Annotated in this window: 39 protein-coding genes; 17 read left to right on the forward strand and 22 right to left on the reverse strand. The window is 32.4% G+C overall.

The genetic code is table 11. The features are described from left to right. The coding region (locus B3C18_RS00815) for a sulfatase-like hydrolase/transferase (RefSeq protein ID WP_291140885.1) at nt 1-632 on the reverse strand (632 nt) is incomplete at its 3' end. 410 nt (nt 633-1,042) lie between these two features. Between B3C18_RS00815 and B3C18_RS00820 the strand changes: the two genes are divergently transcribed. Then, nucleotides 1,043-2,074, forward strand: coding sequence for a quinone-dependent dihydroorotate dehydrogenase (locus B3C18_RS00820; protein WP_291140887.1), 1,032 nt, complete (start codon nt 1,043-1,045; stop codon nt 2,072-2,074). Here B3C18_RS00820 and B3C18_RS00825 read toward each other — a convergent pair. Further along, on the reverse strand, nt 2,063-2,776 hold the full coding sequence (locus B3C18_RS00825) for a DUF3307 domain-containing protein (protein WP_291140889.1): 714 nt from the start codon (nt 2,774-2,776) through the stop codon (nt 2,063-2,065). The genes B3C18_RS00820 and B3C18_RS00825 overlap by 12 nt on opposite strands. Then, nucleotides 2,773-3,387: a SatD family protein gene (locus B3C18_RS00830; protein WP_291140891.1), complete on the reverse strand. Its 615-nt coding sequence runs from the start codon at nt 3,385-3,387 to the stop codon at nt 2,773-2,775. Before B3C18_RS00830 ends, B3C18_RS00825 begins: the two co-directional genes overlap by 4 nt. Before the next feature lie 404 nt (nt 3,388-3,791). On the opposite strand from B3C18_RS00830, the gene B3C18_RS00835 reads away from it, so the two are divergent. The 4 genes from B3C18_RS00835 (at nt 3,792) to guaB (ending at nt 8,347) form a co-directional block, all read left to right on the forward strand. Continuing rightward, complete coding sequence (locus B3C18_RS00835) at nt 3,792-4,658, forward strand: hydroxymethylglutaryl-CoA lyase (RefSeq protein WP_053471029.1); 867 nt, start codon at nt 3,792-3,794, stop codon at nt 4,656-4,658. Nucleotides 4,659-4,728: 70 nt separating this feature from the next. Next, a complete protein-coding gene (locus tag B3C18_RS00840) occupies nt 4,729-5,280 on the forward strand; it encodes a hypothetical protein (RefSeq protein ID WP_291140894.1) in 552 nt (183 codons plus the stop codon). Continuing rightward, nucleotides 5,277-6,671: a DUF5723 family protein gene (locus tag B3C18_RS00845; RefSeq protein WP_291140897.1), complete on the forward strand. Its 1,395-nt coding sequence runs from the start codon at nt 5,277-5,279 to the stop codon at nt 6,669-6,671. Before B3C18_RS00840 ends, B3C18_RS00845 begins: the two co-directional genes overlap by 4 nt. 203 nt (nt 6,672-6,874) lie before the next feature. Then, nucleotides 6,875-8,347, forward strand: a complete 1,473-nt coding sequence (gene guaB / locus B3C18_RS00850; RefSeq protein ID WP_291140900.1) for an IMP dehydrogenase — start codon at nt 6,875-6,877, stop codon at nt 8,345-8,347. Nucleotides 8,348-8,407: 60 nt separating this feature from the next. On the opposite strand, the gene B3C18_RS00855 is transcribed toward guaB, so the two are convergent. From B3C18_RS00855 to B3C18_RS00930, 16 genes are all read right to left on the reverse strand, one after another. Then, a complete protein-coding gene (locus B3C18_RS00855) occupies nt 8,408-9,238 on the reverse strand; it encodes a hypothetical protein (protein WP_291140903.1) in 831 nt (276 codons plus the stop codon). Between the two features lie 151 nt (nt 9,239-9,389). Then, on the reverse strand, nt 9,390-10,283 hold the full coding sequence (locus B3C18_RS00860; protein WP_291140906.1) for a L,D-transpeptidase: 894 nt from the start codon (nt 10,281-10,283) through the stop codon (nt 9,390-9,392). Between the two features lie 99 nt (nt 10,284-10,382). After that, nucleotides 10,383-11,078: a S1 family peptidase gene (locus B3C18_RS00865; protein WP_291140909.1), complete on the reverse strand. Its 696-nt coding sequence runs from the start codon at nt 11,076-11,078 to the stop codon at nt 10,383-10,385. Nucleotides 11,079-11,107: 29 nt separating this feature from the next. Then, nucleotides 11,108-11,692, reverse strand: coding sequence for an NUDIX domain-containing protein (locus B3C18_RS00870; RefSeq protein ID WP_291140912.1), 585 nt, complete (start codon nt 11,690-11,692; stop codon nt 11,108-11,110). A gap of 55 nt (nt 11,693-11,747) precedes the next feature. After that, on the reverse strand, nt 11,748-13,019 hold the full coding sequence (locus B3C18_RS00875) for an adenylosuccinate synthase (protein WP_053471019.1): 1,272 nt from the start codon (nt 13,017-13,019) through the stop codon (nt 11,748-11,750). 93 nt (nt 13,020-13,112) lie between these two features. Next, on the reverse strand, nt 13,113-13,577 hold the full coding sequence (locus tag B3C18_RS00880) for a Fur family transcriptional regulator (RefSeq protein WP_053471018.1): 465 nt from the start codon (nt 13,575-13,577) through the stop codon (nt 13,113-13,115). A gap of 184 nt (nt 13,578-13,761) precedes the next feature. Then, entirely contained in the window at nt 13,762-14,304 is a 543-nt protein-coding gene (locus tag B3C18_RS00885) for a hypothetical protein (RefSeq protein ID WP_291140918.1), read from the reverse strand. A gap of 27 nt (nt 14,305-14,331) precedes the next feature. Then, nucleotides 14,332-16,554: a RelA/SpoT family protein gene (locus tag B3C18_RS00890; protein WP_056204002.1), complete on the reverse strand. Its 2,223-nt coding sequence runs from the start codon at nt 16,552-16,554 to the stop codon at nt 14,332-14,334. Between the two features lie 245 nt (nt 16,555-16,799). Beyond that, entirely contained in the window at nt 16,800-17,588 is a 789-nt protein-coding gene (locus tag B3C18_RS00895) for a TrmH family RNA methyltransferase (RefSeq protein WP_291140923.1), read from the reverse strand. 175 nt (nt 17,589-17,763) lie between these two features. Next, nucleotides 17,764-18,849, reverse strand: coding sequence for a phosphoglyceromutase (locus B3C18_RS00900; protein WP_291140927.1), 1,086 nt, complete (start codon nt 18,847-18,849; stop codon nt 17,764-17,766). Between the two features lie 125 nt (nt 18,850-18,974). After that, nucleotides 18,975-20,342 (reverse strand): S41 family peptidase, encoded by a 1,368-nt coding sequence (locus B3C18_RS00905; protein WP_291140929.1) that lies wholly within the window; start codon nt 20,340-20,342, stop codon nt 18,975-18,977. A 60-nt stretch (nt 20,343-20,402) separates the two neighbouring features. Beyond that, nucleotides 20,403-21,734, reverse strand: a complete 1,332-nt coding sequence (locus B3C18_RS00910; protein WP_291140932.1) for a DUF58 domain-containing protein — start codon at nt 21,732-21,734, stop codon at nt 20,403-20,405. 134 nt (nt 21,735-21,868) lie between these two features. Continuing rightward, nucleotides 21,869-22,882: an AAA family ATPase gene (locus B3C18_RS00915; RefSeq protein WP_291140935.1), complete on the reverse strand. Its 1,014-nt coding sequence runs from the start codon at nt 22,880-22,882 to the stop codon at nt 21,869-21,871. 112 nt (nt 22,883-22,994) lie between these two features. Further along, nucleotides 22,995-24,200, reverse strand: a complete 1,206-nt coding sequence (locus B3C18_RS00920; protein WP_291140938.1) for a DUF4350 domain-containing protein — start codon at nt 24,198-24,200, stop codon at nt 22,995-22,997. Next, nucleotides 24,200-24,967: a DUF4129 domain-containing protein gene (locus B3C18_RS00925; protein WP_291140941.1), complete on the reverse strand. Its 768-nt coding sequence runs from the start codon at nt 24,965-24,967 to the stop codon at nt 24,200-24,202. The genes B3C18_RS00920 and B3C18_RS00925 overlap by 1 nt, the downstream gene beginning before the upstream one ends. Nucleotides 24,968-24,978: 11 nt before the next feature. Then, the gene (locus B3C18_RS00930) at nt 24,979-25,959 is read right to left on the reverse strand and encodes a stage II sporulation protein M (RefSeq protein WP_291140944.1); all 981 of its coding nucleotides are present in this window, start codon (nt 25,957-25,959) and stop codon (nt 24,979-24,981) included. A gap of 20 nt (nt 25,960-25,979) precedes the next feature. Between B3C18_RS00930 and B3C18_RS00935 the strand changes: the two genes are divergently transcribed. The 7 genes from B3C18_RS00935 (at nt 25,980) to B3C18_RS00965 (ending at nt 32,746) form a co-directional block, all read left to right on the forward strand. Next, entirely contained in the window at nt 25,980-26,723 is a 744-nt protein-coding gene (locus B3C18_RS00935) for an RDD family protein (protein ID WP_291140947.1), read from the forward strand. Between the two features lie 110 nt (nt 26,724-26,833). Beyond that, a complete protein-coding gene (locus tag B3C18_RS00940) occupies nt 26,834-27,679 on the forward strand; it encodes a hypothetical protein (protein ID WP_291140949.1) in 846 nt (281 codons plus the stop codon). Nucleotides 27,680-27,747: 68 nt separating this feature from the next. Beyond that, complete coding sequence (locus B3C18_RS00945) at nt 27,748-28,350, forward strand: trimeric intracellular cation channel family protein (protein ID WP_291140952.1); 603 nt, start codon at nt 27,748-27,750, stop codon at nt 28,348-28,350. 106 nt (nt 28,351-28,456) lie between these two features. Further along, nucleotides 28,457-29,404: a FemAB family protein gene (locus B3C18_RS00950; RefSeq protein WP_291140955.1), complete on the forward strand. Its 948-nt coding sequence runs from the start codon at nt 28,457-28,459 to the stop codon at nt 29,402-29,404. Further along, nucleotides 29,401-30,501 carry a DegT/DnrJ/EryC1/StrS family aminotransferase gene (locus tag B3C18_RS00955; RefSeq protein ID WP_291140957.1) on the forward strand — a complete coding sequence of 367 codons (1,101 nt, stop codon included), beginning with the start codon at nt 29,401-29,403 and terminating at the stop codon, nt 30,499-30,501. Before B3C18_RS00950 ends, B3C18_RS00955 begins: the two co-directional genes overlap by 4 nt. A 3-nt stretch (nt 30,502-30,504) precedes the next feature. Then, complete coding sequence (locus B3C18_RS00960) at nt 30,505-32,013, forward strand: oligosaccharide flippase family protein (protein ID WP_291140960.1); 1,509 nt, start codon at nt 30,505-30,507, stop codon at nt 32,011-32,013. Then, complete coding sequence (locus tag B3C18_RS00965; protein WP_291140962.1) at nt 32,000-32,746, forward strand: acyltransferase; 747 nt, start codon at nt 32,000-32,002, stop codon at nt 32,744-32,746. The genes B3C18_RS00960 and B3C18_RS00965 overlap by 14 nt, the downstream gene beginning before the upstream one ends. 160 nt (nt 32,747-32,906) lie before the next feature. Here B3C18_RS00965 and B3C18_RS00970 read toward each other — a convergent pair whose 3' ends face one another. Beyond that, nucleotides 32,907-33,806, reverse strand: a complete 900-nt coding sequence (locus B3C18_RS00970; RefSeq protein WP_291140965.1) for a glycosyltransferase family 2 protein — start codon at nt 33,804-33,806, stop codon at nt 32,907-32,909. A 46-nt stretch (nt 33,807-33,852) separates the two neighbouring features. On the opposite strand from B3C18_RS00970, the gene B3C18_RS00975 reads away from it, so the two are divergent. The 3 genes from B3C18_RS00975 to B3C18_RS00985 are packed head-to-tail and all read left to right on the forward strand — an operon-like array spanning nt 33,853 to nt 36,429. Continuing rightward, nucleotides 33,853-34,950, forward strand: coding sequence for a glycosyltransferase (locus B3C18_RS00975; protein ID WP_291140968.1), 1,098 nt, complete (start codon nt 33,853-33,855; stop codon nt 34,948-34,950). Nucleotides 34,951-34,954: 4 nt separating this feature from the next. Further along, nucleotides 34,955-35,359: a sugar 3,4-ketoisomerase gene (locus B3C18_RS00980; protein WP_291140970.1), complete on the forward strand. Its 405-nt coding sequence runs from the start codon at nt 34,955-34,957 to the stop codon at nt 35,357-35,359. Beyond that, entirely contained in the window at nt 35,356-36,429 is a 1,074-nt protein-coding gene (locus tag B3C18_RS00985; protein ID WP_291140973.1) for a glycosyltransferase family 4 protein, read from the forward strand. The genes B3C18_RS00980 and B3C18_RS00985 overlap by 4 nt, the downstream gene beginning before the upstream one ends. On the opposite strand, the gene B3C18_RS00990 is transcribed toward B3C18_RS00985, so the two are convergent. After that, on the reverse strand, nt 36,426-37,313 hold the full coding sequence (locus tag B3C18_RS00990; protein WP_291140976.1) for a glycosyltransferase family 2 protein: 888 nt from the start codon (nt 37,311-37,313) through the stop codon (nt 36,426-36,428). The two genes, B3C18_RS00985 and B3C18_RS00990, sit on opposite strands and share 4 nt — an antisense overlap. A gap of 63 nt (nt 37,314-37,376) precedes the next feature. Here B3C18_RS00990 and B3C18_RS00995 point away from each other — a divergent pair, with 63 nt between their 5' ends. Beyond that, nucleotides 37,377-38,213: a class I SAM-dependent methyltransferase gene (locus B3C18_RS00995; protein ID WP_291140979.1), complete on the forward strand. Its 837-nt coding sequence runs from the start codon at nt 37,377-37,379 to the stop codon at nt 38,211-38,213. A gap of 3 nt (nt 38,214-38,216) precedes the next feature. Here the strand turns inward: B3C18_RS00995 and B3C18_RS01000 are convergent, their stop codons facing one another. Next, nucleotides 38,217-38,900 (reverse strand): cell division ATP-binding protein FtsE, encoded by a 684-nt coding sequence (locus B3C18_RS01000; RefSeq protein WP_056204398.1) that lies wholly within the window; start codon nt 38,898-38,900, stop codon nt 38,217-38,219. Between the two features lie 309 nt (nt 38,901-39,209). Between B3C18_RS01000 and B3C18_RS01005 the strand changes: the two genes are divergently transcribed. Continuing rightward, on the forward strand, nt 39,210-41,205 hold a 1,996-nt coding region (locus tag B3C18_RS01005; RefSeq protein ID WP_414655334.1), incomplete at its 3' end, for a tetratricopeptide repeat protein.

A 41,205-nucleotide genomic window follows, 5' to 3' on the forward strand; every position in this document is an offset into this window, starting at 1 on the left:
TGATTGGTTTCTCCTCCAAGAAAACCATAATAGCGGTCAAATCCCATTTGCATTGGCCACGTACTGCGATCTCCTCCAGAGGCTACATCTTGTTCAGGAACATTATGGTCTTTTCCAATCCAAAAAGTGCTCCATCCGTTATCTTGTAATACTTGTCCAATTGTAGCAACTTGTTTTGGCAGTCTTCCACTTGCTCCAGGGTATCCCGCTGCAGCTTCGGTAATTGCCGCCATTCCATTTAAATGGTGATTACGTCCGGTTAATAAAGTAGAACGAGTTGGAGAACATAAAGCCGTAGTGTGCCATTGCGTGTAAATCAATCCATTGTCGGCTAATTTTTGTAAGGTTGGCATATTAATAGATCCCCCAAATGGAGACCAGGCCGCAAGACCAGTGTCATCATATAATACAAATAATATGTTTGGGGCTCCTTTTGGAGCTGTTTTAGGAGTATAAGAACTCCAGTCTTCTTTAGAATCCCGAATATCCAGACTAATTTTACCTTTAAAAGTTTCTTTGGTAATTTGCTGGGGATCAACCTGTGCTGATACTTTTAAAGCTACACCGGGCACAAGGCATAGTAGCAATAAAATGATACTTATTTTAAATATCTTAATAGTATTGGTTTTCATAATTTGATTATTTATGGTGTTAACTCTTTTTTTAATTTTAAGGAAATCGTCTAATTTCCTATAAAATTTAATCTCTAAAAAAATGTAACCGCTATTGTGCTTATATAAAATGATTTTGGGAGGTATCAAAAAAGCTAAATTCTGTTATTCTTAAAAATGAAGAATTTTGCAGTAAATATTATGTTAAGTATTTCAAAATTAGGGTATAGATGTTTGATTTTAGTCTGTTAAAGATTTAAAGTTGTTTCATATTATAACTTGCAACCTAAAATTTTAGCTTTTTGACTTCATATCTTTTAGATAAGTTTTGAAGAATGGAATAAAATAGAAATTATTTGTTTTTGTAAAACAGCACCTTTTTAAACTATAATATTTAAATTTGCAGCCAAAATAACAACAACACAACTCTTATGTATAAATTGATAATTCGCCCAATACTTTTTTGGTTTGATCCGGAAGAAGTGCACTACTTTACTTTTTCATTTGTAAAATTCATTTCAAAAATCCCTGGAGTTTCGGCAATTATAAGATCAATTTATGAAGTAAAAGACGCTCGTTTAGAAAGAGAAGTTTTCGGAATTAAATTCAAAAATCCGGTTGGACTTGCGGCAGGATTTGATAAAGATGCGAAGTTGTACAAAGAACTTTCTGATTTTGGTTTTGGTTTTATCGAAATTGGAACTGTAACTCCGGTTGGTCAGGAAGGAAACCCTAAAAAACGTTTGTTCCGTTTAAAAGAAGATCAGGCAATTATTAACCGAATGGGTTTTAATAACGGCGGAGTTTTGGAAGCGGTAGAACGTTTGAAAAAGAATTCGGGCGTTTTAATTGGTGGAAACATCGGAAAAAATAAAGTGACACCAAACGAAAATGCGGTTGACGATTATATCATTTGTTTTGATGCACTTTTTGATCACGTAGATTATTTTGTAGTAAACGTAAGTTCTCCAAATACGCCAAATTTAAGAGCACTGCAGGATAAAGAACCTTTAACTGCTTTGTTACAAACGCTGCAAAACAGAAATGTCGAAAAGCAAAAAACAAGTACTCAAAAAGTAAAACCAATTTTATTGAAAATTGCTCCAGATCTTACAGATGAGCAGTTATTAGATATTATTGATATTGTAAAAACTACACAGATTGCGGGTGTAATTGCAACAAATACTACTATTTCAAGAGACGGACTTCAGTCTCAAAACCAATCTGAAATGGGAGGTTTATCTGGAAAACCATTAACAAAACGTTCTACAGAAGTAATTCGTTTTCTTTCGGAAAAAAGCAATAAAGCATTCCCAATTATTGGAGTAGGAGGAATTCACTCTGCCGATGATGCCATCGAAAAATTAAATGCAGGAGCAAGTTTAGTGCAATTGTACACTGGTTTTATTTATGAAGGACCAGCGTTAATAAAAGCAATCAACAAAAAAGTTTTAGGGTTGTAAAAGAAGTGCCTGAACAAGTATTCCGGCAAGAATCGCAATTCCGAAACTGATTAATGTTCCAATTAAAACATATTCCGTTAGTTTTCGGTCTTTGGCTTCTTTTAAATCTCCAAATCTAAAAATAGATTTTGCAGCCAATAAAAATCCAATCGCTTCAAAATGTCCGGTTAAGATAAATCCGAATACAAACAAGCGTTCTAAAATACCAATATAATTTCCGGCAGCTATCAGTGAGTTATCCTGATGGCTGTTTTCGTTTTCGGGCGCCCAGATTGAAATAATGGTTTTGATGAAAATAGAAGTCGGTTTAGTCAGCAGTAAAAATCCGGTAATCAAAAACCAGAATGCGTTATCCTGCCAAAAATAAATAATGCCTTTGTTTTGGTATAAAAGAACCACGCCTATTAAAACCAAAATATGTGCAATTTGATCCACTACAAACCAAGTGCGTTTTGTTTTCTCTTTTTGGAAATTCAGTTTAATTAAATCGATGATGCCGTGTACAACAGCAATTAAAACGGCATACGGAATAAAACTAATTTCTCCGGCCAAAATCGCGGCTAAAACTCCGTGTAATAAAACATGAATATATAAGTAAATACTTTTGTGTTTTTTACTCTCTTTATCGATAACCCATGAATTGGGCTGCCAGATAAAATCGCCTAATAAATGGGCTAAAAACAGTTTTATAAATAAAATCATGGGGCTGTAAGTTGTTTTATTTGTGTTCTAAAATAACGATCTAAATTCATAACCAAATCAAACTGAGCGCGCTTTTGTCTTCGGCTTACGGCAGCTTGATTAATACCTAATTTTTGTCCCAATTCTTCCTGTGAAAGACTTGGGTTTTCTATAGCTTTTGCAACAAATTCTGCCGACTGCACGAGCCAGTTATCCATAAAAGTCAAAGCCAGCTGAATCATTAAATTCAGTTTTTCATCAAAATCATTATCGCCAGTTCGCAATGCTAAAGTCACTTTTTGCTTTTTTAAAGTCTCAAAAAGTTCTCCTGAATTGATGAAAGCCGTTCCGTTACTTTCAGAAATTTTCTCGGCATTATGTGTTTTATCTCCAAAACCAATGCTCATTCGTGCATCAGATTTTATGGTTCGCAAATGCGCTTTTATTAAAATGGCTGTCAATAAAGCATCTTCCGGATTTTTAACTTCAATTTGAAATTCGTCACCACGATATACTTCCCATTCATCTGGCGTTTGACCAAGCGGAGCCAGGATTTTTTTTAAATCTTCGACCCAATGCTGAGATTCCTGTTGTCTTGAACCAATTATGTCACCTGTAATTACACTAGTCATAATCAAATATAATTAAAAAATAATAAAAATTCTATTACAAATATAAGTAATAAATTTAATTATTACACTTTTTGGTAATATTTTAAAATATTACGTTTTTGTGTAATAAATGCATCTATTACGATATAACGTAATAAAGACAGATACACTTATATTTAACTTACAAGAAACTATCCAGCATTAAAATTTAAATGACCTTAAATAACTTATATGGTTAAAAAAAATAACTCAGAAAACTTATATTGCTCTAACAAAAATTATTCAAGAACTAAATTTAAATGACCTTATATTAACTTATATGGTAAAAAAAACAGCCTGATAAGGTTAAAATAAATAATTCGCAAAGAGTTAATTTTTATTTCTTTAAAAAAGAAGCTAACTTAGCTTTTACAAAAGAATAAGCTTTGAATAAAGAGATCAAGATTATCGAATGTCCACGAGACGCCATGCAGGGTATCAAAACCTTTATTCCAACAAAAAATAAAGTAACTTATATACAAGCTTTGCTTCGTGTAGGGTTTGATACAATCGATTTTGGAAGTTTTGTTTCTCCAAAAGCAATTCCGCAAATGCAGGATACTGCCGAGGTTTTGGCACAATTAGATTTATCGCAGACAACCAGTAAATTACTTTCGATAATTGCCAATACACAAGGCGCAGCTCAGGCTGCAGAACATGAAGCCATTCAATATTTAGGGTTTCCTTTCTCGATATCTGAAAATTTTCAGATGCGTAATACACATAAAACAATCGCCGAGTCTTTAATTACTTTAGAAGAAATTCTGGAAATCGCCGATAAAAAAAATAAAGAAGTTGTAACCTATCTTTCCATGGGATTTGGAAATCCGTATGGAGATCCGTGGAATGTAGAAATTGTGGCAGAATGGACCGAAAAACTGGCCGGAATGGGCGTTAAAATTTTATCGCTTTCTGATACCGTAGGAAGTTCTACGCCAGATGTTATTACGTATTTGTTTTCGAATTTAATTCCGAAATATCCTGAAATCGAGTTTGGAGCACATCTGCATACTACGCCAGACAGCTGGTTTGAAAAAATCGATGCGGCATCAAAAGCCGGATGTATTCGTTTTGACGGCGCGATTCAGGGATTTGGAGGATGCCCAATGGCGACCGATAAATTAACCGGAAACATGCCGACAGAAAAATTGATTTCGTATTTTACTGCCAATAAAAAAATAACAGGACTTAATTCTTTAAGTTTTGAAAGTGCTTATAATGAAGCATCTAAATTATTTGGAAAATTTCATTAAAAAAACAATGTAAAATAAGTAATATCTGACAAGAAAAGGCGTTTTTATTTATCTTTAATTAAATTAAAAAATGAAACGAAATCTTTTATATAGAATCTCTATAACACTCTTTTCTGCAGTTTTATTGCTCTCTTGTTCAAGTGATTTAGACTTTGACCAAATCGATGATTTTGTGCTTGAACCTGTTTTTGTGGCAAATCTAGCCTACTTTACTGTTACTGCTGATGAAATCAATGATAATGGGCCAGGACAGCAAATACCGCCTGATGTTGAAGATTTTGATGTTTTTAAAAAGAAATTTTTCACAGATAATCTGGCAAAAGCCGAACTTAATTTCGAAATCGAAAATACGGTAAACAGAGCTTTTGAAATTGAACTGCAGTTTATAGATGAGAATAATCAGGTATTAGAAACCATTGATTTAGCTGTTCCAACTTATACCGGAGGATCAAATATCATAAAATATCCAACAGAAGTTTTTGAAGGAGAAAGATTAAATTTATTAAAACAGGCTACAAAAATTGGTTTTATAGTAACAACCGTAACAGGATCTGGATCGGGTGATATTACAGGTAATTTAAAATTCAAATCAGGTGCAACCGTTTATATGAAGATAAAATGAGAAAAGGACTTTTAATTTTGATGCCTCTGCTGCAGCTTTTTTGTTATTCTCAAAATAAACAAGTGTTGTACAATTTTACTTCGATTCCGCAGTCATTGCTTGTAAATCCGGGTGCCGATGTTTCCTATAAATATTATTTTGGAGTTCCGCTTCTTTCGGGAGTTTCTGCCAATATTGGTTCGAGCAGCTTTTCTGCCTATGATTTATTTGCAGATAATGGAGTAGATTTTAATGATAAAGTCCGAAATATTATCAATAAATCATCTCCAAATGATAAAACACAGGTAAACCAGCAGCTTGAAATATTTTCCGGTGGATTTAGAGTAGGAGGCGAAGACAGCCAATCGTATGTTTCGTTTGGTGCTTATCAGGAATTTGATTTTTTAATGTATTTCCCAAAAGATCTTGCCATTTTAGGCGTAGACGGAAATCAGAATTATATCGGAAAATCATTCAATTTAGCCGATTTAAATTTACGTGCCGAAGTGCTTTCTGTTTTTCATGTTGGATTTCATAAAAGGCTAAATAAAAAACTGGTTTTAGGCGGAAGAGCTAAAATTTATTCCAGCGGTGCCAATGCAACTTCAACTAAAAACTCGGGATATATTTATACCGGACAAGGAACGGGAACAAATTTATATACCCAAATAATCGAATCAAATTTAGAGCTTAAAACTTCGGGCATCGGAAAATTTACAAAAGATGAATATGAAGGAAGTATTCCGGGTGATATTGCACATAATACTTTTTTAAACGGAAGTTTAGGTTTGGGATTTGATGCCGGTATTACGTATAATATTAAAGAAAATCTACAGTTTACTGCCAGCATTCTTGATGTTGGTTTTATAAAACATACTAAAGATATTGAGACGTTAAGGTATAAAGGAGCCTATAGATACGACGGAGTAAATCCAAATTTTGATGCTGTAAATGAACCGGAAAATATTTTTGATGAATTTGATGCCGCCATTCCGCGCGATACGTCTTATGCTAAATATACAACCTGGCGTCCGGTAAAATTTAATTCTTCCATTCAATATTCATTTGGTGAATCTAGATATGACGGAGAGTGTAATTGTAAAGGTTCAAATGAAACAAGATATTTAAATGGCGTTGGCGCGCAATTGTTTTTAATGACAATGCCCGAAACACCTTACGCTGCTTTGACGGCTTTTTATCAACGTAGTATTTTTGAAAAACTAGATGCTAAAGTAACTTATACATTCGATCCGTATTCGAATAAAAATATTGGTTTGGGGCTTTCCGGAACTCTCGGAAAATTTAATATTTATGCTTTATTCGATAATGTTTTAGAATATAAAGATGTAACGAAGGCTCATAGTCTTGCGTTTCAATTCGGTTTCAACTTCATTTTTCAAGATAAAAAATAAAATTCCAATTATTTAAATTCCAAATTCCAATTTCTGAGAATGTGAAACCTTTATTTCGCTGTTTTTAATTGGAATTTGGAATTTAAAAATTTGGAATTTAAATCGTAAGATGTTTCCTGTAAATATAAATTTATGAATAAGTTAGTATTTAAGTTAGCAATTTATTCACTATATTTGCACGCAATTCAACTAGAAATTGCACCATGATAGCACACAACTCCAAGATTATCGGCGAAGGTTTAACTTACGACGATGTATTATTAGTACCTAACTACTCGAATGTGCTTCCCCGCGAAGTGAGTATCAAATCAAAATTTTCAAGAAACATAACATTAAACGTTCCAATCGTATCTGCTGCTATGGATACAGTGACCGAAAGTGCAATGGCAATCGCTATGGCACAAGAAGGCGGAATTGGAGTTTTACATAAAAACATGACAATCGAGCAGCAAGCTGCGAAGGTTAGAAAAGTAAAGCGTGCTGAAGCAGGAATGATTATCGATCCGGTAACATTACCAATGAATTCAACTATTGCAGACGCTAAAAACGCCATGAGAGAATTCGGAATTGGCGGTATTCCAATTGTTGACGAAAACAGAATCCTTAAAGGAATTGTTACCAATCGTGATTTACGTTTCGAAAAAAACGGAGCAAGACCAATCGTTGAGGTAATGACAAGTACAAACTTAGTTACGGTTGCCGAAGGAACTTCACTAGAACAAGCCGAAGTAGTTTTACAAGGCCATAAAATCGAAAAATTACCAGTTGTAAACGCTAAAAACGAATTAGTTGGTTTAATTACGTTTAGAGATATTACAAAACTGACTCAAAAGCCAATCGCTAACAAAGATACTTTTGGTCGTTTGAGAGTTGCAGCTGCAATTGGCGTTACAGGAGATGCAGTTCAAAGAGCTGAAGCTTTAGTGGCTGCCGGAGTAGATGCTATTATTATTGATACAGCACACGGACATACTGAAGGTGTGGTAAATGTATTGAAAGAAGTAAAATCAAAATTCCCTCAAATAGATGTAGTAGTTGGAAACATTGCAACGCCGGAAGCTGCTAAATATTTAGTAGAAAATGGTGCTGATGGTGTAAAAGTAGGAATCGGTCCTGGTTCTATCTGTACTACACGTATCGTTGCAGGTGTTGGTTTCCCTCAGTTTTCAGCAGTTTTAGAAGTTGCTGCTGCTATTAAAGGAACTGGAGTTCCTGTAATTGCCGATGGTGGAATTCGTTATACAGGAGATATTCCTAAAGCAATTGCTGCAGGTGCTGACTGTGTAATGTTAGGTTCATTATTAGCAGGAACAAAAGAATCTCCGGGAGAAACTATTATCTTCGAAGGAAGAAAATTCAAATCATACCGTGGAATGGGTTCTGTTGAAGCAATGCAAACAGGTTCAAAAGATCGTTATTTCCAGGATGTTGAAGACGACGTTAAAAAATTAGTTCCGGAAGGAATTGTTGGTCGTGTTCCTTACAAAGGTGAATTAAACGAAAGTATGCTTCAATTTATTGGAGGTCTTCGTGCCGGAATGGGATATTGTGGTTCAAAAGATATTCCAACTTTACAAGAATCTGGACGTTTTGTTAGAATCACGTCAAGCGGAATCACTGAAAGTCACCCACATAACGTAACGATTACAAAAGAAGCTCCAAATTATTCTAGATAATTTTTAGTTTTTCAAATATAAAAAAGGCATAAGAGTTTGGTTCTTATGCCTTTTTTTGATTTATTTTTTGGAGATTTTAGCAAGTTGACTATAATCGCTTTTTGATTTTAAATCGATATTAAAGTCGGTATGCTTTAAGTTAAGATTTAATTCCATGTTTAAAGTATTTTCACTTACAAAATGATTGGGGATATCATAGACTAATTTTCCTGTTCCATTTCCTGAACCACTCGACTCAAAGCGAGTATCAGCAAGTTTCATTGTATATGACTGAACAATATCAAAAAAGGCAGATTTTGTAGTAAAACTTTTTAGATTATAGGTTGTTTTGATGACCATTTCAAAATTAATACCGGCAATAGGAAGTGTAAGCGGGCTTTCCTGTGAAAAAGATTCACCTGCTTTTAATTTTTTCTCCGGCAGAGCTAGTTGATTAAAAGTACTTTGAACCATTTGGAAAATACTATTTTTAAAGTTTTCTTCCATTCCTTTACCCACGATCGAATCCAATTTTGGCATGCTTGAAAGCGTGGCATTACCATACAAAAGAGTTCCGCTTGGAATTACACTTTTTCCATCTTTATCAAAAGCTTTTAGGTATTCTATAGTAATAGGGAAATTTCCATCTTTATCAATTTTACCAGTTTTAGAAACAGTTTCTACATTAAATGAACTCTTAATTTTGACTGGATTTTCTGTTCCATTTTTCTTTAATACTTCCAGTAATTTTTCTGACCCTGAATATGTCATTTCATAATCTGAAGAATTTGTTACTGTTTGATTGTAGATAGTTTCAGGCGAGTAACCCGGTTTGAAGTCTAAAATTTGATTTGACTGGCAGTAATTTTGAAAAGTTGTAAAAATAAAAAGTAGTAAAAAAGTTTTTTTCATGTGTGAAAGTTAGGGAGATAAATATTTGACGCTTTATGAAACGAAAATAGACAAATTATCATCAATGGGGATTTTATTTCACCTAAATTTTTAAAACAAAAAAGCAGCTTATAGATAAATTATAAGCTGCTTTTCATGAAAAAATATTTTATTAAAGAGCAGTAGTTTGTTGTTCTGCTTCCCTTAATTTTTGATTGTCTAAAATCTTCTGAATAAAAGGTTTTACCTCTTTCTCAATATCAGATTCAGATATATTTAAAACTTTTGGATCAGAAGCCAATTGCAGCCACGGTTTTGGACCGTCAAAATTATAACTTCCAAAAACTACAACGGGAGTTCCTTTTACTTTTACATTTTCTTTGTCTTTCAAAATCCATTCATCGGCAAATTTGTAAAGATATTTGGCATCTTTTTCCAGTAATCTCAAACAAGAATGTGATGCCGGATAACCCGGTAATTCATATTCGTGAAAACCAACTCCGAGTTTGTTCTCGATATTGAAATTCCATTTTAAATCCCATTCGTCATTAAAAGTACTTGTTGTTTTTTCTGCTTTCCAATTGGTGAAAAATAACCCGGTTGGTGTTGGATCTTTTTTTCTTCCCATATTTGTTGGGCCTGTATAAACTAGCTCGCCGTTTTCGTAAGCAGCAAAAGTCTGGGTAGGATAGGAGAAAATAATGATTTTAGAGACTTCTTCTAAAGCAACAACATGCAGTGGAAATGGTAAATAATAAACTAAATCTCCGCTAAAATCTGCCGGAATAACTACGGAATCTAACTTCTTAAAATTTGCTTTATCAGTTCTGTTGACTGCATACACAATATCCAGTTTACTGCTGTCGGCTTCATTAGTTTTAAGCCAGTCTTTTGTTTTAGCTATTTGATAAGAAATAGTAGATTCTGGTTTCTTGTATTCTATTTTCTTTTTAGGTTTAGTGTTTTTATTTTCAGTAAGATTTGCTGTGTCGCTCTTTTTGCAAGAAACTAACAGTCCTAAAATCAATATAAGGAATACGTTTGCTGTATAATATAACTTTTTCATAGGTCGTAATTTTATAGAAATAAAATTATACATATGATAGTTAAAAAGGGTTACATAATTCTTTGAATAGTTTGCTTGATTTTCATTTGCAACTTTTTGTTATAACTTATTTTGCTCTAATATTTCAAAGACATGATTAATTCCTTGTGCTTCCATAATTCCTGAGTTTTCGAAATAATCTACTTGTTTTTCAAATAATTCGCCATCTTCGTCTGATTCTTCAATATTTAAATATTTTTCGTGTTTAATGTACGAAACATTTACGCCTACAATGCTTACTTCTTTTTTTTGATTTAGTGTAATAACAGGACCACCAGAAAAACCATTATTATTATGAGCGTCAAGATATAAAGTTGTAATACTGAATTCTCTCTGCATTGCTGATAATATACCTTTCTTTACAAAAGGAAGAGGGAATTTATTGTTAATTTTGCTATCATCTTTTGTGAACATTCCGTAAGGGAATCCTAAAAAAAATACATCTCCTCCGTAATACAAATTTTCCATAACAAAACTAATAGGATATTGTGGGAAAGTTGGCTTCTCAAGCTTTAAAACTACGATGTCTATACCTGGATCATGATGTTGATAAGCTACACATTTTAGTTTATGCCACTTTTCATCATAAGAAATGTTTATTTCAATATTGTCACCATTTTTAAAATTTAGTGAATCAATAACGTGTTTAGCGGTAATGAGATATTGTATGTCATTATGCTCTAAAGTAAAAGAACTTCCTTCATCATCATTTATTGAAATGAAATACGTCCGCCCAATAATGTTATTAGTTATCATTTAGTTAAGATAATTGTTAAAAACTATAATTATATCAAACCTTTAATTTTTGCATGCTGTAATAACAGAATAGTTTTAGCATCTGTAATCTCTCCAGATTCAATCATAGCATAAGCTTCATCAAAAGTATATTCCAAAACTTCAATGTTTTCCTGTTCAGCATCAAGTCCGCCGCCTTCACTTACTTTCATGCTTTCATCGTATTCTCCAACAAAAAGATACAAAATTTCTGTTACAGCGCCCGGAGACATATAACTTTCAAAAACTTTTTGGACTTTGGAAATACGATAACCTGTTTCTTCTTCTGTTTCGCGAATAATAGCACTTTCAGGATTGTCCTGATCTAAAAGTCCTGCGCAGACTTCAATCATCATTCCTGTTTTATTTCCGTTAAGGAAAGTAGGCAAACGAAACTGACGCGTTAAAATAACCGTTTTTTTAGTTGAATTATAAAGTAAGATTCCGGCGCCATTTCCTCGATCATATACCTCACGCGTATGTATTTCAGACTCTTCGTTTTCTTTTTTATAACTGAAAGAAACATGATTTAAAATATACCAATTGTCTGATAATAACTTTGTTTCTTTAATTTCAATTTCTGGATTTTTTCTCATTTCGAAAATAGTTTCATAAAAAAAAACGCCCTGATTATCAGAGCGTTTAAATGTATTATTTTGTTATTGTTTGCTTTCTGTCTGGTCCAACCGATACAATTTTGATTGGCACTTCGATTTCTTTTTCAATAAACTCAATATATTCTTTTAGCTCGATTGGCAATGCATCATAAGTTGTCAATCCTGTTAAATCTGCTTTCCATCCTTTAAACTCTTTGTAAACCGGAGTAACATTTTCTGGTTCAATGTTATAAGGGAAGTGAGCAATGTTTTGACCTTTATAGTTGTATTCTGTACAAACTTTTAAAGTTTCAAAACCAGAAAGAACATCACCTTTCATCATCATCAATTGCGTAACTCCATTTACCTGAACAGCATATTTTAAAGCTACAAGGTCTAACCATCCGCAACGTCTTTGTCTTCCTGTAACAGATCCAAATTCGTTACCAACTCTTGCCATTGTCGCACCAACTTCGTCAAAAAGTTCAGTTGGGAAAGGTCCGCTACCAACACGTGTAACATAAGCTTTAAAAATTCCGTACACTTCTTTGATTTTGTTAGGAGCAATTCCTAAACCAGTACAAGCTCCGGCAGCAGTAGTATTTGATGAAGTTACAAAAGGATAAGTTCCAAAATCAACATCTAATAAAGAACCCTGAGCTCCTTCGCATAGAATAGATTTACCTGCTTTTTGAGCTTGGTGAATATATTCTTCACTGTCAATAAAATCTAATTTTTTTAATTCTTCGATAGCTTCAAAAAACTCTTTTTCAAGTTCTGCTAAATTGTATTGAATTGCAACATCATAGAAAGCAATCATAGCTTCGTGCTTGTCAGCCAATGCTCTGTAACGCTCGTTAAAATCTTCTAATTCGATATCACCTACACGTAAACCGTTTCTACCTGTTTTGTCCATGTAAGTTGGGCCAATTCCTTTAAGCGTAGAACCAATTTTTGCTTTTCCTTTTGAAGCTTCAGAAGCCGCGTCAAGCAAACGGTGCGTTGGTAAAATTAAATGCGCTTTTCTTGAAATGATTAATTTCTTTTTGATGTCAAGGTTGAATTTCTCTAAACCTTCAATTTCTTTTTGAAAAACTACAGGATCAATTACAACACCATTTCCGATAATATTTATTGAATCTTTATGGAAAATTCCAGAAGGAATAGTTCTAAGTACGTGCTTAATTCCATCAAATTCTAATGTATGTCCTGCATTTGGTCCTCCTTGAAAACGTGCAATAATATCATAATTTGAGGTAAGAACGTCAACAATCTTTCCTTTACCTTCATCTCCCCATTGTAATCCTAGTAATAAATCTACCGTCATTCTGTTTTTAATTTGCGTTAGGACAATTAAAAGCTGTCCTACTGATTATGTAGTTAATTTTCTTTTTTTTAATTTTTTGAAAAAGTCTTTCTTTTAAGACTGTGAACTCTGTTTTTTGTTTCCGTAGAAATAAAGCGAGTGATTTGTGATTTCAATATCAAATATCTCTTCGATAGTTTTTTTGATGGTTTGAATTCTTGGATCGCAAAATTCGATTACCTCACCAGAATCTGTCATAATGATATGATCATGCTGTTTATCAAAATATGATTTTTCGTAGTAAGCCTGATTTTGTCCAAATTGATGTTTTCTAACCAAAGCGCAGTCTAACAATAACTCGATCGTGTTGTAAAGCGTAGCCCTGCTCACACGGTAGTTTTTGTTTTTCATTTTGATGTATAGGTTTTCTATGTCAAAATGCTCCTCGCTATCGTAAATTTCCTGAAGTATAGCATAACGCTCAGGAGTTTTGCGATGCCCTTTTTGTTCAAGATACATTGTAAAAACATTTTTTACAATTTCTTGATTCTTAGTGTTGTCAGTTGAAATAAGTGTCATATCCTGCAAAGATAATTTTTTATTTTTAATGAATAAAAGTTTCGGGTTTAAAGTTTAACGTTTAAACTGGAATTTGATAACAGATAATGTACCAAATTCAGGCTTTTGCGCTATTATATTTTACAAAGTTCAACAGAACTTAATTAACATAATTATTTTAATTTAGGAGAAAAATAACAGATTTTCAGCTCGTTTTTGACATATACATGTACCAGTTCCATTCCCATGTTTTTCCCTGATCGTCAGACATGGCCTGACTCCACACCGGATTGTTTTCGTCACGGGCATCCCATCTAAATACCTGAATTACATTTTTGCCTTCATAAATATCTTTAGAGAAAAAATGTCCAATTTTATCTTCAAATGAGCCTACAACAGGTTTGTCTAATGTTCCTGAATTGGAATCGGCCCAGTAAATGCTCCACAATTTTGTCTTCGGATTAAATAATCTAACGGTCATTCCTTCAAAAGGTTCACCGTCAAAAATGGCAAGAAAATTATCAATATTCCCAATTCCGTTTAAAATTTTATACATTTCCTGAGTTGAAGGAAATTCGATCCACTCCGTGCAATTGGCAAATCTTGTTTTTAATTTTTTGTTACGAATAACCGATTTTCCCTGAAAAAAATCGAAATCATCTTTTGAAGAAGATTTAGAAGCGACAATTAAAAGTTCTCCATTTTCATCAAAAATAACTTCGGGAATTTCTAGGTTTTCATTACTCATAACTCAATTTGTAAAATATTTTTAAGACTAGGTTCTATATTCTCGGGTAACTTTATCAACACCGTCAATTTTCTTAATAGCATTGATCATTTTCTTCAAAATGGTATTGTTTTGAACAATTACAGCAATTTGTCCGTGAAAAATTCCGGCATCGGTACTCAAAGAAATACTTTGAATATTCACGCTCATATTGTTTGAAATCACTCGCGTTAATTGATTTGTAAGTCCTAAAACGTCCATTCCGGTAATATTTATAATGGCTTTAAATTCTTCTTGAGAAGAATCTATCCATTTGGCACTCATGATTCTGTATGCGTAATTAGACTGCATTCCAATAGCGTTTGGACAATCTTTTTTATGCACTTTAATTCCTTCGTTTATCGTTACAAAACCAAAAACATCATCACCCGGAATTGGGTTACAGCATTGCGAAAGTTTATAATCGAGCTTATCATGTTCTGTTCCAAAAACCAACATGTCATAATTACTGCTAATGACTGGTTTGTGAATATCTTCGGCAGCGGTGTTGTCTTTATTTCTTTTAATTTTATTTTTAAAGAAATTGATAAACGTATTTCCTTTTTGTGCGGCGTAATCTTTTAACTGCTGATTTTCGATAGCGCCAATTCCAACGCGATAAAATAAATCTAAACTGGTTTTTAATTTAAAAAAGTTAACTAACTCGTTTGTAACTTGTTCGTTAAGTGTGATTTTTAAATGTTTAAGTTTTCGGGTAAGTAATTCTTTTCCTTCCTCGCCAATTTTTTTCGTGTTCTCGTTAAGAACATTTTTGATTTTATTTTTTGCTCTTGAAGTTGTTACATATTCCAGCCAGTTTACCGTAGGTTTTTGGTTTGCCGATGTAATAACTTCAACCTGATCACCGCTTTTTAATTCATGGTTTAAAGGCACAAGACGTCCGTTTACGCGGGTTCCTCTTGTTTTAATTCCAATTTCAGAGTGAATACTAAAAGCAAAATCCAGCGAAGTTGCACCTTTTGGTAATGATTTTATTTCTCCTTTTGGGGTAAATATGAAAATTTCTTTTGAATATAAATTCATTTTGAAATCTTCTACAAAATCTACCGCATTTGTCTCCGGATTTTCTAAAGCTTCACGAAGTAAATTTAGCCAGACATCTAAGCCGCTTTCTTCGCTTGCGCCATTTTTATATTTATAATGTGCTGCATAACCTTTTTCGGCAATTTCATCCATACGTTCGCTTCGAACCTGAACTTCAACCCAGCGTCCTTTTGGTCCCATAACAGTAATGTGAAGTGCTTCATAGCCGGTTGATTTTGGAGATGAAATCCAGTCACGTAATCGGCTTGGGCTTGGTCTGTAATGATCGGTTACGATGGAATATATTTTCCAGGCGATGAATTTTTCATCATGCGGATCTGATTTATAAACAATCCTAAGCGCAAATTTGTCGTACACTTCATCAAAACTTACGTTTTGCGCACGCATTTTACGGCGAATAGAATAAATAGATTTTGGACGGCCTTTTATAATATAATCTATATTTTCAACATCAAGAGATTTTTTCAAAACATCAGAGATATCTTTAATGTAAGCATCCTGTTCTTCTTTCGTTTCTCGAATTTTGCTTACAATATCTTCGTATACAGCAGGTTCTGTGTATTTTAATCCCAAATCTTCTAATTTGGTTTTGATATTGTAAAGTCCCAAACGATGGGCGAGAGGAGCGTAGATATAAAGCGTTTCAGACGCAATTTTTGTCTGTTTATATTCTGCCATCGAATCCATGGTCTGCATATTATGAAGACGATCGGCTAATTTTATCAAAATTACACGCACGTCATCGTTCAAAGTCAGAATCATTTTGCGGAAATTCTCCGCCTGCATGGATGCATTTAAGTCTTTTTGAACTAATGAAATCTTAGTTAAACCTTCAACAAGCTGCGCTACTTTTGGGTTAAATAAACGCTCAATATCTTCAACAGTTATAGGAGTATCTTCGACAACATCGTGTAGTAAAGCCGCGGCAATAGAGGTCGCTCCCAGACCAATTTCTGAGGCAACAATTTTCGCAACTGCAATAGGATGAAAGATATACGCTTCACCAGATTTGCGTCTTTGTTCTTTATGAGCATCAACAGCAACATCAAAAGCTTTCCGAATTAATTTTTTGTCGGCAGGTGTTAAAGTCTGGTAACTAATTCGCAGTAATTCCTTGTATTCGTGCGTAATTGCTTTGTTTTCTTTTTCAATATCTATTTCTATCATAACGGCATAGTTCAAGTACTAAAAATAAGAATAACTTAGAACATACGCAAGGGAATGGATTGTTGATTTTAGAGTTAAGATTTTAGATTTTTGAGGGTTTGATTTTGAATTTTTCGTCGTTGAAAATGGCTTCGACTTTGCTCAGCCTGACAGAAAATAAATTCCAATTTTTTAAACTCCAAATTCCAATAAAAAAGAGCGAGCGATTTTTTATAAATCTAAAATCTAAAATCTAAAATCTAAAATCAGAACCCTCTTTGTCTTTTCGCTTCAAAAATTAAAATAGCAGCAGCGACAGAAACATTCATGCTGTCGATTTCGCCCTGCATTGGGATAATAATGTTTTGTGTTGCTTCGTCACGCCATTTTTGCGTTAAGCCTGTCGCTTCTGTACCAACAACCAAAGCGGTTGGAGTGGTGAAGTTTTGGGTATGATAGGAAGTTGAATTTTGTAAAGTTGCCGAATAAAAATTGATCTTTTTTTCTTTTAAAAAAGCAATAATTTCTTCGGTTGTTCCGGTTGCGATTTGGTTGGTAAACAAACAGCCAACGCTGGAACGCACAATATTTGGATTGTATAAATCGCTTTTGGGGTCTGCAATTAAAACGGCATCAAGATTTGCGGCATCTGCGGTACGTAAAACTGCACCAACATTTCCCGGTTTTTCCAGAGATTCTGCCACTAAAATTAATGGATTATCAGATAATTTTAAATCAGATAATTTTAAAGATTTGGTTTTGGCTACAGCCAAAATACCTTCGGTTGTATCGCGATAAGCCAGTTTTTGATAAACTTCTTTGTTAATTTCGATTAACTGAACCGATTGAGCAACCAGTTTATTGATTTGATTTTCGGTAACTAAATCGGGTAAAAATAAAACGGTTTCAATTTCGTAACCGCCTTTTATGGCTAATGAAATTTCGCGTTGTCCTTCAATTAAAAAAGTTCCGGTTTGTTTTCTGGCTTTTGCTTTTTCCTGTAATAAAGCAAGCGATTTTATAAACGGATTTTGAACTGAAGTTATTTGTTTCATTTTTTTGAGTCTCAAAGTTGCAAAGGCTCAAAGGTACAGAGTTTTTTTCTTCCTGCAAGGTTTTGAATATTTATAGTTTTCGCCACGAATTACACGAATTTTCACGAATTATAATTGAGTTCAATCAAAATAAATTCGTGAAAATTCGTGTAATTTGTGGCAAACAACAACTCAGTTATTTCTCAAAAATTTCTTTAATCTCGCTTTCAACAGGATGGTCTGTGGTGAAATTGTATCCCATGATTTTGGCAAAAGTCTGAGCGAATTGTTTTTGGTAGAATTGAGAATCTGTTTTTATTTCGCCTTTTGGGGCAATTTCCGGTCCCATTGCGGCGAACCAAATTTGCGATGCGCCTGCAACATCAGCTCCGTGATCTGTCCATTGTGATTTTACTTTGTCGCCGCGGCCGTGATCTACGGTAATAAATATAGTCGTTTTGTTTTTGTACTGAGGATCATTTTGTACAAAATCCCAGATTTCCTTAATCCATTTATCTACCTGATTTACGGCATCTAAATATGATCTGTAATGACCATGATGCGCCCACTCGTCGGTTTCGCCGTAAGAGATATACAGCACTTTTGGTTTCTTGGTTTTAAGTTCGTCCATTACCTCATAATGCGTAAAAACATCAAGACATTCATCTTCGTGAAAAGGTTTAAACGAATTATTTCGCATTTCGTTTAATAGTTTTTGAGAGGCTGTAGGTTTGTTTCCGCCTACATTATCAAAAGCCGAAATTACCGGAAAACCACTTCTTTCTTCATTTAAAATTCGGTCAAAAGCATCCCATGCACCAAAAGCAGCAACTTTCCCTTTTAGTTTAGATTGTTTATTCAGGAATTCCAGAACATTTACGTTTGGATTAGGTTTGTAGCCGTTAGAATTTATCTGAACGTCAACATTTCCGGTCATGATTTCGCTATATCCAGGATAACTAAACCAATACGGATTTGAAACATCTACTTTACTTCCAAGATCTCGATTTCCATAAATTTGCCCTTTCGAAGCAATTTCTGTCCAGAAAAAAGGCATGATTTTTTGGCGTGATGCTGCAAAATCTGAAGCGGAGTATTTTTTATAAATATAAGTACTGTCGCCCTGATTGAATTTTTTATCATTGGCAATCGCCGGATCTAATCCTTTAAAAACTTCCTGCCATCTAAAACCGTCAGTAGTAATGATGATGATGTTTTCTGTTTTTTGTGCAGAAGATAAAAAGCTTGTTAAAATGAATAGAATTAAAATTGACTTTTTCATTCCTTATAGTTTTACAAATTAAAAGTTTAAAGATATTTATAAAAAACAGAATGGTTAATTATTCAGTTTTAAGAAATAAACATTTTTTTATACTTCTTCGGTTATTGAAAACTTATATTGTGAAATTACTTTTTTTGAGTTTTTAAATACTTAATCGCTTCTTCTAATACGTTGTCTTTATTGTTTAAATAGTCATTTAAAGTAGGTGCAATTTCTATATCTGGTTTTATTCCATAGCCTACAAATTCTCTTCCGTCTGGATAAGTATCTTTTTTGGTACAGACTCTGGCATAACCTCCGCCAGGTAAATCAAATAAGAAAGGCTGTCCTGTGCTCCCAAATGATTTTTCGCCCATTTTAATCATATGTTTTTGATTATCGGCAAAAATTAAGAAATCTTCAGCGGCCGAAGCTGTATTATGACCAAGTAAAATTACAGTTGGAACCACAATTCGTTTAGCTTTTAATTTAGTTGTAGTTGGATTATATTCAAAATCAAAATAGAATTGATCATGATAAGATAAATAGGCTTTTTTCATCCACGGAATGTTAATAGTATCTTTAGCATCAATAAATTTTCCCCATGCTTTGTAAGCCGGAAGATGGTCTCTGGTTTTTTGTCGTGATCCGTAAAGAATAGTATCGTTTGTCAGATATTGTAAAATCTCGGTTCCAATATTTGTACTGCCTCCTCCGTTACTGCGTAAATCAACGATTAATGATTTGGCTTTATATAATTCAGGAAGTTTTGTAACGAACAAACTATCAATTTTTTCATCACTAAATGAATTTAGCGAAAGATAAGCGGTTTCTTTATTTACCCATTTAAAATCTAAAAGTTTTTTTTCGGTTTCTACCGGGAAAACTTCCTTTTCTTCCGTTTTTTTATGCGTTAATGTAAGCTCAATAATCTTTTTATTAGGCTTTTTTATTTTAACTATAAAAGTTTCTCCTTCAAGCCCTTTTAATAGATTTGAAATACTCCAATCTTGTAAAACATAGTCGGTAGAAGAAGAGATGTAAGGAGCGACATTTTCATTAATAAATTTTTGGGTTGGTTTTTCATTCACTTCAATGATCTCGCTTCCCACAGGAATTTCATCTTTTTTGCTGTAATTTGTTCGGACTATTATAGCTTTACCTTCAATATTTTTAATGAAAAGTTTGTAGTCTCCAAACATCCCAGTCATGGGTTCAGTACTTTTTGGGAAATAAACATTTGTATGCCCGTCCTTTAATAAAGCACAAAATTTTTGAAGTTCACGGTAATAATCATAGTCGTTTTTTGTGTTTTGAACAATTGTAATAAGTTCTTTGTATCGATTGTCCCACATTGTTCTGTCGACCTTATCAAGATAGACAAAATTGTAATTTACTTCCTGCCAGAATTTTGAAAGTCCGAAGACTTTATCGCTTGGGGTTAAGGTGTTCGGGATTTGTCCAAAAAAAGTTACTGTAAAAAATAATAAAGCAATAATAAAGCGCTTTTTCATTTATGGATTAGATTTTTGATTGATGATTTTGGTTGATGATTTTTGGAAGAAATAAATGATTTACAAAATCCCTCTTGCCTTAATCTCCAAATACTTATTAATAGCATCTAAAGTCAAATTTTCAGGCTGCGTTAAAACCGAATGAATTCCGTATTTCTTCAATTCATTTGCAATAAGACGTTTTTCAAACATGAATTTTTCGGCAATTACTTTATCGTAAACTTCCTGAATCGTATCTGTTTTTTTATTAATGATAGCGTTTAATTCCGTATTCTGAAAAAAGACGACAACCAGTAAATGACTTTTTGCAATTCCTTTTAAATAGGGAAGTTGGCGATGTAAACCGTCCATAGTTTCGAAATTTGTGTACAGAATAATTAAACTTCTTTGGTTGATGTTTTTCTTTATATCAACATACAATCGGCTGTAATCGCTTTCGAAAAAGTCGGTTTTGATATTGTATAAAGTTTCGAGGATTTTTTGCATTTGCGAACCTCTTCTTTCTGCAAAAACTCTGTTTTCTACTTTTTTAGAAAAAGCAAAAATTCCAGCTTTATCCTGTTTTTTCAAAATTACATTTGATAAAACTAATGTCGAATTTATCGCATAATCCAATAAGCTTAAACCGTCAAAAGGCATTTGCATAACGCGTCCTTTGTCAATTGCTAAATAAACAGACTGTGATTTTTCGTCCTGAAACTGATTCACCATCAGCGCATTTTTCTTTGCCGTAGCTTTCCAGTTTATAGTTCTAAGATCATCTCCCTGAACATATTCTTTAATTTGTTCAAATTCCATAGTATGACCAATTCGGCGGATTTTCTTGATTCCGTATTGATACAAATTATTTGAAAATGCCAATAAATCGTATTTTCTCAATTGAATATAAGACGGATAAGTTGGCACCATTTGATCTTTGGCAAAAGAAAATCTTCTTGAAATTAATCGCAAAGGTGAAGAAACGTAAACATTTAAATAACCAAAATGATATTCGCCGCGTTCTGTTGGACGAAGATCGTATCCAATTTCTTTTTCTTCTGAAGCTTTTATTCTTTTTGCAATTTTAAAATTACGAACCTGAAATTGAAATGGAATTTCATCAATTATCCTGACCAAAATTGGAAAAGTATAATGATTTTTTATTTGAATGTTTATTGGATTTAAATCTCCATTTGAAAGTTTTTCCGGTGTAATTCTCTCGGCTTCAATTCCTGTTTTTGCCAGATATAATATTAAAATATCCAAACCTACAAAAGTGATCAAAACCAAAACAATAAACCAAACCGCATTGTACAAATTCGGAAAAATAAAAGCGCAGGCAAATAATGCTACAATGCCCAAAAGCACATAGAAGAAGAAATTATTGAGATATAGACTTTTTATAAACTTCACTTTTTTTTATAGTTTCAGGTTTCAAGTTTCAAGTTTTCCTGCAAGGTTTTCAAAACCTTGTAGGTATTTTTGACTTAGAATAAATTATACGATTAATACCTACGAGGTTTTGAAAACCTCGCAGGAACAGAGAATTATCTAGGAATCTCTACGGTTTCAATAATTTGTTTGATAATTTCAGAACTTGTAATTCCTTCCATTTCACGTTCTGGCGCAACGATAACACGGTGCTGTAAAACTGGAATTGCTGCTTCTTTAATATCTTCCGGAGTAACGAAATCACGTCCGCGGATGGCTGCGAAACCTTTTGAAGCGTTCAAAATTGCGATTGAAGCACGAGGCGAAGCTCCTAAGTATAAAAACGCATTTTCACGTGTGTTTACTACGATTCTTGCGATATATTCTAATAGATTTTGCTCTACTCTAATTTGTTTAACTAAAGCCTGATACTGATTTATTTCTGCAGAAGAAAGAAGCGTTTGAATGGCTTCTAATTTCCCGTGATCCTGCAATAAATGTTCTCTTTGAATAATCAGGATTTCTTCGTTTAATTTTGGGTAATCAATCGTGATTTTGAACAAGAAACGGTCTAATTGCGCTTCAGGCAAACGGTAAGTTCCTTCCTGCTCAATTGGGTTTTGCGTTGCAATTACCAAAAACGGAGTTTCTAATTTATATCCAAAACCGTCAATTGTAATTTGACGCTCTTCCATAACTTCAAAAAGAGCGGCCTGAGTTTTTGCAGGTGCACGGTTGATCTCGTCAATTAAAATTAAATTAGAGAATATTGGCCCTTTTTTGAATTCAAATTCTGAACTTTTTAAATTAAAAATAGATGTTCCTAAAATATCAGATGGCATTAAATCTGGCGTAAACTGAATTCGGCTAAAGCCAATATTTAATGTTTTAGCCAATAATTTTGCTGTAATTGTTTTGGCAACTCCCGGAACACCTTCTAATAAAACGTGTCCGTTTGATAAAATAGCAACCAAAAGCTGGTCAACCATTTTATGCTGTCCTACAATTACTGTTTCGATTTCTTTTTTAATGGCGTTTACATGCTCTAAAAGAGGAGCTAAATTTATTCTGGTTTCAAAATTCACATTTTCATTTGTGATTTCTGTTTCTGGTGTATTAATATCGTCCATGTTTGGTGTGTTTTTTAATTCGTTTTATTTTATTTTTTTGCCACAGATTAAAAGGATTAAAAATGATTTTAGAAAATGTATTGTAATCTTAAATCTGCTGCAGCTATTTTATTTAATGTATAATTTTTTCGATTGCATTATTAATTCGGATTAAATCCTGTTCAATGCTGTCATGATAACTATTTCGGTGTTCGTTAATTAAAAATACGAGTTCCTGAATATCTTTTTCATCTTTACCTGTTTTATGATGCAGTTTTTTGACAAACTCGTCGTCCAGTTTTGTGGTATCGATTAAATATTCAGTTCTGATTCTTTCTAAGAAATAAATGATTTTTTTATCGATGATATTCTTGTGATCGCCTTCCTGATAATACAAATTACCAATTGTTTTGGTAAAATCAATTGTCAAATTAGACAGTGGCTGCAAAATAGGAACAATTCGCTGTTTTCTTTTGGCATTAAATATCATAAAAATCAGCATCCCAATCAGGGATAAATACAAAGCCCATGCTAAGGCCGGCTGACTAAAAATATATCGAAGCGGCGAAGACGAAATGTTTTCATCTGTCTGTGATTTGGTATACCAAAAAATATCTCCTTTTGGAATATACGAAAGCACATTTTCAGCATATTGACAGCGATCCTTTTTGAGCAGATTATAATTTGTAAAAGCAACAGGATGCATGTGCAGAAAGAAGTTTCCGTTTTTATAAGGAATTTGTATAAAATTGATGTTTTTCTTCTTTTTTGGATTTCCCTGATAACCTAAAACGATTGTGTTTAGCGTATCAATTTTTGAGAAATAATCGGCAATATCGCCTGTTGATTTGTATGCTTTTCGACTCAGTTTTTTATTAGCCATCCAAACTAATGAACTATCTGTTGGACGGAAATTTGAAGTATACTCAAACTTTAAACTGTCTAATAAAGGCTTTGGAAAATTTGCCATACTTAAAAAAGCATTATTTCCGTGTGAAACGAAATACATAATTTCTTTCATTGATTGATCGTCAATGTTATTCTGTACAGAAATATTAACAAAAGTTCCTTTTACAGAATAAGTTTCGACTAATGAATCTTCATCATATTTTGAATCTAAAAATTCATAAGGCGTTACTGCAGAAATTCTTTGAATTTTTTGCTTCTTAAAAATACCGCCAATTTCTTTATCAAAAACATATAATCCAAAAGGGATTTTGTCGTTGACAGAATAAGTTGGGCGCCAATCGATAGGTTTTGGTTTGTTGTAATCTGAAACTAGAATTAAGATAAAAATAAAAACCAGAACAGAAATGTATATTTTGATACTTTTATTCATTAACTAAAGGTTTTTATTGCATTCTTAAATCTACTTTGTGCTTTGTTGAAAGTGTTTTCATCAATTTCAAATTCGCCATACCAAATATAATTGTATAGGTATGACAAGTATGTAAACTCTTCTCTATGAACAGGTCTTTGAAGTTCGTATAAATAATCTGAATTTGTTTTTTCGATATCCCATTCGATATAATTATTCTGAGCCATTATTTTTAAAAGCCAAAGATAATAGTATCGGATTGCAGCACGTTTTTCACCAGATTCGAGACTTTCTTTTATCAATTTTTCGAAATCAAGAAGATGAATATTTTTTTCAATATCAGAATAATAAACGGTTCTTTTATTTGAATTTTTACCAAAAATCCATTGACCTTCTTTATTGATAATTGCTTTAACGATTAAATAAATCATCAAAATAACTCCTAACGTCAAAATAATCCTGATCAATATACCTACAAAGTTCAAAGAAGCTTCGTTTGTGCTAAATGAAAACAGACTTCTAAAAATACTGGCAAGCCAGTCTTTAAAACGATCCCAAAGACTTTTTTCGGGAGCTTTGTGTTCGTAAACAAAATCTGGATCGGTATATTTTTTCTGGTAATTTTTTGAAAAAGTCTTGCCTTCAATTGAGTCTGAATCAATTTGAATATCTTTTTCAGTGTATTTTATCGCAGCAATTTTTGGTGGATCTTCTGTCACCAAAGAATCCTGCGCATTCGAAATACTGCAGAAAAGGAAAAAAGATAAAATAAATAAAATTTTATTCATTACTGGTTTAATTAATTCGGTTTGGCTGATAATTTTTGCACTTTTTTGTAGACAATAGTAGGGTAAACCAAGTAATAAAATGAAATTATTCCTAAAGTAAATAATATTATAAAACTGCTTAACCAGTTGGGCATATCGATAGAATATCTTGTAATAAATCCTTCAAGAAAACCTGCGCCAATGGTAAAAGGGAAAGTGCTTAAAAATATTTTAAAACTGTTTTTAAAACCAATTTTAAAAGAATTAATTCTTGAATAGGTTTTAGGAAACAGAATAGAGGCACCCAAAATAAATCCGGCAGCAGTTTCAATTACAATACCAAAAATTTCCATTGCTCCATGAATCCAAATACCACGAACACTTTTCCAGAATACATTTTGTTCATAAAAGAAATATTGAAATGAGCCAAGCATAATACCATTGTTCATTGCTACCAAAAAGGTTCCAATTCCTGCAAAAATTCCATACATATAACATTTTGCGCCAACATAAAGATTGTTCATTGTAATGCCTACAAAGCTTCCCCAGTTAGAACCAGAACCGTAAACGGCCATTGGATTTCCTTTCTTGATATTTTCTAAAGTCATATTGACGTAGTCGTCGCCTAATATCAACCGAACAAAATTTGGATCGTAGCGTGCAGAAACTACCCCCATTGCAACAGTGGCAAAAAAGAGGACAAAAGCGTATAAAAGATATCTTTTGTATTCAAAAAGCAAAAGCGGCACTTCTATTTTAAAAAATTCTACAATTCTGTTTTTTTCCGTTCGCTTTGTTTTATAAATCTTTTGATAAATCTGTGAAGCTAAATGATTTAAATAGATAACTGTCTTACTTTTAGGGTAATAAGTTTGCGCATAGGAAAGATCATTCATTAATTGAATGTACAAATTAGCTAATTCGTCAGGATTTTTCTTAGCTTTACCGAAAATAGCTAGCTCAAATTCCAGCCATTTTTCTTTATTTTGTTTTATAAAGGCAACTTCTCTCATTGAGGGCTAAAATATAAAATATGTCAGAATTATCTATTAACACAACACAAAATGTTAAAATAAATTTTATCGCGGCCTCTGTAGGCGAGCGATTAGGCGCTTATTTCATCGATTTAGGTATTAAACTTTCTTATATATTCGCTATTATTTGGATATTTTTTTACTGGATGGACATCGATAGGTTAATGACAAATTTAGACATGTGGTCTAGAGGAGCCATATTTTTGGTGTTATTTTTTCCGCTAATTATTTACTCCATAACTTTAGAAAGTATTTTTGAAGGGCAGTCTTTTGGAAAAAAACTGGTAAAAATTAAAGTCGTAAAAATAGACGGTTACCAAGCTGGTTTTGGTGATTATCTAATTCGTTGGTTTTTTAGAATTATTGATTTTAGTTTATTCAACGGAATCATTGGTTTAATTGCCGTGGCTTCGAGTAAAAAATCACAGCGATTAGGAGATATGGCAGCCGGAACAGCTGTAATTACTTTAAAAAATAAAATTAATATCAGCCATACAATCCTTGAAGATATTGGCGAGGCTTATGTGCCAACTTATCCTTTGGTAATTAAATTATCTGATAATGATATGAGAATTATTAAAGAAACGTATCAAAGTGCGCTGGCTAAAAATGATCACGAAATTATCTATAAACTGGTTGCAAAAATTGAAGGCGTAACCGGAATCAAAAATCAATCAGGAAATAATAACGATTTTATCAGGGTAATTTTAAAAGATTACAATTTCTATACGCAGCATATGTAATGAATTGATAAAGGGTTAATTCATTGTGTTTCTTAGTGTTAATTATCCATTTAAATTTTATAAATTTATCAGACGTGGAAAATCTGATTATAAATTAAATTCTAAATGATATGATGATTAAAAAATTAACTGCCGTATTATTACTGTTTTTTGTATCCGTTTTTAGTTTTGCTCAAAGCGGAAAAAAATTAGATAAAATTATTAAAAGAGATTATCAGATTATTGAAGGTACAATTAGCAAAATATCTGATAAAACAGTTGAATATTCTTTACCCGGAGAAACGCTGATAATATCTCTCGATGTTTCGCAAATAGCCAGAATCGATTTTGCAAGCGGACGCTCACAGACTTTTGATGTAAGTCAGGGAAATAATGCATCTTCAAATTCGCCTATTATTGCTGCAGCAGAAACAAAACCCAATAGGATTGCCGTACTTCCGGTTCCGTATTTAAATTCAGATACACAGGAAAGTTCAGAAGACATGGCAAAATTTGCCCAGAACGATCTTTACAATAAACTGATTGATAAATCATCAAATATTTTTCCGTTGACGGTTCAGGATTTAAGAACTACAAATAGTTTACTGCATAAAGCGGGAATCGATCACAACAATATTGATGAAACGCCAATTGAAGATCTTGAAAAAATTCTTGGAGTAGATAATATTGTAGCTGCAAAAGTTTCCTATAGCATGAATTCTGGAACAACCGCCACAACTTACAGCAGCGGAGATGCAAAAGTAAGCGACAATAATAAGAAAGTTAAAACCAGCGATGTTTCGACAACAACCGCAAGTACACAAGTTTACTATTATTACACGGTTTATTTTGACATGTATAAAAATGCTTCAAAAATATATTCGCAAACACGTAAACCTTTTTTAGCAATAAAAGACAGCTGGATGGATTCGATTACTTATTTGTTGAAAAGAAGCCCTATTTACACAAAAAAATAACAAATTGAGGAGCTGCAATTAATTTAATCTTTGTAACTCTGCACCTTTAAATTTTTGCACCTTAAAAAATGTTTCACTTACTAGATATTATTGGCACGATGGCATTTGCAATGTCCGGAGCATTAACAGCAATGCATAAAAGACTCGATCCGTTTGGGGTTTTTATCATTGCTTTTGTCACCGCTGTTGGCGGCGGAACGCTTCGTGATGTTTTAATTGGAAGAACTCCAGTGGGCTGGATGATGAATCTTCAATATGTTTACATCATTATTTTAGGTTTTTTTCTGGCGATTATTTTCAGAAAAAAGTTTGATAAACTAAGAACTTCCCTGTTTTTATTTGACACCATTGGTTTGGGTGTTTTTACCTTAATTGGTCTTGAAAAAGGAATCACAACTGGTCTTCATCCTGTAATTTGTGTGGCATTAGGAACCATGACTGCTTGTTTTGGCGGCGTAATTCGGGATATTTTATGTACCGAAATTCCAACGATTTTTAGAAGAGAAATCTACGCAACAATCTGTATTTTTGGTGGTATTGTATTCTTTGGACTTAAGAAATTAAATTTAGAAGATGATGTTTTGTACCTTGTGACTTCTGTTGTAATAATTTCAGTTCGTTTATTAGCGGTAAAATACAAATGGTATCTGCCGGCTTTTGAACATAAATAAAGATTTTTAAATTTAGCCACAGATTAAATTGATTAAAAAGATTTTCTTTGCTAATTAAAAATCATTCTAATCTTTTTTCCCGATAGCTATCGGGAGTAGCAGAAAAATGAAATACACCGTAAAAAAATACGATCAAAACGATTACAAATTGTGGAATGACTTTATTGTTCAGGCCAAAAATGCAACGTTTTTATTTCATCGTGATTTTATGGAATATCACCAGGATCGGTTTGAAGATTTTTCCCTTTTAATTTTTGAAGAAGAAAAGTTACGAGCCATTCTGCCAGCCAATAAAAAAGAAAACTCCATTTATTCGCATCAGGGGCTGACTTACGGAGGGTTGGTTTTTTCGTCAAAATTAAATGCCGAAAAAACAGAAGCAATTCTGGATTCGGTTTTATTATTTTTGAAAGAAAATGCGATAAAAACTTTCTATTACAAACCCATTCCGATTTTTTATTTTCCCGAAGGAAATCAGGAACTTGACTTTTTTTTATTTAAAAGAGGCGCTGTTTTAGAACGAAAAGAAATGAATTTGGCAGCCAATTTAAATTCACCTCTAAAAATTTCAAAAAGCAAATTAAAACATTTCAGAAGAATTGAAAATCTCGATTTAGATATCATTGAAGAAGAAGATTTTAAACCGTTTTGGAATGAAGTTTTAGAACCGAGATTATTAGAAAAGTTTAATGAAAAACCAGTTCATTCAAAAGAAGAAATAGCGCTTTTAAAAGAGCGATTCCCAAAAAATATCAAACAATTTTCAGTTTATCAAAATGATGAAATTATTGCGGGAATAACCATTTTTGAAACCGAAAATGTAATAAAATCTCAATATGGCGCTACTTCTAAAAAAGGGGAAGAAACACGGGCGTTAGATTTTTTATTCATTAATTTGATTCATAGATATAAACGAACAGGAAAACATTTTTTTGATATGGGAATTGTAAATGAACAAAATGAATCCGGCTATCATTCTGGTCTTTTAAAGCAGAAAGAAGAATTAGGCTGTAAAGTTTACAATCAGGATTTTTATAAATTGGATATAAAATGATACCGTTTCTAGATCTAAAAAAAATTAATGAACCGTATGAAACTGCTTTTCAGGAAAAACTGAAATTGGTTTTAGATAATGGCTGGTACATTTTAGGAAAAGAAACAGAAACCTTCGAAAAAGCTTTCGCCGAATATTGCCAAACTCAATATTGCATTGGAGTAGGGAATGGCTTTGATGCTTTGGTTTTGATTTTTAAAGGTTATATAGAACTGGGAAAACTCAAAAAAGGCGATGAAGTTATTGTTCCTGCCAATACTTATATTGCCAGTATTTTAGCCATTTTGCAAGCAGATTTAATTCCGGTTTTAGTTGAACCGAAATTAGAAACCTACAACATCAATCCGGATTTAATTCCCGAAAAAATCACATCAAAAACAAAAGCCATTTTAGCCGTTCATCTTTACGGACAATTAGCCGAAATGGATAAAATAAATGAAATCGCAGAACAACATAATCTTGTTGTTGTTGAAGATGCGGCACAATCTCACGGTGTAGAAAAAAATCTAAAATCTAAAATCTACAATCTAAAATCAGCAATCGCACACAGCTTTTATCCTGGAAAAAACCTCGGTTGTCTTGGCGATGGCGGCGCAATTACAACCAACGATCCAGAATTAGCAAAAGTGCTGTTTTCACTTAGAAATTACGGTTCAGAGAAAAAATATTATAACGAATATATTGGCGTGAATTCAAGATTAGATGAATTGCAAGCCGCATTTTTAAACGTAAAACTGCACAATTTAGATGCTGATAATGAAAAGCGAAGAACAGTTGCAAAACGTTATTTAGCCGAAATTAAAAATGATAAAATCGAATTACCATTTTGGGATTTCTCAAACAATCATGTTTTTCATTTGTTTGTTATAAGAACTAAAAACAGAGATCATTTACAGCAATATTTGACCGAAAATAATATTCAAACCGTAATTCATTATCCGGTTCCACCGCATAAACAAAACGCATTTCCAGAGTGGAATAACTTATTATTTCCTATTACAGAAAAGATTCACAATGAAGTTTTAAGTTTACCAATGAGCCCCGTTTTGACAGAAACGGAAGTAAATTATATTATCGAAATTCTAAATCAGTATTAATTCGTGACTGATAGCAAAAAATCATATCAGCAGATTTTAAAAACAACTTCACTTTTTGGAGGCGTTCAGTTTTTTTCGATTTTAATTTCGATAATCCGCACCAAATTAATTGCCGTTTTTATAGGTCCGGCCGGAATGGGAATTATTGCTTTGCTAAATTCTACTTTGAGTGTTTTAAGCAGTGTTTCTGGACTTGGAATCGAAACCAGCGCAGTCAAAAGTATTTCAGAAAATTTCAATAAAGACGATATTCGAATGGTTTCAATAACGATTCGGATTGTAAAAAGAATTGTTTTTTTTACAGGAATATTGGGAATGCTATTGACTTTAATTTTCTCAAAAGCTTTAAGTATTCTGACTTTTGGTGATTCAAGCCAAACGTATTCGTTTATATTTCTTTCTCTTACTATTTTATTCAAACAATTATCTTCCGGACAATTGGCTGTTTTGCAAGGTTTAAGACATTTGAAGTTTTTGGCAAAAGCCAATTTTTATGGAAATTTATTCGGATTATTGTTTTCAATTCCGCTCTATATTTATTTTAAAATCGATGCTATAATCCCAACCATTTTACTTGCATCTGTAACTTCATTAATTTTTTCTTTTTATTATTCAACTAAAGTACGAGTAGAAAGTAAGAAAGGAGAAATTACAAAAGAAGTCTTTGTAACCGAAGGAAAATCAATTGTAAAATTAGGTTTTATGCTTACCATAAGCAGTGTTTTAACGCTTTTGACAGCTTATCTAATTCAAATTTATATTGGAAAAACCGGAGGCTTGGAACAAGTAGGATTTTACAACGCCGGATTTACGTTATTAAACTCTTATGTGGGAATTATTTTTACGGTTATGAGTACCGATTATTTCCCGAAATTGGCCTCAATAAATTCTGATAATGAAAAAGTTAGAATAAGCGTACAGCAGCAGGCTTTTATTTCGGTTTTGATTATAACGCCTATTATTGTTTTGTTTCTTGCTTTTAGCCAAGTTATAGTTAAGCTGCTTTATACCTTAAAATTTGAAGCTATTTTACCCATGATCTGCATTGGAATTTTAGGAATGATTTTTCGCGCCGTTTCCTGGGCAATGGGATTTATTTTAATTGCAAAAGGCGATTCAAGAATGTTTATAAAAACTGCCGTTGGTTTTAATGTTTTGTCTTTAGTAATGAATATTTTAGGTTATTATTTTTACGGATTAGAAGGTTTAGGTTTTAGTTTCTGCTTTTATTTTTTATGCCATTTTATCGGCTTAAAAATCATCACTAAAAAAAGATATAATTTTTATTTTGAAACAGAGTTTTATCAAATCTATTTGGTTTGTTTGGTAATTTGCATGGCTTCATTTTTACTTCGATTTATCGAAACATCGGTTTTAAAATATGGTTTATTATCAGTCATGATTTTGATATCTTTCGGTTTTAGTTTGTATCATATTGATAAAAAGATGAATTTAAGCGAAATATTTACGTCATTTGTTCAGCGAAAAAAAGAGAATAATGATTCAGAATAGTTATAGAAAATGTAGATCATTCTATCATAAATTAAAGTTTTACTGGAAAGTAAACTGGATCAAAACGCTGTATTTTAACTTTAAAAAATTTCCTTTTGAAACCGCCAAAAAACTGCCCGTTTTCTTCTACGGAAAAGTAAAATTCACTTCCATTTATGGCGAAATTCAATTAGATGGAAAAATCCAAAAAGGAATGATTGGCTTTGGTCAGCCTTATGAATTGAATACTGTTCATAAAGGAATAGCTGAAATCAATATTTTAGGGAAATTAATTTTTAAAGGAAAATTCCAGTTTGGCAAAGATTGTTTTGTTTTCATTGGAGAAAATGCGGTTTGCGAACTCGGAAATATGGCTTCTCTTGCTTCCAGCGGAAAAATAATTTGTACCGAAAAAATTGTTTTGGGAGAATATGCCCGTTTCGGTTCTGAATCTCAGATTATTGATACTAATTTCCATGATTTAATTGATACTCAAACTGGAGAAAAACTTAAAAAATCAGCTCCAATTAGTATTGGGAATTATAATTTTATGAGCAACAGGGTTTCTGTTTTAAAAGGAACTCAAACACCAAATTTCTGTACCGTTGCCTCAAATAGTTTATGTACAAAAGATTATACTTCGCTTGGCGAAAATATCTTAATAGGTGGCGTTCCGGCAAAATTAATCCGAAGTAATATTTCACGCGATTGGAGCGGAGAAAAAGAGCAGTTAGATGATTTTTTGACGATTTAAAAATGCGTTTATGGTACGCAGATGAAACGGATTTACTTCGTAAAGACGCGGATTAAGACGGATTTTATTTTTTAAACAGGTAATAAAAAAATCCGTCTTAATCCGCGTCTTCGCTTTAGCGAATCCGTAAAATCCGCGTTCTATTCTAGACATCGTTTTATCATTTAAATAGAATACTAAATCGCTGTTTTATTTCTAGAAGAATATATTTTGACAGCAGTTTATAATTAGATGTTTTAAAATTTAAAAACATTTCAAAATGGATTCGTTTTAAAATCGCTTTATGTTCTTGTTTAGTTCTATTTAATTGAATCGCTTTCTTGATAATCAAATAAGTAGAATAATTAATTTTTCGGGATCGGGAATCGTTTTTAATAAAAAAATGAGTTCCTAAAGATGTGGTCGTAATTCGTTTTTTAATTAAAATTTCATCGATATAATCGAAATCATATTTGCGTGAAGCACGAATCCATAAATCTAAATCTTCATAAGCCAGATTTTCATCATAACCCTGCAAATCAGCAAAAACCGATTTTTTAACCATTGATGAAACAGAACAAATACTATTTCCTCCCGAAAGTACACTCAAATAAATGTCTCCGGTTTCTCTTTTTTCGATTGTTTTTTTGAATTCATCAACCGGAAAAAAATAAAAATAAGAATCGCCTTTTTCATTGATTAGTTCAGCATTTCCGTAAACAATCCCAAGATTTTCAAACCTGTTTTTTTCGAAAGCTTTTAATTGTAATGAAACACAATTTGGCAATAAAATATCATCGCATGCCAGATCAATAATATATTCGCCTTTAGCAAGTTTTAGGGCTTTATTAAAAGATTTTGTACTTCCTAAATTGTTTTCATTTTCGATAAATTGAATTTCTGGATAATCTATAATCCAGTTTTTTATAACTTCTCTCGAATTATCGGTACTAAAATCATCAACAATTATCAATTCAATAAAAGGATAATCCTGATTTAGAGCAGACAATAAACTCTGCAAAACAAATTTTTCATGGTTATAGCACAGGCATATAATGCTCACTATTGATTTATCTTGCATATTGTTTTTAGAGTTATATATTTGATACGAAAATAAGAAATCAAGAATGATATCATCTCACAAAAAAAAGAAAATTGCTCTTATTGGTTATCGTTTAAGCGGAGGTGGAAGCGATAAAGTAATGGCAAATTTGTCTGTTTTTTTTGAAAAGCAGGGATTTGAAGTTGATATACTTATTGTTATAGATGAAGTGAGTTTTCCCTATTCCGGAAAATTGGTAAACTTAGGATTGCTGAAAAATAAAAGCAACGGATTTTTTAATAAAGTCAAAAGGTTAAAGGCTTTAAGTAATTATTTAAACCAAAATCAGTTTGATTTTATTATTGATTTCCGCTTTCGTACCAAAATACTGCAGGAACTTATTTTAGCCCGATATATATACAATACCAAAACTATTTTTACGGTTCACAGTTTTTTAATCGATCATTATATGCCAAAAAAATCATGGCTGACACGATTAATGTACAATCATTGTTATGCGAATGTGGCGATTACAAACGAAATGAAAACGCTGATTGAAAGTACACATAAACTGCAAAATGTAATTACAATTCATAATCCGGTAAATCTTGAAGAAATCAAGGAAAAACAAGATGAAAAAATAGAGCTTGAATTTGATTTTATAATTGCAATTGGTCAATATGAAAATGAAATCAAACAATTTGATAAACTGATTTTAAGTTACAGCAAATCTTATTTGGCTCAAAAACAGATTCATTTGGTAATTATAGGAAATGGTGACGAAACAAAACTCAAAAAGGTAATTGCAGCAAATAATATTTCCCAGTTTGTTCACCTTTTAGGCTATCAAAATAATCCGTTTAAATATGTACAAAAAGCTAAATTTTTAGTTTTAAGCAGTAAAAACGAAGGTTTTCCAAATGTGATTTTAGAATCGTTAGCCTGCGAAACTCCAGTTGTCTCTTTTGATTGTGATTTTGGGCCAAGAGATATGATTACTTCTTTTGAAAATGGTATTTTAGTCGAGAATCAAAATTGGGACAAATTAACAGAAGCAATGAATTTATTTACGACTGATGAAAATTTATATCAGCATTGTAAAAAAAATGCATTAAAAAGTATTGAACCTTTTTTATTAGAAAAAATTGGTCAGCAATGGTTAAATTTGCTTGAGGAACACTAAAAATATGACAACAATTCAAGATATTTCATTACTTAAAATTCCGGTTGTCGAAGACTTGAGCGGAAATTTGGCCTTCATTCAAAGCGGAGTTCTTCCTTTTGAATTTAAGCGTGTTTATTATCTTTTTGATGTTCCAAGCAGCGCTTTTCGTGGCGGACATTCGCATATAGCTCAGCATGAAGTTTTGATCGCTTTAAGCGGAAGTTTTGAAGTAACGGTAAATGACGGAAAAGACAAAAAAAGCTATTTGCTCAACAAACCCAATGTTGGATTATATCTCCCAAAAGGAATTTGGCGAGAGTTAGAAAACTTTTCTTCGGGCGCAGTTTGCCTTGTTTTGGCATCAGATGTTTTTGAAGAGAAAGATTATATTCGGGATTATGAAACTTTCTTGAATTCTAAAAAATGAAACTGCTTTATATTGTTCCCAACATAAAAAATGCGGGAGGAGTTGCCAGAGTTTTGTCCATTAAAGCCAATTATTTTATTGAACACTTTGGTTATGAAATTCATATTCTGTCACAAAACGAACAAGAAAATTCACCTTTTTACGATTTCAATTCTAAAATTATCTTTCATAATATGATTTTGGAAGGGAATGTTTTTCATTTTCTAAATTCATATAAAAAGCAGTTAAATCAAAAAATAGCAGCAATTAAACCAGATGTAATTGTTGTTGCCGATAATGGTTTGAAAGCTTTTATTTTAACATTAATAGTTAAAACGAAAGTTCCAATTGTTTTAGAGATTCATTCTTCTAAATTTATTGAAGAACAATCATTAAAACCAAATATCTTTTCAAAATTAAAATACCGATTCAAAGATTTTGGCGCTCGAAAATACACTAAAGTAGTTGTTTTATCTCCCGAAAATCTAAAACACTGGCATATTAATAATGCGGTAATAATCCAGAATCCGACCTGGATTAAAACCGAAAATACTGCATCTTTAAAAAACAAACGGGTTATTGCTGTTGCAAGAAATTCGTATGAAAAAGGTTTAGACAGAATGTTGTTAATTTGGGAAAAAGTAACCCAAAAACATCCAGAATGGACTTTAGATATTTATACAGATGAAGTTGATTCTTTAAACAATATTGTGATTGATTTAGGATTAACTTCCACAATAAATATTTTTAGTTTTGTAAAAAGCATTGAAGAGAAATATCTTGAATCTTCTATTTTAATTATGACTTCCCGATTTGAAGCATTCCCAATGGTTTTGATAGAAGCAATGTCTTTAGGTTTGCCCAGTGTTTCTTATGATTGTCCTTCGGGGCCGAGATCGATTATTACAGATAATGAAAATGGCTTTTTAATCCCGGATGGAAATTTAGAATTGTTTACTGAAAAACTTTCTTTTTTAATTGAAAACGAAGAATTGAGAATAAAATTTGGCGCGGCATCAAAAGAAAAAATGAAAGAATATCAGCTTGATCCTGTCATGAAACAATGGAAAACTTTATTAGAGAATTTCTAATTTGTTTTTATACTGCACAAATACGTTAATTTGTAAATATTAAGCAGCCTTAAAGAAGGGCTTTTAGAGTTTAGCTGTTTTAAAATTAGGGCATTAAATGTCTTGAAGAATAACCCTGCCGGATAACGTAGTTTAAAACGTTTCAGTAAATGGTATACCTTCAGTATTTTTAAAAAATCAGAATCAATTTGTTTTTTGCGATCAAGAATAAGCAGGTTTTCTAAACTGTTTTTTACTTTAGATATATAAATAAGATTCTCGTCAATATCGCCATGCTGAATCGCATTTTCGATATGTTTTACCTTAAAATCAGATTGACTTACCTGATAAGCAAAAAGCGTGTCTTCATGTCCGTATTTAATTAAATTAGAATCAAATTTTATCTTGCTAAAACAATCTTTTTTAATTAATGTGTTGTTGAACATCAGGGTTTTATACAAAGCGGTATTTCTTTGAGAAACCGTTTTATCTTCTACTAAACGACCGTATTTCCAGCGTAATTTTTGTTTGTCAGAATAAACATTTTCAGGATGAATTCGGCCGCCATATACAATATCAGAATCCTGTATATTATCTAAATAATTTTGTATGTAATTGGGATTGATTATGATAGAATCGCCGTCAATAAAAAGAAGGTTTTCATATTGTGCTTTTGATGCTAAAAGATTTCTGTTAGAACTTAATCCTATGTTTTTTTCTAAAGAAACAAAAGAACAATTCTGTAGAGCATTTATTTTTTCATTTTCTTTATTCAGTACAGAATTTGAAGCATCATCCTGACATAGAATTTCAAAACTAATTCCAGTAAAACGGCATTGTTCAGCAAGTTCTTCTACAAGCGAAAATACATTGTAATTATAAACCGGAATTAAAATAGAAAGCATTTATTCTCTTTTTTAAAATATATTTGTAAAGGAAATGTTTTTTATTAAAATAATAAATCAAAAATGAATTTAAGGTCTCTTTATTATGCTATTTCTCCAAAGTCAAGATTTCTGGTTCGTAAGATTTATTATTTTCCTGCCGATTTTTGGAATTCTTTAAATAGAAAGAAAAACAAATATGAGCCTAAAAAAGGAGACATTTTTATTGGTTCCGGCGATTTCTTGTCGCAAGGAAAACATCATTTAGAACTCTTAAAAGAATATACATCGCTGCAGCCCGATAATTCTTTATTAGATGTTGGCTGCGGAATTGGCCGCGCTGCCGTACCCTTAACGCAGTATTTGTCAACAAAAGGAAAATACGAAGGCTTTGATGTTGTAAAAAAAGGAATTGACTGGTGTAGAAAAAACATCAGTAAGGATTTCTCTAATTTTAATTTTCAGCATATTTCTCTCAATAATGATTTATACAATTTGACGAATCAAAAGGCAGAGAATTTTAAATTTCCTTATGAAGACAATTCTTTTGATACCGTTTTCTTGTTTTCAGTTTTTACTCATATGCAGCCAAAGGAAGTTCAGAATTATTTAAATGAAATTTACAGAGTTTTAAAACCTGATGGAAAATGTCTTTCGACTTTCTTTCTGTATGACGATCAAAATGAAGAATACATTTCAAAAGAAAATAAAGGATTCTGTTTTCCTTACCAAAAAGAAAATTACAGATTAATGAATGAAAAAGTTCCGTCTGCTAATATTGCTTTTAAAGAAGAATTGCTTTTTGAGATGATTCAAACAAGTCAGTTAAAATTAGAAAATAAGATATACGGAACCTGGTCAAACAGAGCAGTTAATGACTTGTTTGATTATCAGGATATTTTAATTCTAAAAAAAGTTTAAGATTTATACGCTTCTTTGAACCACTTCGAAGATTCTTTCATCTTCACATTTTAATGTTTTAGAAGGGAATTTCATCAACAAAGCATAATCATGAGTTGCCATGATAACGGTTTTACCAAGTGCGTTGATGTTTTTTAATACTTCTAAAACCTCAGAACTTGTCTGCGGATCAAGGTTTCCTGTAGGTTCATCGGCAAGGATAAATTCAGGATCGTTAAGTAAAGCTCTTGCAATTGCAACACGCTGCTGTTCACCGCCAGAAAGCTGGTGAGGCATTTTGTTAAGGAAATCTTTCATTCCAACTTTATCTAAAACTTCATCGATTTTGTATTCCATCGCTTCTTTTTCAACCCAGCCAGTTGCTTTAAGAACAAAAAGCATGTTGTCCTGAACAGAACGGTCTGGAAGTAATTTAAAGTCTTGGAAAACAATCCCAATTTTACGTCTTAAATACGGAATATCTTTTTCTTTTAAAGTTGCCAAATCAAAGTCAACAATATGAGCTTCACCTTCTGTTAAAGGTAAATCTGCGTACAAAGTTTTTAAAAAGCTGCTTTTTCCGGAACCTGTTTTCCCAATGATATAGATGAACTCTCCATGCTGAACATCTAAGTTAATATGAGATAAAATTTTTCTTCCTTCTTGATATATAGTGACTTCTTTAAGAGATAGTACGGTTTCTGACATAATAAAATTGATTTGAATGGTAAAAGTAATAAGATAACGTTTGGATTCAAAATAAATTTCAATCATTTCTTAAGAAAATTTGTAGAAAAAGGAATGAAAATTTAAACCATATAAGTAAAGTAAGTTCATTTTAGATAATCTGCTAAAAGGTACTAGCTTATAATTACTTATATAACTTATACGGTTCATTTTAATTTTTTAAACTACCTCTAAAATGTTTGTTATTCCATGTTTGTTCATAATAAATTCAAGAAACGTTTCGTTATAAACGGTATAAAATGATAAATTTGAATACTAAATATAACTAAAATGCATAGACTTTCCTGGTTCTTTTTATTCCAAATTATCCTTACTTCGACCATAGTTTCGGCACAAAAATCAGCTATTTATACTTACGATTTAAAGGATTTTGACAAAGCACAGGCTTTATATAACGATAAACAATACGCTTCGGCACAACATATTTTTGAGTATGTAAAAAATAATACGGCACAAACAGAAGAAGTAAAATCAGACTGCGCTTATTATATCGCCAATTGCGCCATTAGAACCAATCAGCCCAATGCCGATGCTTTGATGGAAAAATTTGTTGAGGATTATCCAACAAGCACCAAACAAAATCAGGCTTATATTGAAGTAGCGCAATATTTCTTTGAACAAGGAAATTATCCAAAAGCTTTGCAATGGTTTGACAAAGTTGACGAAGGTTACATGAGTAAATCAGAATCGGATAAATTTAATTTCCAGAAAGGATACAGCTATTTTACTGCTAAAAAGAAAAAAGAAGCTACAACGTATTTTAATAAAGTCGTGAATTCTCCTGAATTTGGTTCGCAAGCCAAATATTATTTAGGATTTATGGCGTATGAAGGCGACGATTACAAAGAAGCAACAAAATATTTTGATGAGGTTTCGGGCGAAGAAAAATACAAAGAAAAGCTTTCATATTATCAAGCTGATATGAATTTTAAATTAGGAAGTTTTCAAAAAGCAATTGATTTGGGCCAAAAAGCAATGGCGAAATCAAATGAAATGGAAAAATCGGAATTGAATAAAATCATCGGGGAAAGTTATTTCAATTTAAAACAATACGAAAAAGCGATTCCGTATTTAGAACAATACGCTGGTAAAAAAGGAAAATGGAATAATACCGATTTCTACCAATTGGGTTATGCGTATTATGAGCAGAAAAATTACGAAAAAGCCATTTCTCAATTCAATAAAATTATTGAAGGAAAAGATTTCGTAGCTCAAAATGCTTATTACCATTTAGGTTTAAGTTATTTAAATACAGGTAAAAAACAAGAAGCTTTGAATGCATTTAAGAATGCTTCAGAAATGGATTTCAATGCGCAGATTCAGGAAGATGCAGCTTTAAATTATGCCAAAGTAAGTTATGATATTGGAAACGCTTACCAAACCGTTCCGGGAATTTTACTTGATTTCTTAAAAAAATATCCAAACAATTCAAGCAGGGCAGAAGTGGAAAAACTTTTAGTTGACTCTTATATTTCGACTAAAAATTACAAAGAAGCTTTGGCTTTATTAGAAAAAAACAGAAGTGCCGAAAATAAAGCGGCGTATCAAAAAGTGCTTTTTTACAGAGGAGTTGAATTGTATAATGAATCGAATTATACGGAAGCCGGAAAAATGTTTAAAAGCGCGATAAGCGAGCAAAAAACACCTGAATTTACAGCGCGTGCCACTTTCTGGAAAGCAGAAACAGAATATGTTTCAGATGATTTTCAGAATGCTTTATTGACGTACAAACAATTTGCCGGACTTCCTGCGGCAAAATCTACTGACGAATATAAAAACATCAATTATAATATTGGTTATACGTATTTTAAACTGAAAGAATACGATCAGGCGGCGAACTCATTTCAGGCGCAGATCGATAATTCTCCTTCTGATAAGGTTCGTTTAAACGATTCGTATTTGCGTTTAGGAGATTCACGTTTTGTAAATTCTAAATATGCTCAGGCAAATGAAGCGTACGGAAAAGCAATGGAAGCAAAAAGTGTTGATGCCGATTATGCTCAGTTTCAAAAAGCACTTTCGTATGGTTTTATGTCTAAAAATGATCAAAAAATCAACGAGCTGAACAACTTCCTAAAAATGTATAAAAAATCAGAATATCGCGATGATGCTTTATTCGAATTAGGAAATACGTATGTGGCAGATAAAAAGAATGATTTAGCGATAAAAACATACGATCAGTTAATTTCAGAATACAAAAACGGATCTTTTACTTCAAAATCTATTTTGAAACAAGGTTTGATTTATTACAATTCAGATCGTGATG

The organism is Flavobacterium sp. UBA7680, from assembly GCF_002482975.1.
GTDB lineage: Bacteria > Bacteroidota > Bacteroidia > Flavobacteriales > Flavobacteriaceae > Flavobacterium.

Bases quoted from the DNA above. Each gene is read 5' to 3' on its own strand.
- B3C18_RS00980 (WP_291140970.1), top strand. From the start codon at position 34,955: ATGACAACAATTCAAGATATTTCATTACTTAAAATTCCGGTTGTCGAA.
- guaB (WP_291140900.1), top strand. From the start codon at position 6,875: ATGATAGCACACAACTCCAAGATTATCGGCGAAGGTTTAACTTACGAC.
- B3C18_RS00930 (WP_291140944.1), bottom strand. From the start codon at position 25,959: ATGAGAGAAGTTGCCTTTATAAAACAAAATAAAGAAAAATGGCTGGAA.
- B3C18_RS00840 (WP_291140894.1), top strand. From the start codon at position 4,729: ATGAAACGAAATCTTTTATATAGAATCTCTATAACACTCTTTTCTGCA.
- B3C18_RS00855 (WP_291140903.1), bottom strand. From the start codon at position 9,238: ATGAAAAAAACTTTTTTACTACTTTTTATTTTTACAACTTTTCAAAAT.
- B3C18_RS00905 (WP_291140929.1), bottom strand. From the start codon at position 20,342: ATGAAAAAGCGCTTTATTATTGCTTTATTATTTTTTACAGTAACTTTT.
- B3C18_RS00865 (WP_291140909.1), bottom strand. From the start codon at position 11,078: ATGATAACTAATAACATTATTGGGCGGACGTATTTCATTTCAATAAAT.
- B3C18_RS00830 (WP_291140891.1), bottom strand. From the start codon at position 3,387: ATGACTAGTGTAATTACAGGTGACATAATTGGTTCAAGACAACAGGAA.
- B3C18_RS00950 (WP_291140955.1), top strand. From the start codon at position 28,457: ATGAAATACACCGTAAAAAAATACGATCAAAACGATTACAAATTGTGG.
- B3C18_RS00820 (WP_291140887.1), top strand. From the start codon at position 1,043: ATGTATAAATTGATAATTCGCCCAATACTTTTTTGGTTTGATCCGGAA.
- B3C18_RS00860 (WP_291140906.1), bottom strand. From the start codon at position 10,283: ATGAAAAAGTTATATTATACAGCAAACGTATTCCTTATATTGATTTTA.
- B3C18_RS00940 (WP_291140949.1), top strand. From the start codon at position 26,834: ATGATGATTAAAAAATTAACTGCCGTATTATTACTGTTTTTTGTATCC.
- B3C18_RS00880 (WP_053471018.1), bottom strand. From the start codon at position 13,577: ATGACACTTATTTCAACTGACAACACTAAGAATCAAGAAATTGTAAAA.
- B3C18_RS00825 (WP_291140889.1), bottom strand. From the start codon at position 2,776: ATGATTTTATTTATAAAACTGTTTTTAGCCCATTTATTAGGCGATTTT.
- B3C18_RS01000 (WP_056204398.1), bottom strand. From the start codon at position 38,900: ATGTCAGAAACCGTACTATCTCTTAAAGAAGTCACTATATATCAAGAA.
- B3C18_RS00970 (WP_291140965.1), bottom strand. From the start codon at position 33,806: ATGCAAGATAAATCAATAGTGAGCATTATATGCCTGTGCTATAACCAT.
- B3C18_RS00955 (WP_291140957.1), top strand. From the start codon at position 29,401: ATGATACCGTTTCTAGATCTAAAAAAAATTAATGAACCGTATGAAACT.
- B3C18_RS00995 (WP_291140979.1), top strand. From the start codon at position 37,377: ATGAATTTAAGGTCTCTTTATTATGCTATTTCTCCAAAGTCAAGATTT.
- B3C18_RS00935 (WP_291140947.1), top strand. From the start codon at position 25,980: ATGTCAGAATTATCTATTAACACAACACAAAATGTTAAAATAAATTTT.
- B3C18_RS00915 (WP_291140935.1), bottom strand. From the start codon at position 22,882: ATGGACGATATTAATACACCAGAAACAGAAATCACAAATGAAAATGTG.
- B3C18_RS00885 (WP_291140918.1), bottom strand. From the start codon at position 14,304: ATGAGTAATGAAAACCTAGAAATTCCCGAAGTTATTTTTGATGAAAAT.
- B3C18_RS00975 (WP_291140968.1), top strand. From the start codon at position 33,853: ATGATATCATCTCACAAAAAAAAGAAAATTGCTCTTATTGGTTATCGT.
- B3C18_RS00845 (WP_291140897.1), top strand. From the start codon at position 5,277: ATGAGAAAAGGACTTTTAATTTTGATGCCTCTGCTGCAGCTTTTTTGT.
- B3C18_RS00985 (WP_291140973.1), top strand. From the start codon at position 35,356: ATGAAACTGCTTTATATTGTTCCCAACATAAAAAATGCGGGAGGAGTT.
- B3C18_RS00895 (WP_291140923.1), bottom strand. From the start codon at position 17,588: ATGAAACAAATAACTTCAGTTCAAAATCCGTTTATAAAATCGCTTGCT.
- B3C18_RS00920 (WP_291140938.1), bottom strand. From the start codon at position 24,200: ATGAATAAAAGTATCAAAATATACATTTCTGTTCTGGTTTTTATTTTT.
- B3C18_RS00890 (WP_056204002.1), bottom strand. From the start codon at position 16,554: ATGATAGAAATAGATATTGAAAAAGAAAACAAAGCAATTACGCACGAA.
- B3C18_RS00965 (WP_291140962.1), top strand. From the start codon at position 32,000: ATGATTCAGAATAGTTATAGAAAATGTAGATCATTCTATCATAAATTA.
- B3C18_RS00990 (WP_291140976.1), bottom strand. From the start codon at position 37,313: ATGCTTTCTATTTTAATTCCGGTTTATAATTACAATGTATTTTCGCTT.
- B3C18_RS00875 (WP_053471019.1), bottom strand. From the start codon at position 13,019: ATGACGGTAGATTTATTACTAGGATTACAATGGGGAGATGAAGGTAAA.
- B3C18_RS00945 (WP_291140952.1), top strand. From the start codon at position 27,748: ATGTTTCACTTACTAGATATTATTGGCACGATGGCATTTGCAATGTCC.
- B3C18_RS00870 (WP_291140912.1), bottom strand. From the start codon at position 11,692: ATGAGAAAAAATCCAGAAATTGAAATTAAAGAAACAAAGTTATTATCA.
- B3C18_RS00925 (WP_291140941.1), bottom strand. From the start codon at position 24,967: ATGAATAAAATTTTATTTATTTTATCTTTTTTCCTTTTCTGCAGTATT.
- B3C18_RS00900 (WP_291140927.1), bottom strand. From the start codon at position 18,849: ATGAAAAAGTCAATTTTAATTCTATTCATTTTAACAAGCTTTTTATCT.